The organism is Xanthomonas sp. XNM01 (genome assembly GCF_014851915.1).
Lineage (GTDB): Bacteria > Pseudomonadota > Gammaproteobacteria > Xanthomonadales > Xanthomonadaceae > Pseudoxanthomonas.
On the sequence record NZ_JACVAP010000002.1, the window covers coordinates 673974 to 728871 of the forward strand.

The following is a 54898-nucleotide window of genomic DNA, read 5'->3' on the forward strand; positions in this document are numbered from 1 at the left end:
CAGGTCGAGGCGGTCAAGGCGCGTGCCCGCGTGCAGATCGAGGCGGCCTGGCAGCAGGTGGCCGAGCACCTCGACGCGCACGGTCCGTACTTGCTGGGCGCCGCGCCGTCGGCCGCCGATTTCGTGCTGACCATGCTGATGCGCTGGTCGCGCAACATGCCGCGGCCGTCCGATACCTGGCCGGTGCTCCAGGCATTCGCTCGGCGGATGAAGGACCGCCCGGCGTTCCAGGAAACCTGCCGGCGCGAGGGCATCGACGACTGGCTGTGACGTACCGCGCAACACCTGCGCGCGGTTCGCGGGTGGCCGCGCAGTGTGTTCGAGGCATGCGCGCGGTCGGATCCATGGGCAGGCGCGGACCTGGCGCTGCCCGGTTCCCGCGCCATGCACGTCAGGCGCACCGCGTGGGCTGACGAATGCGGCCGCTCCAGGTCGAAACCCTGTCCGGCACCCGTTGCGCCCTTCATCCGGCCGCGCGGCATGCGCGCCGGCTCAGATTCCCAGGAAATAGATGTCGACGTAGTCCGTCGTGCTGCCGCAGGGGCTCTGCATCTCCTGCAGGCGCCAGTACTTGCGCGTGCCCGTCGTGCGGAAATGCATGGTGCCGCTGCGGGTGCAGGGCGCGCCGCCGGCGACGCTGTCGACCTGCATCGTGATCGCGCCTTCGAAGACGAAGCCGTCGGTACTGGCCGAGACGATGTGGCCATGGATGTCCAGCCGCTGCCTGCCGAGGGTCTCGCTTCCGTTCACCACGAGAATGCCGCCGCGCTCGCTGATCTCCACCGAGCCGGCCTTGTCCAGGTCGCCCCAGTCGATCCACTGCAGGCTCAATGTGTGCGTGCCGACCAGGCGCGCCCTGGCCGCGTCGTCCACGCCGGCACCCACATCCGCGCCTGCGGATGCCACGCCCGGCAGCAGCGCCAGTGCGGACACTGCCGCCAGGACGATGCGTGTTGCTCTCATCTGGTTGCTCCTCTGCGGTCGTGGCGTCCATCGGCACGATGGACGGCGCCGGCTGTCTCAGTCCACATACTCGTCGTACTTCCGGCCGCCCTGGAAGGGCATCAGGTGCTGGCGCAGGATGCCGCGCGGCACGGTCTCCAGCTTCATCACCCCGTACTCCTCCGGCCACTGTTCCTGCTTCGGCGGCAGCTTGAACGTGCCCATCAGCATGTCCACCAGCGGCAGGTGGATCGCGTAGTTCACGTCGATGTAGTCCTGGTGCCGCGCGTGGTGCCAGTGGTGGTAGCGCGGCAGCACCAGCAGGTACTCCAGCCAGCCGAAGCGCACGCCGATGTTGGCGTGGGCGACCACGGCCTGCAGGCCGACCAGGATCACGTAGGCATTGACCGCCGGCGCCGAGAAGCCCAGCACCAGCAGCGGCAGCAGCACTGCGCTGCGGGTCAGCACGATCTCGATGAAATGGATGCGCGAGCCGGCCAGCCAGTCCAGCTCGCGGCTGGAGTGGTGCACCGCGTGGAAACGCCAGAGCCAGGGAATGTTGTGGTAGGCGCGATGCAGCAGCGCCTGGGCCAGGTCTGCCACGAACACCGCGATCAGGAACTGCGCCCAGACCGGCAGCGACTGGATCACCGCTTTCAACGACGGAAACGCCGCCAGGCCGGCGATGCTCGAGGTGGAGGCGGTGACCAGGATCAGGATGAACTGGACCAGCACGTGGCTCATGAAGAAATAGGTCACGTCGGTGCGCCAGCCCGGCCGCAGCGGGGAGACGCGACGCCGGCCCAGGTAGTGCTCCAGCGGCACGAACACCAGCGCCGAGAAGAACAGCGAAATCACGAACCAGTCCAGCCCCAGCGAATACGGCGTGGCGCCGATCGCGTCGAACTGCACGTTGGTGCCGCCGAACAGCACGGCCAGGGTCGCGCCGGCGACGCCGATCATCGCGATGCGCTTGTTGCGGTCGCGCAGGATTGCCAGCGTACCGAGCACGAACGCGGCCACCAGCCCGGCCAGCAGCAGGTGGCGGGCGAACTGCTCGCTGTAGACCGCGCGGAATTCCTTGCTGGTCAGCAGGTCGGGGAAATGGAAGCAGGCCACGGCGAAGACGCTCAGCAAACCGAGCAGGGCCGAGGCATAGGCGAAGAACGAACGACGGGGGCGTACGGCGTCGGAATGCATGGGGCGTCCTTGTTCCTGGAGATCAGCGCGCGGCGGCGGGCCGGACGATGCGCTGGCCGGCGGCGTCGATCACCGCCTCGCCATCTTCCTTGCTGAAGGCGCCGCGCTGCGGCGACGGCAGCAGATCGAGCACCTGTTCTGACGGGCGGCAGAGCCGGCTGCCGAGCGTCGTCTCGACGATCGGGCGGTTGATCAGCACCGGATGCGCGAGCATCGCATCGATCACCGCCGTATCGTCGGCGTCGGCCAGGCCGAGTTCTGCGAACACGGACTCCTTGGCCCGCACCAGATCGCGCACCGGAATGCCGAGCCGCCCGATCAGCGCCAGCAATGCGTCGCGGTCCGGCGGATCCTTCAGGTACTCGATGACCTGCGGCTCGATGCCGGCATTGCGGATCAGGCCCAGGGTGTTGCGCGAGGTGCCGCAGCGCGGGTTGTGCCAGATGACCACGCCCTGACCGCCCATCAGAACCACTCCAGCAGCGACACGCCGACGCCGACGTAGGTCGCCTTGTGGTTGTAGTCGATCAGGCTCTCGCCGTAGCCGTCGAACACCTGCACCCGGCCGCGCAGCATGTTGTTGATCGGAAAGCCCCAGTCCAGCTGCACCGAACCGTGCGAGCGTTCGCCGCCGCGCAGCGAGTGGCGCGCGGTCAGGCTCAGCTCGTGGCCGTTGCGGTTGTAGACCAGCATCGCGTCGCCGCGGCCGATGTAATCCTCGATGTCGGGATTGTTGTCGTCGGCCACGTCCTCCTCGATCCGGTACCACGGCCGCAGCACCAGCGCCCAGTTCTCCCGGTCCAGGCCGACACTGAGGATCACCCGGTTCCAGCTGCGCGACAGCGGATCGCTGCGGCCGTTGGACTGGTGGTTCAGGCTCAGGCCGGTCATCCGCCCCTTCCAGCCGAACAGGCTGTAGTTGTTGCGGAACACCAGCATCGCCTCGGGTTCGTAGTTGGTCTCGCGGAACGGGCGCGACGCCTCGGTGTTGTAGGCCTGCCAGCGCGAGCTCTGGGTGTAGCCGATCCAGACGTCGCCGTTGTCGCCGAACAGGTCCTCGGCGACCTTGGTCTTGAAGCTGAGCTGGAACTTCAGCTCGGCAGAATCCAGCACCTGCGGCGTGGTCACCGTGTTGGCCGGGTTGGGCGAATGCGGCGCCTCGTTGACGTTGCTGGTCCAGAACGCCGGCAGCAGGTAGACCGGCTTGTAGGCACGCAGCTGGAAGGCGCCCAGCTTGGAGTCCTTGGCCAGCTCCCAGCGGCTGTCCAGCAGCGAGCCGCGGCCGGCGTTGGCGATCTCGTCGCGGTAGAGGTCGTCGCGGCGGAACAGCTCGCCGGTGCGGGCGCGGGCCCGGTCGGCCAGCCCCGCGTCCGCGGGCAGGGTCGCGCTGCGGGCGGCGGCGCGCTCGGCCTCGGCCAGCCGCTGGGCCTCGACCGCCACCGCATCGGCCTGCCGGGTCGCGGCGGGCGTGTAGCCGTGGACGGCGTCGTAGCAGGCCAGGCGCTGGGCGTCGGTCTCCAGCCCCACGCAGGCCGCGGCCGAGGTGGGCGCCGGGGCGATGTCTTGGGCGCTGGCGGCCAGGGCCGGCAGGGCGGCGAGCAGGGCGGTGGCGAGCGCGGCGGGCACGCGGGGGGGAAGGACGGAAACCGGAGGCAGGCGGCGCATCAGAGGAACCAGGCGAGGATGAACAGGCCGAGCATGGCGAAGGCCAGCGCCAGCTTCAACACCACACCCAGCAGCATGCCCAGCCACGAGGCCAGGCCGACGTGGGCGGCGCGGCGCAGCTCGCGGGTATGCCACAGCTCGCCGAGCAGGGCGCCGACGAATGGCCCGAGCAGCAGGCCCAGCGGCCCGAACCACAGCCCGGCGAATGCGCCCAGCGCCGCGCCCCAGACGGCGGCCGGGCCGGCACCGACCCGTTTCGCGCCGGCTGCGCTGGCCAGGACATCGGCCACCACCGACAGCACGGTCAGCAGGCCGAGCACCACCAGGGTCAGGGCGCCGATCCGCTCGAAATCGCCGGCCCAGGCGGCCACCAGCATGCCGGCGAAGACCAGCGGCAGGCCGGGCAGGGCCGGCAGGATGACCCCGGCCAGGCCGATCAGGACCAGGGCGGCGGCCAGCAGGTACAGGAAGATGCTGGGATCAAGCTGGGGCATCGATGGCGGACCGGCGGCAAGTCCTTGCCATGATTGCATTTGTTCGGGGTGGGGGGTAAGTTCTCGGACGCTGCGCTTGACAAGGTCACCGTGAATCGTGGCCGGATGCGGCAGGTCCCGATGGTCCGCTACATCTACACCGTGACATCTCGCGTACTCCTTGCAACCAGCCGCCGCGGCAACGGCGTAACCACCACCCCAGAAGAGTTCGAGGAGTCAGCAGGAATGGCAGAGCGCGAGATCGGCACCGTCAAGTGGTTCAACGACGCCAAGGGATTCGGTTTCATCAGTCGCGAGAACGGGGAGGACGTGTTCGTCCACTTCCGCGCGATCCAGATGCAGGGATTCAAGAGCCTCAAGGAAGGACAGAAAGTGTCCTTCACCGTCGTCCAGGGCCAGAAGGGCCTGCAGGCCGACGCGGTCGAAGCGGCCTGAAGCCACCGACGATCCGTTGTCCATCGGAAACGGCCCGCATCGCGGGCCGTTTCCCTTTCCGTCAGGGGTCGTGTCTTCCGTCGTGGGCGACCGGTCAGCGGATCACGACGCGGTTGCCGACCACGCGCACGTAGGTGTTCTCGCGGATGCCGCCCAGGTCGCGCTGGTTGACCACGATGGTGCGGCCGTCATCCATGCGCACGTGCACGTTGTAGGTGTCGTCGGTCACGCGGTTCTGGATCGCGTTGCCCGCCGCGGCGCCTGCAACGGCACCGGCGACCGCCGAAATGTTCTGGTTGCCCTTGCTGCCACCGGTCTTGTCGGAGATCTCATGGCCGGCCACCGCACCGACGATACCGCCGAGCACCGCGCCGGTGGCGCGCGGTGCGCTGCGGCCGGAGGCGATCGCGTCGATCCGGGTCACGATGCCGCAGTCGGCGCAGCGCGAGGTGCTGCCATACGAGGGCGAGCTGCCGTAGCCGGAATTGCCGTAGCCGTAGTTGGGAGAAGTGGAGGCACAGCCGGCCAGTGCGACGGTGGCGACGGCGGCGATGCCGAGCAGGCGGGTCTTCATGATCTTCTCCTTGCGGGTGGTTCGTCGGGGCGGACGCGGGACGCTGTTCCGTGACCGCATCCTGTGACGGCCTGCGTGAATGGCACGCCAACCGGAACGCCTTCTGACGCACGCCCGCGCCGCACCTCAGAGCCGGTTCATGAATCTCGGTGCGCGGTGAGGGCGCCGGTTAGCGGAAGTCGCGATGGCAGGACAGGCAGCTCTCCGAGACCTTGCCCTGCACGTCGGCGAGCGCGGCGCAGTCGGCCGGGGGCTGCGCCAGCGCGGCATCCAGCGCACCCCGCAGCGCGCTGGCGCTCGCCACGAAACGGGCATCGTCGCGCAGCGAGGGAAATGCGCCTTCCAGGTCGTTGGACATCGCGCGCAGCGACTGCAGACGGGGCAGCGCATCGCTGACCGTGCAGCGGTTGGTGTCGATGGCCTTCTTCAGCTCGCCCTGCTGCCGGGCCATCACCTGCATCAGCGCATCGGGGAACGGATCGGTGCGCGCCTGCAGCGCGCGCAGCAGCATCACGGTGCACATCGCGCCGACGAAAAGACCGAGCAGGAACAGGAACAGGTAACGGCCTGCGGCGGAGGGGCGGGGTGTGCTGGGTTGGCTGGTCATCCGACGGGCTCGTGGAGGCAAACGGCCATGATAGCCGCCGCGCCTGTCCGGATCGCCCTGCGTGTTCCGTCATGGCGATGCCGACTGCGATGCACGGCGGCGAGAGCGCTGACCGCGGCGGGGCGCAGGTCCTAGAATGGGCGCATGCAGGATTCCCTACTCGAACGTTTTGCCGGCATCGACCGGCTGTATGGACGCGGCGCGGTCGCGTGGCTGTCGCAGCGGCGCGTGGCGGTGGTCGGCCTGGGCGGCGTCGGCTCGTGGGTGGTCGAGGCGCTGGCGCGTTCGGCGGTCGGGCGGATCGACATGATCGACGCCGACGACCTGTGCGTGTCCAACACCAACCGGCAGCTGCCCGCGATCGCCGGCCAGTACGGCCGCAACAAGGCCGAGGCGATGGCCGAGCGCGCCCGCGCGATCAACCCCGGCATCGATGCGCGCCCGGTGGCCTCGTTCCTGACCGGCAGCAACCTGGAGGACCTGCTCGGCGAGGGATACGACCTGGTCGTCGATGCCTTCGACAGTTTCCGCGCCAAGGTCGAGACCATCGCCTGGTGCCGGCGGCGCAAGCAGCCGATCATCTCGGTCGGCTCGGCCGGCGGCCGCACCGATCCCACCCTGGTGCGGGTGCGCGACCTGTCGCGGACCGAGCACGACGCGATGCTCGCGCTGGTGCGCAAGAAGCTACGCGGCGAATTCAATTTCCCCAAGAGTGCCCAGCGCTACTTCGGCGTGCCGGCGATCTACTCGCTGGAAAACGTGAAGTATCCGCAGGCCGACGGCAGCGTCTGCGGCCTGCGCCCGCAGCTGGGCGGGGATGCGGCGCTGAAACTGGACTGCGGCATGGGCCTGGGGGCGGCCACGCACGTCACCGGCGCCTTCGCCTTCGTCGCATCGGGCAAGGCCCTGGAGATGTTGCTCAGGCACAGGCCGGCGGCCGGCTAGGCAGGTTCCCACCTGGTGGCCGCAGTGCCCGGCGAGGCTGACTTGCCGATGGTTGAAGCCACGATCGGCGCTGCGACGCCGTCCGGGCATCGCCGGTCCGGTCAACCGTCGCCGGTCAGCGCGAACAGGCGTGCAGCGTTGGCGCTGGTGACCGATGCGACATGGGCCGGGTCCTCGCCGCGCAGCGCCGCGACGGTCGCGAGAATCGTCCGCAGCCGCGCCGGCTCGTTGCGCTGGCCGCGGATGCCGGCATCGGGCTGGTCCGGCGCATCCGTCTCCAGCAGCAGGCATTCCAGCGGCATGTCCGCGACCAGGCGCCGCAACCGCTGCGCGCGTTCGTAGGTCAGCGGGCCGCCGAGGCCGATCAGAAATCCCATGTCCCACAGCCGCCGGGCCTGGTCGGGGCTGCCGGAGAAACTGTGGACCACGCCGCGCAGGGGGGCGAAGCGGCGCAACGAGGCGAGCACCGCATCGACCGCGCGGCGCGCGTGCACGATCACCGGCAGGGCGTGGTCGCGTGCAAGCCGCAGCTGGCCGTCGAAGATCCGCTGCTGGGTCGCCGGATCCAGGCCTTCGACGAAGTAGTCGAGCCCGCATTCGCCGATGGCGACGGGCCGCTCGCGTTCGATCCAGCCCTGCAGCTCCTGCAGGTGGCGGTCCTCGTGCTCGGCCAGGAACAGCGGATGCAGGCCGTAGGCGGGATACAGCCCGGGCGTGGTCCGGCAGACCTCGCGCAGCCTGGGCCAGCTGGCGGCGGTCACCGCCGGGACGATCTGCCGGTGCACGCCGGCGGCGCGCGCGCGGGCGACCACCTCGGCGCGGTCTGCGTCGAATTCCGCCGCATCGAGATGGCAATGGCTGTCGACCAGCTCCATCGCGGTCAGCGATGCCGGCGTCCGGGCTGACGGGACAGCGCCGGCTCGGGATCCTTGCGCCGTTTCCAGCTGGCGAGCAGCAGGGTCCCCAGGCCGAGCGCGATCTCGTCCACCAGCGGGATCGGATCGGGCACCAGCACGCTGACCAGGAACACGAGGCCGGTCAGCTTGAACAGGGTGGGAAAGCGCAGGCGGCGCGCCCATTCCATGAAGGGCAGCAACAGCGGGCTGGGCATGGTCGTGGTCCGCAGCGGGCGATGACGCAAGTATGGGGGCGCCATCGCGTCCGTTCATCGTGCCTTGGGGGTTTTCCGGGGTCCTGTTCAGCTTCTGCGTGATGCAATGCAGCCACCACCACCGCGGGATTGGCCCGCAAGCAAGGAGTCGGCCATGAAGCAAGCGTCCACCATCCTGACCGCAGCGGGCGCGCTGCTCGTCGGCGGCATCGCCACCGCCGCCTACATGAACAACCGCGATGCCTCTCCGGATGGCAGCGCGCTGGTCGCCGGCGATGCGCGGCCCGGCGCGGACGCGCTGGCCGACAAGGAGCCGGCGATCGACTTCGCCGACGTGGTCAAGGTCGACGAGATCACCGAGAAGGAAAAGCAGTACGCCACGGTGATCGGCAGCGACCCGGTGCGCGAGACCACCACCACCAGCGTGCCGCAGCAGGTCTGCCAGGACGTGGTCGTGCAGGAGCGCCTGCCCGAGCGCGACGGCAATGTCGGCGGCACCGTCGCCGGTGCGGTGATCGGCGGCCTGCTCGGCAACCAGGTCGGCGGCGGCAGCGGCAAGAAGGCGGCCACCGCGGCCGGCGCGATCGCTGGCGGCGTGATCGGCAACCAGGTCGACAAGCGCCACGTCGGTGGCCGCGTGGTGACCCGTACCGAGCAGCAGTGCCATACCGAGAACATCAGTTCCGAGTCCTCGCGCGTGACCGGCTACAACGTCACCTACCGCAACGCCGACGGCACCACCGGCACGATGCGCATGGCCAGCAAGCCGGGCAACCGCGTGGCGCTGGGCAATGCGGACAAGGTCGTCGGTTACGACGTGACCTACCGTTACGAGGGCCAGGAAAGCACGGTCCGGATGGACCAGAAGCCGGAAAGCAGCCGGCTGCCGATGATCGACGGCCGGCTCGTCACGGCCACCACGGCGCCGTCCGCATCGGTCGAGCGCCAGTAACGTCCGACCGGCACGCATGGCGTGACCGGACCGAAGGCCGGCCCTGTGCCGGCCTTCGCCGTATCCGGGGGTGGACATTTTGCCGCAGTGCGGATTGCGGTCCAGTGGGTGACGCTCGATACAATCGATCCACTCTCCTACCGGGTCCGGCAATGGCACTTGCTCCGTACGATCTGTTCGATGTCCGTTCCCTGCTGACCGACGACGAGCGCGCCGTCCAGGATGCCGTGGCCCGCTTCACCGATGAGCGCGTCCTGCCGCTGATCGGCGACGCGTTCGACCAGGCGCGCTTTCCGCATGAACTGGTGCCCGAGATCGCCAGCCTCGGCCTGCTCGGCTCCTCGCTGCCGGAGGAGTACGGCTGCGCCGGCCTCAACGCGGTCAGCTACGGCCTGATCTGCCAGGAACTGGAGCGCGGCGATTCGGGCCTGCGCAGCTTCGTCAGCGTGCAGTCTTCGCTGTGCATGTATCCGATCTTCGCCTACGGCAGCGAGGAACAGCGCCGCCGCTGGCTGCCGGACATGGCCGCCGGCAAGGTCATCGGCTGTTTCGGCCTGACCGAGCCGCATGGCGGTTCCGACCCGGCCAACATGAAGACCCATGCGCGCAGGGACGGTGGCGACTGGGTGATCAACGGCTCCAAGATGTGGATCACCAACGGCAACCTAGCGGACGTCGCGATCGTCTGGGCGCAGACCGAGGACGGCATCCAGGGTTTCCTGGTCGAGAAGGGCACGCCCGGCTTCAGCGCGCAGGAAATCAAGCACAAGATGAGCCTGCGCGCATCGGTGACCTCGTCGCTGTTCTTCGACAACGTTCGCGTACCCGACAGCAGCCGCCTGCCCAACGTGAAGGGCTTGAAGGGCCCGCTGGGCTGCCTGACCCAGGCCCGCTACGGTATCACCTGGGGCCCGGTCGGTGCGGCGATCGCCTGCCTGGACGAGGCGCTGAACTACTCCAAGGAACGCATCCTGTTCGGCCGGCCGGTCGCCGCGACCCAGAGCGCGCAGATCAAGCTGGCCGAGATGGCGAGGCGGATCACCCTGGCGCAGTTGCTGGTGGTCCAGCTTGGTCGCCTCAAGGATGCCGGCACGCTGCAGCCGCAGCAGGTGTCGCTGGCCAAGTGGAACAACTGCCGCATGGCGATCGACATCGCCCGCGAATGCCGCGACCTGCTCGGCGGCGCGGGCATCACCACCGAGCACGCCGCGATCCGGCACGCCCTGAACCTGGAATCGGTGATCACCTACGAGGGCACCGAAACCGTGCACCAGCTGGTGATCGGCCGCGAGCTCACCGGCATCAACGCATTCTGATCCGTCTTCCGTCGTGCCCGCGCAGGCGGGCATCCAAGGGCGTTCGCCATGTCCCTGCCGCACTTGCAGATCGAAACCGGGCGTCTGTTGCTGCGTCCGCCGCAGATCGAGGATTTCGAACGCTACGCGCAGTTGCATGCGGATGAGGGCGCCATGCGTTTCCTCGGCGGCCCGATCTCGCGGCATGCGGCGTGGCGCAAGTTCCTGCAGATGCCCGGCGCGTGGGCCATGCAGGGCTTCGCGATGTTCTCGGTGATGCACAAGGACGATGGCCGCTGGCTGGGCTTTCTTGGTCCGTGGCGCCCCGCGGACTGGCCGGGCAATGAAGTCGGCTATGTGTTCCATCCCGATGCGTGGGGCAACGGCTACGTGGTCGAGGCTGCGGTGGCGGCAATGGACTGGTCGTTCGACACCCTCGGTTGGGACCGTGTGATCCACTGCATCGCGCCGGGCAATCTTCCATCGCAGAAGGTGGCGCAGCGCCTGGGCTCGACCAATGGCGGGCCGGGCCGGCTGCCCGTGCCGCTGGACGACCAGGACGTGGATGTCTGGGGCCAGACGCGCGAACAGTGGCGGGAGAACCGGAAGCGCTTGGCATGACCGTCGTGCATGGCTGCTCGGTCTCCGGCAACTGCCACAAGGTGCGGCTGCTGCTGGAACAGCTGCAGCGCCCGTATGACTGGGTCGAGGTCGACAGCCCCAACGGCGCGACCAGGACCGATGCTTTTCTGGCGATGAACCCGAACGGCAAGGTGCCGGTGCTGCAGCGGGCCGACGGCCAGGTGCTGGTCGAGTCGAACGCGATCCTGTACTGGCTGGCCGAGGGCACGCCGTTCCTGCCGGACGACGCCTGGGGACGCGCGCAGGCGCTGTCCTGGCTGTTCTTCGAGCAGTACAGCCACGAGCCGTACATCGCGGTGGCCCGCTTCATCCGCGGCTGGACCGCCCCCGATTCGCCGCGCCGTGCCGAACTGCCGCGGCTGTGGGAGCGCGGCGCGCAGGCGCTGGCGGTGATGGAGCGGCACCTGCGCGATGCCGAATGGTTCAGCGGCCCGCGTTACGGCATCGCAGACATCGCGCTGTCGGCCTATACCGCGCACGCCGACGAAGGCGGTTTCGACCTTGCGGCATTGCCCGCGGTCAGCGCCTGGCTGGCCCGAGTACGCGCCACCCCGCACTACCTGGGCATGCCGGCGGTGGATGCCGCGGTGGCGGCCCGTTTCCAGACATCCCGTCCCTGACAGGAACCGCACAGACCGATGAGCAGCGTCGCCATCCCCGCCCGCATGAAGGGCATCAACCGCGCCGAGATCTGCGACCGCAACTTCATCGAATTCGTCGACCACTGGCAGGGCCGCAGCGGCACGGCGCCCGCTCCGGGAGGCGCGGTCCTGCCTGGCAGCGCGCTCGATGCGGCCGGCTTCGTCGAACTGCTGGAATCGCAGCTGGTCTCGCGCCACCTCGACCTGATGGCGCGCGTGCTGCGCGTGCAGAACAAGGTCTTCTACACCATCGGTTCCAGCGGCCACGAGGGCAATGCGATGGTCGCGCGGCTGGCGCGGCACACCGATCCGGCATTCCTGCATTACCGCAGCGGCGGCTTCATGGCCGAGCGCTTCCGCAAGCTGCCGGACATGGATCCGGTGATGGACTCGGCGCTGAGCTTCGCCGCCAGCGCCGACGATCCTGCCTCGGGCGGCCGGCACAAGGTCTGGGGCAGCAAGCCGTTGTGGGTGCTGCCGCAGACCTCCACCATCGCCTCGCACCTGCCGAAGGCGCTGGGCACCGCGCTGGCGATCGAGCAGGCGCGGCGCATCGGCCATGCGCTGCCGGTTCCGGCCGACAGCATCGCGATCTGTTCGTTCGGCGATGCCAGCGCCAACCACGCCACCGCGCAGACCGCGTTCAATGCCGCCGCCTGGACCGCGCACCAGAAGCTGCCGGCGCCGGTGCTGTTCGTCTGCGAGGACAACGGCATCGGCATCTCGGTGAAGACGCCGGACGGCTGGATCGGCAGCCGCTTCGGCAGCATGCCGGGGCTGGACTACTTCGCGGCCGACGGACTGGACCTGGCGGCCGGCTACGGCCAGGTGCAGGCCGCGGTCGAGCACTGCCGGCGCAGCCGCCGCCCGACCTTCCTGCACCTGCGCACGACCCGGATCATGGGCCATGCCGGCACCGACTTCGAGATCGAGTGGCGCAGCATCGAGGAGCTGTGCGCGGTCGAGGCCACCGACCCGTTGCTGCGCAGCGCCGCGATCGCCCTGGAATCGGGCCTGTTCTCGCGCGATGAACTGCTGGCGTTGTACGAACGCGTCCGCCTGCGCTGTTTCACCGCGGCCGAGGAGGCCGACCGGCGGCCGAAACTCGCGTCGCTGCAGCAGGTGATCGCGCCGCTTGCGCCGTACACGCCCGGGGCGGTGCAGGCCGAGGCCGCCCGTGCGGCCGACCCTGCGCGCCGTATCGGCGCGTTCGGGGGCGAGGAGCGCCTGCCCGAACGGCAGCCGCCGCGGCACCTGGCGATCCAGATCAATCAGGCCCTGCACGAGCTGATGGCCAAGTATCCGGAGGCGCTGCTGTTCGGCGAGGACGTCGCCCAGAAGGGCGGCGTCTACACGGTGACCAAGGGCCTGCAAAAGGCCTTCAAGGGCGCGCGCGTGTTCAACACGCTGCTGGACGAGACGATGATCCTCGGCCTGGCGCAGGGCTACGCCAACATGGGCATGCTGCCGCTGCCGGAGATCCAGTACCTGGCCTACCTGCACAACGCGGCCGACCAGATCCGCGGCGAGGCGTGCTCGCTGCAGTTCTTCAGCAACGACCAGTACCGCAACCCGATGCTGGTGCGGATCGCCGGGCTCGGCTACCAGCGTGGTTTCGGCGGGCATTTCCACAACGACAACTCGATCGCCGCGCTGCGCGACATCCCCGGGCTGGTGGTCGGCTGCCCCTCGCGCGGCGACGACGCGGCGACGATGCTGCGCACACTGGCGGCGCTGGCGAAGGTCGACGGGCGGGTCGCGGTGTTCCTGGAGCCGATCGCGCTGTACATGACCAAGGACCTGTACGAGGCCGGCGATGGCGGCTGGCTGTTCCCGTACCCGGAGCAGGGCGAGGCGATGACGCTGGGCGAGGGCCGCGTGTATCCGTCGGGCGCGGCCGAAGGTGTGGCCGACGACCTGGTCGTGTTCACCTACGGCAACGGCGTGCCGATGAGCCTGCGCGCGGCGCGGGCGATCGAAGCCGCTCACGGCTGGAGCGTGCGCGTGGTCGACCTGCGCTGGCTGGTGCCGCTCAATGCCGCCTTCATCGTGGAGCAGGCGCGCAGCGCGAAGCGGATCCTGATCGTCGACGAGGGCCGGCACAGCGCCGGGGTCGGCGAGGGCGTGGTGACCGCGATCGTCGAGGGCGGCCATGGCGGGCGTCCGTTCCGTCGGGTGACCGGGGTGGACACCTACACGCCGCTGGCCGGCGCCGCCTTCCTGGTGATCCCCGGCGAGGAGGACATCGTGGCCGCGGCGGCCCAGCTGGCCGGCTGACCGGGAAGGCTGCCGCACCTTCACCCGTCGCCCGCAGGCGGGCGCCTACGCTCGTGCTCCTGTCCCAACGCCGGAGAGGAACATGGACAAGCGCAGGATCGTGGTGTTCGTCGGCAGCCTGAGGAAGGGCTCCTACAACCGTCTGCTGGCACGCGCGCTGGAACGGCTCGGCGAGGACCGCCTGGAGTTCGACCACGTCGCGCTGGGCGCGCTGCCGTTCTACGACCAGGATTTCGACGACGATTACCCGGCCGCCGGCACCCGGCTCAAGGAGCAGGTGCGCGCGGCCGACGCGGTGCTGTTCGTGACGCCCGAATACAACCGTTCGGTGCCGGGCGTGTTGAAGAACGCGATCGACATCGCCTCGCGCCCGTACGGCGACAGCGCGTTTGCCGGCAAGCCGGCGGCGGTGATCGGTGCCTCGGTGGGCGCGATCGGCACCGCGCTGGCGCAGCAGCACCTGCGCAACATCCTGTCGTATCTGGACATGGCGGTGCTTCCGCAGCCGGAAGCCTTCATCCACTTCAAGGATGGGCTGATCGACGCCGACGGGCGGATCACCAACCAGGGCACGCGCGAATTCCTGGAGGACTTCGTCGACCGCTTCGTCGAGTGGATCGCGCGCCAGCGCGACTGAGCGCCAGGGCACACGGTCGCCGGGGCGTGGTCGGGGGGTTTCAGCCCGGACGCAGCTGGGCCAGGCCGGCCCGCAGGCGCTGCAGCGGGCTGGGATCGGCCGGGCCGGCGTCGGTCAGGGTCGCCGCCACCGTGCGCCGGAACGGCAGCACGCGGGCGCTGGCACGCAGCGCGGTACTGCGCAGCCAGCGCGCCGGCGCCGTGTCGTTGGTGTACAGCTCGACGATGGCGCGGGTGGCCTGGTACAGCGGCCAGCTGCCGTGCCGATGCCGGCGCTGGTAGCGGGCCAGCAGGCCGGCGTCGCCGAGATCGCGGCCGCTGCGTGTCGCATCCGCAGCCAGGTCCATCAGGCGCTCGACGCTGGCCAGGCCCAGGTTGAAGCCGTGCGCGGTGACCGGATGCATGCCCACGGCGGCATCGCCGGCCAGCGCGAAACGCGGGCCGACGAAGCGGCGCGCATACACGCCGACCAGCGGATAGAGGTGGCGCGTGCTGGCCAGTTCCATCGCGCCCAGGCGCTGGTCGAAACGGGCGGTCATCATCGTGTTGAATGCCGCCTCGTCCATCGTCGCGGCCAGCCGCGCCTGCTCGCCCGGCAGGGTCAGCACGGCCGAGGCCAGGTGCTCCTCCAGCGGCAGCAGCGCCAGGGTCTGGCCGTGGCCGAACCACTCCCAGGCGGTGCCCTCGTGCGGCAGCGCATGCTTCATCCGGCACACCAGCATGCTCTTGCCGAAGTCGTGCAGGTCCGCATCGATGCCCAGCGCCCGCCGGGTCTCGGAAAAGCGGCTGTCGGCGGCGACCAGCAGGTCGGCCTCGATCCGGGTGCCGTCCTTGAGCCGCACCCAGGCCGCGTGCCGGTCGGCATGGACCGCCTCGACCGTCGCACCCGCATGCAGGGTGATCGCCTCGCCGCTCTCCTGCGCGGCCAGCCAGGCCGCGGTGCGGATCTGGTGGTTGGGGACGAGGCTGCCAAGCTGTTCCTGCCCGGCGAGAGCGCCGTCGATCCGCAGCTCGTGCGGCGACTGGCCGTCGATCACGCGCGCGGCGCGCAGGGGCGCGACCGCCGTCTCCGGCAGGTGCCGCCACAGGCCGAGTTCGCGCATCAGCCGCATCGAGGCATGGGTCAACGCGATCTCGCGGCCGTCGAAGGCCGGCGCGGCCAGGGCGTCCTGCGGCTGGCGCTCGACCAGCGCCACGCGCCTGCCCTGCAGGGCCAGGGCGCGTGCCAGGCTCAGCCCGACCGGGCCGGCACCGATGATGGCGACATCGTGCTTCACCGCGATTCTCCTTGTTTCATGTCCGGGCCAGTGTAGGCATCCGCCGCGGCGGCGCCCTGATCCTGGTCAATCGCCGCCGGAGATGGCGTGCATCGGCCCTGTACCTGGCAGGAGGGACCGCTATACTGCCGGTTGGCGTCGGTTTTCCGACACTGTTCGCCTTGTCCGTTCAATGGTTTGGCGGATATTCCAGACAAACCACATCAGTCCGGTCCCGGGTTCGTCCCGCCCGGCCGCAGAACGACCGCCGCATGCGCCTGTCCACCATCAAGCTGTCCGGCTTCAAGTCCTTCGTCGATCCGACCACGCTGCACCTGCCGACCAACATGACCGGCGTGGTCGGTCCGAACGGCTGCGGCAAGTCCAACATCATCGACGCGGTGCGCTGGGTGATGGGCGAAAGCTCGGCCAGCCGGCTGCGGGGCGATTCGCTGACCGACGTGATCTTCTCCGGGTCCTCGGCCCGCAAGCCGGTGTCGCAGGCCACCGTCGAGCTGATCTTCGACAACACCGACCACACGATCTCGGGCGAGTACGCCGCGTTCAACGAGATCTCGGTCAAGCGCCTGGTCAGCCGCGACGGGCAGAGCAGCTACTACCTCAACGGCACAAAGTGCCGCCGGCGCGACATCACCGACCTGTTCCTCGGGACCGGCCTTGGGCCGCGCAGCTACTCGATCATCGAGCAGGGCATGATCAGCCAGATCATCGAGGCCCGGCCCGAGGACCTGCGCGTGTACCTGGAGGAGGCCGCCGGCATCTCCAAGTACAAGGAGCGCCGCAAGGAGACCGAGACCCGCATCCGCCACACCCGCGAGAACCTCGACCGCCTCGGCGACCTGCGCGAGGAGATCGACAAGCAGCTCGAACACCTGCGTCGGCAGGCGCGCCAGGCCGAGCAGTACCAGGCGCTGCAGGCGGACCGCAAGGTCAAGGACGCGGAGTGGAAGGCGCTGCAGTACCGCGAACTGGACCTGCAGCTGCAGGGCCTGCGCGAGAAGCTGGCGCAGGAGGAGACCCGGCTCGAGCAGATCATCGCCGGCCAGCGCGAGGCCGAGCGCGAGATCGAGACCGGCCGCGTGCGCCGCGAGGAAGCCGCCGAGGCGCTGAACCGCGCCCAGGCCGACGTCTACCAGGTCGGCGGCGTGCTGGCCCGGATCGAGCAGCAAATCCAGCACCAGCGCGAGATGGCCTCGCGCCTGCACAAGGCGCGCGACGAGGCCGCCAGCCAGCTGGGCGAGCTCGACCGCCACATCCAGGACGACCAGGGCCGGCTGGCGGCATTGACCGCCTCGGTCGAGGACGCCGAGCCGCAACTGGAGCAGATGCGCGAGGACGACGCGTTCAAGCAGGACGCGCTGCACGAGGCCGAGGCGGCGCTGGCGAACTGGCAGCAGCGCTGGGAGGCGCATGGCCGCGAGGCCGCCGAGGCCAGCCGCGCCGGCGAGGTCGAGCGCACCCGCGTCGACTATCTGGACCGGCAGGGCCTGGAAGCGCAGCGTCGCCGCGAAACGCTGGTCGCCGAACGCACCGGGCTCGATCTCGACGCGCTGGCCGAGGCCTTCGAGGAGGCCCAGCTGCAGCACGAAACGCAGAAGGCCGCGCTGGACGGGCTCAACGAGCAGCTCGAAGCGCGCAGGCAGGTGGTCGCCGAGACCCAGGAACAGCAGCGTGCCACCCAGGCCGAACTCGGCGAGGTGCGCAAGCAGGCCCAGGCCGCGCGCGGCCGCCTGTCCTCGCTGGAAACCCTGCAGCAGGCCGCGCTGGGCCAGGAGCAGGGTGCCGCCGTGGCGTGGCTGAAGGCGCACGGGCTGGAGTCCGGCGCCCGCGTCGGCGAGCGGCTCGAGGTCGAGGCCGGCTGGGAAAACGCCGTCGAAGGCGCGCTCGGGCAGCTGATCGAAGGCGTGCTGGTGCAGTCGCCCGAAGCCCTGGTCGAGGCGCTGGCCGATCTGGGCGAGGGCCGGATCGCGCTGGTCGCCGAGGGCGCCGGCAGCGTCGACTTCGCGCCGACCTCGCTGGCCGCACGCGTGCAGGGCCCGTTGGCGATCCGTCGCCTGCTCGCGCGCCTGCACGTGGCCGAGGACCTGGAGGACGCGCGCCGGCTGCTGCCGCAGCTGGGCGAGGGCGATTCGATCATCACCCGCGGCGGTGAACGCCTCGGGGCCGGCTGGGTGCGGGTATCGCGCTCGGGCGCGGCCAAGCAGGGCGCACTGCTGCGCGAGCGCGAGATCCAGACCCTGCGCGCGCAGATCGAGACGCTGCAGGAGCGCGAGGCCGAACTGGAACACCTGCTGGTGGAGCAGCGCGACCGCCTGCTGGCCGGCGAGCAGCAGCGCGAGGACGCGCAGCGCCAGCTGTACGTCGCGCACCGCGCGGTCTCCGAACTGGCCGGGCAGCTGCAGAGCCAGCAGGGGCGGATGGACACTGCACGCCAGCGCATCGACCGGATCGAGCAGGAGCTGGAGCAGCTGGTCGAGACGCTGGACGACAGCGGCGAACAGGCACGCGAGTCGCGGTCGCGGCTCGAGGAGGCCGTCCTGAGGATGGGCGAGCTGGAGAGTGCCCGCGAGGCGCTGGAGGCCGAGCGCCGCCGCCGCATCGAGGCGCGCGACCTGGCCCGCGACGCCGCACGCAGCAGCCGCGATGCCAGCCATGCGCTGGCGCTGAGCCTGGAATCGCAGCGCAGCCAGATCGCCTCGCTGACCCAGGCGCTGCAGCGCATGGGCGCGCAGCGCGGCCAGCTCGATTCGCGCCTGGGCGAGCTCAGCGAGCAGCTCGACACCGGCGATTCGCCGGTGGAGACGCTGGAGGCCGAACACCAGATCGCGCTGGGCGAACGCGTGCGTGCCGACCGCGCGCTGGGCGAGGCGCGTGCGCTGCTGGAAGGCATCGACCACGAACTGCGCACCAGCGAGCAGACCCGCCACCAGCGCGACGAGCAGTCGCTGGCGCAGCGCGAGCGCATCGCCCAGCGCCGCCTCGACCAGCAGGCGCTGGCGCTGAAGGCCGAGCAGCTGGCGCAGGCGATCGTCGGCGAGGGCCTGGTCGTGGACGACGTGGTCAACACCCTGCCCGAGGTCGCCGATCCCCGCGAGTGGGAGCAGGCGGTCGGGCAGATCGACGCGCGCATGCGCCGCCTGGAGCCGGTCAACCTGGCCGCGATCCAGGAGTACGGCGAGGCCGAGCAGCGCAAGCTGTACCTGGACGCGCAGAACACCGACCTCAACACCGCGCTGGAAACCCTGGAAGAGGCGATCCGCAAGATCGACCGCGAGACCCGCGGCCGCTTCAAGGACACCTTCGACCGGGTCAATTCCGGCGTGCAGGCGTTGTATCCACGCCTGTTCGGCGGCGGCCACGCCTACCTGGAGCTGACCGGCGAGGACCTGCTGGATACCGGCGTTGCGATCATGGCGCGCCCGCCCGGCAAGCGCGTGTCCAGCATCTCGCTGCTGTCGGGCGGCGAGAAGGCGATGACCGCGGTGGCGCTGGTGTTCGCGATCTTCCAGCTCAATCCGGCGCCGTTCTGCCTGCTCGACGAGGTCGACGCACCGCTGGACGAGGCCAATGTCGGCCGCTTGGCCAACATGGTCCTGGAGATGAGCGAGAAGGTGCAGTTCCTGTTCGTCACCCACAACAAGGCGACGATGGAAGCGGCGCACCAGCTGTCCGGCGTGACCATGCGCGAGCCGGGCGTGAGCCGCCTGGTGAGCGTCGACCTGGCCGAAGCCGCGCGCCTGGTCGGGGCCGCCTGAGCCGGGTCAGGCGCCGTGCGCCTGGCATGCGGCGCCGGCGATTTGGGTTGAACGATTCACGGATCCCGGCTTTTTTGCCATCCTGCACCACCCGGAACACAGGCGGAGAGCCGCACGATGGATGAGAGAGACCTGCTGCGCATCGGTATCCTGGCTGCCGGCCTGTTGCTGATCGCAGGCATCTTCTACTTTGGCCGCCCCAAAAAGGAGCAGCAGGGACGCCGCCGTCCGTCGCCCGCACCGTCGCCCGATCCGGCCGGTGGCCGCCGCGAACCCTCGCTGGATGGCGAGCCCGCCGCGGCCCAGGCCTCGCCTGCCGACGGCGAGGTCGCCGGCGGTGCGGTCGCGCAGTCCGAGTTCGGGCTGGAGCCGCAGGCGCAGTCCGGCAGCGACGTCGGCAAGCGCGCGACGCAGGATTTCGACAAGATCGTGTCGCTGTACGTGGCGGCGCGTGCCGGCCAGGTACTGCGCGGCGAGGACATCGTGGTGGCGGCGGAGAAGACGGGCATGGTCTTCGGCCACATGAACGTGTTCCACCGCCTGGTCGAGGGCCAGCCCGAGCGCGGCCCGGTGTTCAGCATGGCCAGCATCATCAAGCCGGGCAGCTTCGACATGGCCACCATCCGCGAGATGGAGACCCCGGCGATCGCCTTCTTCCTGACACTGCCCGCTCCGATGCCGGCGCTCGATGCCTGGGAGAAGATGCTGCCGACCGTGCAGCGCATGGCCGAGCTGCTCGATGGCGTGGTCCTGGACGACAGCCGCAACGCGCTGGGCCGTCAGCGGATCGCGCACATCCGCGACGAGCTGCGGGCGTACGACCGCCAGCACGAAGCGCCGCCGCTGACGAAATCGCCGCGCTGGTGAGTCGCCCGCGGCATCGGCCCGACATGAGCGCGGTGGCCGTGCGTCGGCGACGCTGATCGAGGGCCCGCGCCGCGGGCTCGCGGGTCGTCGTACGCTCTTATGCAAGCTCGGCGACTGTCGACACGTCGCCGAGGCTGGCCGGTGCCACGCAGCCGCTGTCTCTGCCGTCCGCGCTGCGGCTCCGGTTGCAGACGCAGGGTGACGTGCAGTACGCGGGCGCAGGAGCAGGCAGTCGTGCATGTCGTTGAAGCGCATGCCGGCACTCCCGGCATGCGGCAGTCCGGTGATGGACGCTGCCCGGCCAGGGCGGCTGGATGCGCGGCAGAAGCCGCCCCGGCCGCGTATCGCATGCAGTCGCAGCGTCGCTTCCACCCCGGCAGCAGGCCATGCATGGCAAAACGGCAGGCGCCCGTCGCAGCGCCGCCGCTGGCCGTCCGGCCACAACCTCCGGGGCCGAACTCAGTCAGACGAGCTGTTGAAGCTGCCCGCGAGGGCCGCGTTGGCGTGCGCCGCCGTGCCTCTGCCGCCGGTTACGCCGATGCGGCAGCCGGTCGCCCGCCGTCGGCGGCGACCTCGGCGAAGACCTCGCGGAAGCGCGCCATCTCCGCCTCGGTGCCGACCGTGACCCGCACCCGGTGCGGCCACACCGGCCAGGCGCGTCCGATCACCACGCCACGCTCGGCCATCGCCGCGGCGAACGCCTTGCCGTCGCCGCCGACGTCGACCATGAAGCAGTTGGCCGCAGACGGCAGGCAGGCGAAGCCGCGCGCCTGCAACCACGCGATGGTCCGTTCGCGCAGCGCGGCGTTCTCGCGACGGCGCTGCGGTACCACGTCGGCGTCGCGCAGACTGGCCAGGCCTGCGGCCAGGGCGGTGACCGGCAGCGGATTGCCGCCATAGGCGGCCAGTTTCGCCAGCAGCTCCGGGCGGCCCAGCGCCAGGCCCAGGCGCAGGCCGGCCATGCCGTAGAGCTTGGAGAAGGTGCGCAGCACGACGATGTCGTCGCCGGCGGCGACCCGGTCCAGCATCGAGCGCTCGTCCGAATAGTGGATGTAGGCCTCGTCGACCAGCAGCACGCTGGAGGCCGGCTTGTTGGCCAGCAGCCAGTCCAGTTCGGCGCGGGCGGTGACCGAGCCGGTCGGGTTGTTCGGATTGCAGACGTACACCAGGCCGGCGTCGGGCGCTGCGGCCGCCATCGCACGCACGTCGTGGCTGCCGTCGGCGCGCAGCGGCACCCGGTGCACGGTGGCGCCATGGCGCGCGGCGGTGTCGGCCACGGCCTCGAAGGTCGGGTCCGGGATCACGACCGGGGCGCTGGCCGAGGTGAACGCCAGTGCGGCGCGGTCCAGTGGATCGCTGGAGCCGCCGTAGACCGCGACGTGGTCGACCGGCAGTCCGTTCTGCGTGGCGAACTCGGTGGCCAGCTCGCGACCCAGGCCGAACAGGTAGCGGCCGCTGGCGGGCACGATGTCGCGGGCGGCGGCGACCGCCGCCGGGACCGGCCCATGCGGGCATTCGTTGAAGTTCAGCAGCACCGGGCCGGCCTGCGGGCCGGTGGACGCCACCGGTGCGGTGCTGGCGGCCGGCGAGGCGGCGACCAGTCCCGGCAGCCCCAGCGCGGCGGCGGCGAGGCTGGAACCGTGCAGGAAACGACGTCGACTCAGCTGCGTGGACATGGGCGCGGCACCGGGAGCGGGGCGGCCACGCTAGCCCGTGCCGGGCGTCGCCGGCAAGCGGCGCCTGTGGTTCCGGAGTCGACGCGGCGGCAGGTAAGATCGCCCACTGCCAGCAGAGCCATCCGCATGACTGCCGATCCGGCCATCGCCGCCCGTGTCGCCGACCTCCGCCGCCGCATCGATCAGGCCAACCAGCGCTACCACGGGCTCGATGCGCCCGAGATCACCGACGCCGAATACGACGCGCTGGTGCGCGAACTGGAGGGCCTGGAGCGCGCGCATCCCGCACTGGCCTCGGCCGACTCGCCGACCGCGCGCGTCGGCGCGGCGCCGAGCGGGCGTTTTCCCGAGGTCCGCCACGCGCTGCCGATGCTCTCGCTGGGCAACGCCTTCAGCGACGAGGAGGTCCGCGATTTCGTCCGCCGCATCGACGACACCCTTGGCGGCAGCGCGCCGGCGTTCTCGGCCGAGCCCAAGCTCGATGGCCTGGCGATCAGCCTGCGCTACGAGCAGGGCCGCTTCGTCCAGGGCGCGACCCGGGGCGACGGCACCACCGGCGAGGACGTCAGCGCCAACCTGCGCACCATCGCCGACATCCCGGCCGTCCTGCAGGGCGAGGGCTGGCCGGAGGTGCTGGAGGTGCGCGGCGAGGTCTACATGCCGCGCGCCGACTTCGAGGCGTACAACGAGAAGGCGCGCCTGCACGGGGGCAAGGTGCTGGCCAATCCGCGCAACGGCGCGGCCGGCTCGCTACGCCAGCTCGATGCGAAGATCACCGCGCAGCGGCCACTGGCGTTCTTCGCCTACGGGCTGGGCGAGGTGCGGGGCGCGGACGTGGCCGAAACCCATTCGGGCACGCTGGCGCGGCTGCGCGGCTGGGGATTTCCCGTGAGCGAACTGGCGACCGTCGTGCACGGCGCCGACGGCCTGCTCGACTATTACCGGCGCATCGGCGAGGCGCGCGATGGCCTGGCCTTCGACATCGACGGCGTGGTCTACAAGCTCGACGACATCGAGGGCCAGCGCGAGATGGGCTTCGTCTCGCGCGCGCCGCGCTGGGCGATCGCGCACAAGTTCCCGGCCCAGGAGCAGACCACCACGGTCGAGGCGATCGAGATCCAGATCGGCCGCACCGGCGCGGCGACGCCGGTGGCGCGGCTGGCCCCGGTGCAGGTGGCCGGCGTCGTCGTCACCAATGCGACGCTGCACAACGCCGACCAGATCGCGCGGCTGGACGTGCGCATCGGCGATGCGGTGATCGTGCGCCGCGCCGGCGACGTGATTCCCGAGGTGGTCAGCGTGATCGCCGACCGCCGCCCCGACGGCACCGTGCCGTGGCAAATGCCGACCGCCTGTCCGGTGTGCGGCGCGGAGATCGTGCGCGAGGAGGGCGCCGCGGTCTGGCGCTGCTCGGGCGAGCTGAGCTGCCCGGCCCAGCGCAAGGAGGCGATCCGCCACTTCGCCTCGCGCCGGGCGATGGACATCGACGGCCTCGGCGAGAAGTTCATCGAGGTGCTGGTCGATGCCGGCATCGTGCGTGGCGTAGCCGACCTGTACCGGCTCGACCGCGACCAGCTGCTGCATCTGAAGCTGGCGCTCGATGCCGACGGCGTCGAGGCCTACGCCTCGGCCGTGCTGCCGCACCTGCCGCCCGAGGACAGCGGCGCGCATCTGGCCGCGGCGCTGCGCCTGTCCGGTGCGGTGGACTGGCGCGCGCAGCTGCTGGCGCGGCCGGCGCGCTTTGCCTGGAACACGAAGAAGATCGCCACGAAGTGGGCCGAGAACCTGGTCGCGGCGATCGACCGTTCGCGCGACACCACGCTGGAGCGGCTGCTGTTCGCGCTGGGCATCGAGCATGTCGGCGAGAGCACGGCCAAGGCGCTGGCGCAGTGGTTCGGCGATGTCGCGCTGATCCGCCGCCTGCCGTGGCCGCTGTTCAAGCGCGTGCCCGACATCGGTGGCGAGGTGGCGCGCGCGCTCGGCCACTTCTTCGAGCAGCCGGGCAACCAGCAGGCGATCGACGACCTGCTTGCGCAGGTGCGGATCGGCGACCGGCATGCGCCGAGCGCGAAGCTGCGCGACGGGCTGGATCTGGCCGCGTGGCTGGTCGATGCGGAGATCCCGGGCATGACCCGGCTGCGCGCTGAGCGCGTGCTGGCGGCGTTCCCGACCGCGCAGGCGCTTCTCGATGCCGAGCATCACCAGCTGCTCGCCGCCGGCCTGCCGGAGGATGCCGCTCGGACGCTGGCGGACTGGCTGGACGGCGAGGGCCATGGCGCGCTGCTGCTGGCCGGCGAGGCCGCGCTGGGCGAGCTGCTGGCCACGGCGGCGGAGACATCGGACGCGGCGACCGGTCCGCTCGATGGGCGGACGGTGGTCCTGACCGGCACCCTGGCCGGCCTGTCGCGCGATGTCGCCAAGGCGCGGCTGGAGGCGCTGGGCGCGAAGGTGTCGGGCAGCGTGTCGAAGAAGACCAGTTTCGTCGTGGCCGGCACCGAGGCCGGCTCCAAGCTCGACAAGGCGCAGGAACTGGGCATCGAGGTCTGGGACGAGGCGCGCCTGCTGGCGTTCCTGGAGGAGCACGCGTGAGCATGGACGACTGGCGGCCGAGCGCCGATATCGAGGCCCTGCGGCTGCGTGCGCGGGTGTACGCGGCGATCCGTGGGTTCTTCGCCGACCGCGGCGTGCTCGAGGTCGAGACGCCGGTGCTGTCCGAGGCCGGCAACACCGAGCCCAACATCGACAGTTTCAGTACCCGGTTCAGCGGACATGGCGATGCCGGGCGCGCGCAGCGCTGGCTGCGCACCTCGCCGGAGTATCCGCTCAAGCGCCTGCTGGCCGCCGGCATCGGCGACTGCTACGAGCTCGGGCGCGTGTTCCGCAACGGCGAGGCCGGCGGGCGGCACAACCCGGAGTTCACCATGCTCGAGTGGTACCGGGTGGGCTGGGACCACCTGCGCCTGGTCGACGAGACGGTGGAGCTGGTGCAGCAGCTGCTGGCCCTGGTCGGCCGGCGTGCGCAGGTGACCTCGCTGACCTACCGCGCGCTGTTCGGGCAGGCGCTGGGGCTCGATCCGTTCGTGGCCGACGTGGCGGCACTGCGCGCTCCGCTGGCTGACATCGGCATCGACGAGGACGGGCTCTCGCGCGATGACTGGCTGGACCTGCTGATGACCCACCGGATCCAGCCGCATTTTCCCGACGACCGCATCACGGTGGTCCACGACTGGCCGGCCACCCAGGCTGCGCTGTCCCGCATCCGCCCCGGCGATCCGCCCGTCGCCGAGCGCTACGAGCTGTACCTGGGGGCGATCGAGCTGGCCAACGGCTATCACGAACTGGCCGATGCCGACGAGCAGCGGCAACGCTTCCTGCACGACAACCAGCGGCGTGCGGCCCGTGGCGACGCGCAGCCGCCGCTGGACGAACGCTTGATTGCGGCGATGGTGCACGGCCTGCCGGACTGCGCAGGTGTCGCGCTGGGCGTGGAGCGGCTGTTGATGGCCCTGTGCGGGACATCACGCATCCGTGACGTGCTGGCGTTCGAGTTCGCACATTCCTGACGCGCTGCGCGGACATTCATCGTTTCTTCCCGATTGCCGGCAGAGAATGCGGATGACGTCAGGGCCAGTCCCCGGCGCAGGAACAGGGGCAATGAGCAGAATGGGGAAGGCAAGGCGTTCGATGGTGGCGCCGTTCGCGGTGCTGCTGGGCCTGCTCGGCGTGCCGGCTGCACCGGCAGCCGCGCAGGAGGCGGCGCCGACCTCCACGCGTTGCGAGTCGCGCGACCTGCGCTGGGTCCACTGCGCGCTCGACACGCGCCAGGGCGTCGACCTGGTCCGGCAGATGTCGGACACCCCCTGCATCCGCGACACCGACTGGGGCACCGACGAGCGCGGCGTGTGGGTGGCGCGCGGCTGCCGCGCCGATTTCCGCGCGCGCGGCGCCGGTTCGACCGAGGAGCCGCGGACGGTGGCGCGCAGGATGATCCGATGCGAATCGCGCAGCGGCCGCGTCGCGACCTGTCCGGTGACCCTGCGCGGCGCGCCGGTCCGCCTGCTGCGGCAGATGTCCTCGTTCCCGTGCCGCGCCGGCGAGAGCTGGGGGGTGGAGCGCAACGAGATCTGGGTGTCGCGCGGCTGCAAGGCCGAATTCGAGATCGGCGATCGCGACGGCGGGTTCCCGCCCGGACCACGCGCGCTGGAGTGCGAATCCAAGGATCAGCGGCGGCGCTCCTGCGGCACTACCGTCGAGGTCGGGGTGAAACTGCACCAGCAGCTCTCGCACGCACCCTGCGTGGAAGGCCAGAGCTGGGGCTGGGATGCGGGCGGGGTGTGGGTCGACCAGGGCTGCAGGGCGCGCTTCGCCGTCGAGTGACCGGGCTGCATGCCCGGCATGGGCCAGGCGGGGCAGGCCGTACAATGCGCGGATGAACACCGACATCGACTTCGCCCGCTACGACCGTATCCGTCCGATCCTGTGGACCGGCGACGCCCTGGAACTGCTCGACCAGCGCAAGCTGCCCTTCGTGGTCGAACACGTGACCTGCACCGACAGCGATGCGGTTGCCGCCGCGATCCATGCGCTGACCGTGCGCGGCGCGCCGGCGATCGGCATCGCCGCGGCGTGGGGCGTGGTCCTGGCCGGGCGGGCGGTCGATGCCGACGATGGTGCACAGGCGCTGCTCAGGCTGGAGCCTGCGCTGCAGCGTCTGAACGCCTCGCGCCCGACCGCGGTCAACCTGGCCTGGGCACTGGCGCGGATGCGTCGTGCGCTGGCCGCTGCCGGTGCGGACTGGCGCGAGGTGGTCGAACGCGAAGCGCAGGCCATTTCCGACGAAGATCTGGCCGCCAACCGGCACATGGGCGCGCTGGGTGCGGCGCTGATTGCCGACGGCAGCGGCGTGCTGACCCACTGCAACACCGGTTCGCTGGCCACCGCCGGCTTCGGTACCGCGCTGGGCGTGATCCGCGCGGGCATGGCCGAGGGCCGGATCGCCCGCGTGTTCGCCGGTGAGACCCGGCCGTGGCTGCAGGGCGCGCGCCTGACCGTGTGGGAACTGCAGCAGGACGGCATCGACGCGACCCTGATCGCCGATTCGGCCGCCTCGCACCTGATGAAGACCGGCGCGGTGCAATGGGTCGTGGTCGGCGCCGACCGGATCTGCGCCAACGGCGACACTGCCAACAAGATCGGCACCTACCAGCTGGCGATCGCCGCCCGCCACCACGGGGTGAAGTTCATGGTGGTCGCGCCGTCCTCGACGGTCGATCTGGACACCGCCGATGGCGACATGATCGAGATCGAGCAGCGCGACCCGGGCGAGCTGTACGGTGTGGGAGGCAGCCGCACGGTGGCCGAGGGCATCGCCGCCTGGAATCCGGTGTTCGACGTGACCCCGGCCGATCTGATCGACGCGATCGTCACCGAGAAGGGCGTGGTCGAGCGCCCGGACGTGGCGGCGATGCGCCGGGTGTTCGGCAGCCCCTGATCCGGCGGCCGGTACCGCGCGAAAGCGCCCTGCGTCGGAGCCGGCTCAACGCCTTGCCGTGTGTCCCGGCCGACAGGCGTGCGCTGTCCGGATGCATCAGCGGCGACGGTGTCCGGCATCGCGCTGCGATGGTCCGCAGGGCGAGCGGGATGGACGGCGGCGCGGGAGGCGCACGCATCGCCCGGGCATCGTGTGTTCCATGCATCGCACGGGTTCTGGCGATGCGCGCGACGGATCCTCCGGGGGAGGCGCTCAGCGCTCCGTCGACGGTGTCGTGCGCGCCGTCCAGGCAGGGCCGAGCGCACCCCAGCGGAAATGCGGATGCAGCAGGCCGAGTACCACGCCGGCGCTGGCGCTGGGCAGCAGGATGAAGGCGAGGAACTGCAGGGTCTGCATGCCCTGCACTGCGAACGGCGTTTGCTGGCCGGTCAGCAACTGGGTGGCGGCCATCATCGCGGTGTGGAAGCCGATCGCGGTCCATGGCGTGCCACTCATGGCGCGCAGTCCACCCAGGATCAGCGCGAAGCCCGGCAGGAACATCCACTGCCGGGCATCGTGCAGTGCGCCGATTTCGTAAGCGAAGCCGACGAATGCCAGCGCCTGCAGCAGCAGCGCCGCCCACTGCGGCATGCGGCTGCCGAACAGGCCCTGCAGATAGCCGCGCCAGATCACTTCCTCCGGCAGCGCTTCGGTCAGGAACACCGCGAGCATCAGCAGGGCCAGCCGCGGCCAGATCTCGGCGAATGGCGCCAGCGGCGCGATCTGGGCGATGCCCAGCCCCAGGCACAGCGCCATGCCGGCTGCCGCCGGCAGCAGCCACAGGCACAGCCCCAGCGCGAACGCGCGCGCGGAGGCGGCGGCGCCCGCCATGCCGATGCGCGACCACGGTATGCGGTCCCGGTGCAGCAGTCCGGCCACCAGCGCCAGTGCGCCAGCGGCGAGCACGCCGCCGCTCAGCAGGCGCCCACCGAGGCCGTGGCCGGGGCCGGCCAAAGGCAGCGCCAGCATCCACAGTGCCCAGGCGGCTGCCAGTGCGACCAGGCTGCGCCATATCAGCTGTGTGCCACGCATCGCACGCCCCCTCCGGATCCATCCAGGATGCTGGAGGGTAGCCGATCGTCGCGGCCGGCCCGGGGCGTCGCACCGCTACAATGCGCGCATGACCTGCAATGTCGCCGCCTACCATTTCGCCCGGATCGAGGATCCGCAGTCGCTCGCCGACGTCCTGCATGCGCGTGCCGAGGCCGATGGCCTGATGGGCACGGTGCTGGTGGCGGGCGAGGGCATCAACGTGTTCCTGGCCGGCGACGAGGCCGCCGTCCATGGCTTCGTCGCGGCGCTGCGCGACGACGCGCGCTTCGCCGGCCTGCAGGCCAAATACAGCACCTGCATCCGGCAGCCGTTCGCGCGGCTGAAGGTCAAGGTCAAGCCGGAGATCATCAGCTTCCGCCATCCGCAGGCCTCGCCGCTGGAAACCGGCGAGCGCGCCCCGGCCGTGGATCCGCCGACGCTGGCGCGCTGGCTGGAGCAGGGCCATGACGACGCTGGAAAGCGCGTGGTGATGCTCGATACGCGCAATGTCCAAGAGGTCGCCCACGGCACCTTCACCGATGCGCTGACGCTGCCGATCGAGCGCTTCACCGAACTGCCGGCGGCGCTCGCACCGCACCGCGAGGCCCTGCGCGATGCGACCGTGGTCAGCTTCTGCACCGGCGGCATCCGCTGCGAGAAGGCCGCGCTCTGGATGCGGCAGGACGGCATGGACAACGTCTTGCAGCTCGAAGGCGGCATTCTCGGCTACTTCGAGCAGGTCGGCGGCGTCGGTTACGACGGCCGCTGCTTCGTGTTCGACGAGCGCATCGCACTGGATCCGCAGCTGCAGCCGCTGGTGGACTGAGCCGGCCGCATCCCGCAGTCACGGATGTGAAACGCGGACGCAAAAAGGCTTGCACCCGTCGTAACGAGTGGCTAAGATTCTCCTCCTCAGCTTCGTGGGGCCATAGCTCAGCTGGGAGAGCGCCTGCATGGCATGCAGGAGGTCGGCGGTTCGATCCCGCCTGGCTCCACCAAATCCGACATTACGCCGGTGAAGCGACGGTTCCAAGTCCCCATCGTCTAGAGGCCTAGGACATTACCCTTTCACGGTAGCGACCGGGGTTCGAATCCCCGTGGGGACGCCACCATGCAGTACCACGATGCAGTCGCAGCCACGCGACCACATCGTTCCCGATCCAAGGGGCCATAGCTCAGCTGGGAGAGCGCCTGCATGGCATGCAGGAGGTCGGCGGTTCGATCCCGCCTGGCTCCACCACACCGGACACGCCGGTGAGGAAACCACGTTTCACGTCCCCATCGTCTAGAGGCCTAGGACATTACCCTTTCACGGTAGCGACCGGGGTTCGAATCCCCGTGGGGACGCCACTCGCAAGACACGACAGGGCCGCGCAAGCGGCCCTGTCGTGTTGTGGGCACCGTTCTTCCGATGAGGGCTGCATTGCTGCAGGGGGAAAGTCGTATACGGTGCGGGCATCGCGTCGTGCTCTCGCGCCGTGTCGATTCCTTCCGCAGAAATCGGCTGTCACTCTTCTGACGACGGCGATGTTCCACCTGTCGATCCACTGCGCGTTCGAGCGTACCAACGCAACAAGGCCGGCATGATGCCGGCCCTGCTGCGAACGCGTGCGGCAATGGGTCAGCGCTGCTGACGCTGCTGGTCTTCCTGCTGGCGACGTCCCTTCTGGTTGTCCTGCTGGTCGTCGCGCTGCTGCTGCTGCTGACCCTGCTGGCCGCGCTGGTTCTGGTCCTGATTCTGCCGCTGCTGCTCGTTCTGGTTCTTCTGCGTGGTCATGTCGGCGTTGTCCGAATCGAGCGGCCATCATTGACCGCACGTGCAGGCTAGGCGTTTGCCGGTAAACCGCCGGTGCAGCAATCGCTAGGATCGCGTGACAGTCGCGCCGATCAGACGCTGCCGGATGCGGCAGGCGCGTCGCGGAGGTGTGGCGCGGGTGAAGCATTCATGCTCGATGTCTCCGGACGTGGCGTGCGCGCAGGCGCAGCGCGTTGCCGATCACCGACACCGAACTCAGGCTCATCGCCAGTGCCGCCAGCATCGGCGACAGCAGCAGGCCGGTGAAGGGATACAGCACGCCGGCAGCGACCGGCACGCCCAGACCGTTGTAGAGCAGGGCGAAGCCGAGGTTCTGGCGCATGTTGCGCACGCTGGCTTCGGAGATCGCGATCGCGGCGGCGATGCCGCGCAGATCGCCCTTGACCAGGGTGACCTGCGCGCTGGACATCGCGACATCGGTGCCGGTGCCCATCGCGATGCCGATGTCGGCCGCGGCCAGTGCAGGGGCATCGTTGATGCCATCGCCAGCCATCGCCACGCGGCGCCCTTCGGCTTTCAGGCGTTCGACCAGGGCGACCTTGCCGGCCGGTGTGACCTCGCCATGCACGTCAACGATGCCGAGCCGGGCGCCGACCGCGCGCGCGGTGGCGCTGGCATCGCCGCTGGCCATCACCACGCGCACGCCACGCGCATGCAGCGCGGCGATCGCCTCCGGCGTGCCGGCCTTGACCGGGTCGGCGACCGCGATCATGCCGAGCAGGTGGCCATCGGCGGCCAGGAACACCACGCTGGCGCCTTCGTCGCGCAGCGCGTCCGCGCCCGCCTCCAACGCGGTGGTCGGCGCGCCGGCCTCATGCATGAGGCCGGCGGAGCCGAGCAGCAGGGCCCGGCCGTCGATACTGCCGCGGACGCCGCGGCCGGTCAGGGAGTCGAATGACTCGACGGGCAACAGCGCGATGTTCCTCGCCCGTGCTTCGTCGACGATCGCCTCCGCCAGTGGATGCTCGCTGGCCACATCCAGCGAGGCGGCCAGCTGCAGCACGCGTGCGGCGTCGATGCCGTCGATCGCGGTCACGCAGCGGAACGCGGGTCTGCCTTCGGTCAGGGTGCCGGTCTTGTCGACGACGAGCGTGTCGATCTGGCACAGGCGTTCGATCGCCTCGGCATCGCGGAACAGGATGCCGGCCTGCGCCGCGCGCCCGGACGCCACCATGATCGACATCGGCGTGGCCAGCCCCAGCGCGCAGGGGCAGGCGATGATCAGCACCGAGACGGCATTGAGCACCGCATGGGTCCACGACGGCTCCGGGCCGAACAGCCCCCAGCCGATGAAGCTGGCAACGGCCACGCCGAGCACGCCGAGGACGAACCAGAACGCCACCTTGTCGGCCAGCCGCTGCATCGGCGCACGCGAACGCTGGGCCTGCGCGACCAGCTGCACGATCTGCGCGAGCATGCTGTCGGCGCCGACGCGCTCGGCGCGCACCAGCAGTGCGCCAGTGCCGTTCATGGTGGCGCCGACCACCCGGTCGCCGGTGGTCTTGGCCACCGGCACCGGCTCGCCGGTCAGCATCGATTCGTCCACATGCGAGCGGCCGTCGATGACGATGCCGTCGACCGGCACGGCCTCGCCCGGGCGTACGCGCAGGCGCTCGCCGACCTGGATCGCATCGAGTGCGACGTCCTCCTCGCTGCCGTCGTCATTGAGCCGGCGCGCGGTCTTCGGAGCCAGGCCGAGCAGGGCGCGGATCGCGCTGGAGGTGCGCGCGCGGGCTTTCAGTTCCAGCATCTGCCCGAGCAGGGTCAGCGACACGATCACCGCCGCCGCCTCGAAGTACACGCCGACCCGGCCGTGTTCGCGGAAGCTGTCCGGGAACAGCTGCGGCGCGATCGTGGCGACCACGCTGTAGCCGAACGCGGCCAGCACGCCGGTGCCGATCAGGCTCCACATGTTCGGGCTGCGGTTGCCGATCGACTGCGCCCAGCGCTGCAGGAACGGCCAGCCAGCCCACAGCACCACCGGCGCGCTCAGCGCCAGTTCCAGCCAGGTACGTGTACTGGCGGACAGCGCAGGAAGCAGATGGCCGCCCATCGCGACCAGCATCGTCGCTGCGCTCAGCGGCAGCGTCCACCAGAAGCGGCGGCGGAAATCGGTGAGCTCCGGATTCTCTCCGTCGTCCAGGCTGGGCAGCGCCGGCTCCAGCGCCATGCCGCAGATCGGGCAGGTGCCGGGGCCGTCCTGTTCGATCTCCGGATCCATCGGGCAGATGTAGCGGGTGCCCGGCGGTACGGCCTCGGTGGCGACGCCATCGGGGTCGAGGAAGCGGTGCGGCTCGGCGATGAAGCGCTCGCGGCAGCGTGCGGCGCAGAAGTGGTACTGCTGGCCGCGATGGTCGGCATGGTGCGGCGTCTTCGCCGGGTCGACCTGCATGCCGCAGACCGGGTCGCGTGCCAGCGTCGTCTTGCCGGGGTCAGATGCAGGTGCGCGGGCACCGCAGCAGGTGCTGCCGGCGGCAGCTTGCGGGGCATCGAGGTACCGTGCGGGCTCGGCGATGAAGCGCTCGCGACAGCGTGCGGCGCAGAAGTGGTACTGCTGGCCGCGATGGTCGGCATGGTGCGGTGTCTTCGCCGGGTCGACCCGCATGCCGCAGACCGGGTCGCGTGCGATCTCCGGTGCGTGGGTCGACGCAGCGGCGCCGGACCCGCAGCATCCGCCCGCAGCGTGTGGGGTGTTTCTGCTCACGGCGTCGGCTCCTGCTCCCCGGACAGGGCGGCCATGATCGGGCACTCGCTGAGCGCGCCGTGGCCCGGACAGGCGTCGACCAGCAGCTGCAGCGCGTCGCGCACCCGCCCCAGTTCCTCGATGCGGGATTCGACCAGGGCCAGCTTCCCGGTCGCCGCGGCCTTGACCGAGGCCATGTCGGTCGCGCGCGCGTCGCTGAGGCCGAGCAGATCGCGGATCTCGTCGAGCGTGAATCCCAGACCTTTGGCGCGCTTGATGAAGTTCAGGCGCAGCAGGTCGTCCTGGCCGTAGCGGCGATACCCGCTGGCTGAACGCAGCGGTTCGGGCAGCAGGCGCTGGCGCTCGTAGTAGCGGATCGTATCGATCGGAACGCCCGCCTGGCGGGCCAGTTGTCCAATGATCATGACGGTGCTTCCCGGGAAGTCGGAGCATTCTGATCCCTGGAGTCTGGTCAAGAGTCAAGGCTTCGGCACCGGTCGCCCGGGCGTGCTAGCGTCGGAGCGGCGCACGGATGCGCTGGAGGAGTGCCATGGAAACGAAGCGGGGCATGTGCCTGCTGTGGGTGGTGCTGGCCTGGATGGTGGCCGGCGGAGTCCGGGCCCAGCAGGTATCCCGGTGCGTCGACGCCCAGGGGCAGGTGAGCTATCAGTCGGGCGCCTGCCCGGTCGGGCTTCCCGACAAGACCTGGGAGCATGGCCGGTTCGCGCCCCCATCGGCGGCCGATGCGGCCCGCCTGCGCGCACTGGAGCGGGAGGCGCAGCGACGTTCCTCCGTGCGCCAGGTCGGCGCGCTACGGCCCGAGCGGGTGCGCACCGCCGTGGACAGCAGCATCGGCCGTTGCGAAGCGGCGAAGAAGCGCCGCGACGACGCGGTCTACCGGCTGGGGCCGCGGCGCACCATCGCCGCACTGCGTGCCCTGGACGCGGAAGTGTTCCAGGCCTGTCGCTAGGCTGCCGTCGCGGCGCGCCGGTCGCGGTGCTTGTCGAGCCGGATGCATCCCCGCTAAGGTGCCGGCCCCTGCTGGCACGGCACGACCCACGCACGATGCACCCACCGGATCCGGGCACCCGCCGCGGCCGCCCGCCCAAGTACGGCCGCGCGATGAGCGACGCCGAGCGGGCGCGCGAGTACCGCCTGCGCCGCCGCCAGCGTGCGGCGTCCGGCAGCCAGGTGCTGCAGGTGCAGACCGACACCATCCTGCTGGACAAGATCCGCGCGGCCGTCACCGCTGGCGATCGCGCGCTGGTGGCGACGCTGGCCGCGGAGCTGGTTCGGCGCTATCCGCCGCATGAGGGCAAGCGTGCAGGACGCGCGGCGCGGGCGGGGCTGGAGCGGGAAGGCTGAGCCAGGGCGTGATGCGGGGTGGTGAGGGTGCCGTACAGTGCCACGTGCAGGCGCAAGTCCCTGTTTTCCCGTGGAAATGCCGGGCCTGAACGGAGGCGGTTTGTGCTAGAATCGGCTGCTTGCGTGGGGTTTTCCCCGCATCGGCCGTTCGCCCGATGGCACGGCCCCAGACCGAATCCTGACGAAGAGTCCTGATGACCGATCTCGCGAAAGAAATCATCCCGGTCAACCTCGAAGACGAGATGCGGCGCAGCTACCTCGATTACGCGATGAGCGTGATCGTCGGCCGCGCGCTCCCGGATGTCCGCGATGGCCTCAAGCCGGTCCATCGTCGCGTGCTGTTCGCGATGAACGAGCTTGGCGCGCACAGCAACAAGCAGCATTACAAGTCCGCCCGTATCGTCGGTGACGTGATCGGTAAGTACCACCCGCACGGCGACCAGTCGGTCTACGACACGCTGGTGCGCATGGCCCAGCCGTTCTCGCTGCGCTACATGCTGGTCGACGGCCAGGGCAACTTCGGTTCGGTCGACGGCGACTCCGCGGCGGCGATGCGTTACACCGAGTCGCGCATGTCCCGCCTCAGCCACGAGCTGATGGCCGACATCGACAAGGAAACCGTCGATTTCCAGCCCAACTACGACGAGAAGGAACTGGAACCGACGGTCATGCCGACCCGGTTCCCGAACCTGCTGGTCAACGGCTCGGCCGGCATCGCGGTCGGCATGGCGACCAACATCCCGCCGCACAACCTGACCGAGGTCGTCGACGGCCTGCTGGCGCTGATCGACGACGCCGATCTCGATGTCGAAGCGTTGATGCAGTACATCCCCGGCCCGGACTTCCCCACCGCGGGCATCATCAATGGCGTCGCCGGCATCCAGCTGGCCTACCGCACCGGCCGTGGCCGGGTGCGCATGCGCGCCAAGGCCGACATCGAAGTGGCCGACAACGGCCGCGAGGCGATCGTCGTCACCGAGATCCCGTACCAGGTCAACAAGGCGCGGCTGATCGAGAAGATCGCCGAGCTGGTCAAAGAAAAGAAGATCGAAGGCATCAGCGAGCTGCGCGACGAGTCCGACAAGGACGGCATGCGCATCTACATCGAGGTCAAGCGCGGCGACTCGGCCGACGTGGTGCTGAACAACCTGTACCAGCAGACCCAGCTGGAATCGGTGTTCGGCATCAACATGGTGGCCCTGGTCGACGGCCGCCCGCAGCTGGTCAACCTCAAGCAGATCCTGGACGCGTTCCTGCGCCACCGCCGCGAGGTGGTGACCCGCAGGACGATCTTCGAACTGCGCAAGGCGCGCGCCCGTGCGCACGTGCTGGAAGGCCTGACCGTCGCGTTGGCCAACATCGACGAGATGATCGAGCTGATCAAGACCTCGGAGAGCCCGCAGGTCGCGAAGGAGCGGATGCTGGAGCGCAGCTGGACGCCGGGCCTGGTCGGTACGTTGCTCGAGGCGGCCGGTTCCGAGGCCTCGCGCCCGGACGACCTGCCGACCGGCGTCGGTCTGGTCGAGGGTCTGTATCGCCTGACCGACGTACAGGCCCAGCAGATCCTGGAAATGCGCCTGCACCGCCTGACCGGTCTGGAGCAGGAGCGTCTGACCGAGGAGTACCGCCTGCTGCTGGAGACCATCCGCGGCCTGATCGAGATCCTCGAGAATCCGGACGTGCTGCGCGAAGTGATCCGCACCGAACTGCAGGCCCTGAAGGCCGAGTACGGCGACGATCGCCGCAGCGAGATCCGCGCCAGCGAGGAAGACCTCGACATCCTCGACCTGATCACCCCGGAAGACGTGGTGGTGACCCTGTCGCATGCCGGCTATGCCAAGCGCCAGCCGGTGTCGGCCTACCGCGCGCAGAAGCGCGGTGGGCGCGGCCGCAGCGCGGCGGCGACCAAGGAAGAGGATTTCATCGACCAGCTGTGGCTGGTCAACACGCACGACACGCTGCTGACCTTCACCAGCAGCGGCAAGGTGTTCTGGCTGCCGGTGTACCAGCTGCCGGAAGCCGGCTCGAACGCGCGTGGCCGCCCGATCATCAACTGGATTCCGCTGGAAGCCGGTGAGAAGGTCCAGGCCGTGCTGCCGGTGCGCGAGTACGCCGAGGGCCAGTTCGTGTTCTTCGCCACCCGCAACGGCACGGTCAAGAAGACCCCGCTGGGCGAGTTCGCGTTCCGTCTGGCCCGCGGCAAGAAGGCGATCAACCTGGACGAGGGCGATGCCCTGGTCGGCGTCGCCCTGACCGACGGCCAGCGCGACGTGCTGCTGTTCGCGTCCAACGGCAAGACCGTGCGCTTCGGCGAGGAGAACGTGCGCTCGACAGGGCGGACCTCGACCGGCGTGCGCGGCATCCGCATGGCGGCCGGCGAGGAAGTGGTCAGCCTGATCGTGGCCGAGCGTGCCGCGGGCGTCGAACTCGAGGGCGCCGAGGACGAGGCGGCCGAGGAGGTGGTCGAGACGGCCGCGATCGAAGGCGAACTGGTCGATGCCGGCGCCGATGTGGGCGTGGCCTACATCCTGACCGCCACCGAGAACGGCTACGGCAAGCGCACCCCGCTGAGCGAGTATCCGCGCAAGGGCCGCGGCACCCAGGGCGTGATCGGCATCCAGACCACCGAGCGCAACGGCAAGCTGGTCGCCGCGGTACTGCTGGGCGGCACCGACGAGGTCCTGCTGATCTCCGACGGCGGCACCCTGGTCCGCACCCGCGGCTCGGAGATCTCGCGGGTGAGCCGCAACACCCAGGGCGTGACCCTGATCCGTCTGTCCAAGGGCGAGAAGCTGCAGGCGGTCGAACGCCTGGATGGTTCGATCGACGAAGGCGACGAGGCGGGCGACGACGCGTCCGTGCCGGCATCCGCGGTCGACGGCGAGGCGTCGCCGCAGGCCTGATCGGCAGCGGCGCATGTCCTGATGCTGTACAGCGAAACGCCGGCGCATGCCGGCGTTTCGCGTTGTGACGCTGGAAAACCGCGGGTGTGGTGGCGGTCACCCCCCGTCTCGTCATGATCTCGCCGTCTCTCGCCACATGAGGGCGATGCCGTCGCGCTCGGACATCGCGCCCGCTGCCGGTGGCAGCCCTACCTTGAATGCCTGGACGCGCGGCGGATCCTGCGACTCCCGCCAGGTTCGCTGATGCGTTCAGAGCACGAGTCGGCGTGCGCGTCATGCGTATCGCACGAGGGCTCACAGGGGCGCCAGGTGTCCGCTGCTGCTGCTGAGGCAGCACGATCCGCTACCCGCGAGGTCGGATGGACCCGTTACCCAGGGCGCCGGTACCTCAACGATCCCCGCCCGCCCGCCCGCCTGCGTGCAGGTCGGGTCTCAGATGGTCCGGCACTGGCGCCAGCGCACCGGCTCGTCGTGCCCTGGGCGCGGATTGAGCTGGATGCGGACCGTGCGCAGCGACGGGTAGCGCTCGATCTGGCTGCAGATCAGCGGCCAGATCATGGCGTCGTCGCCACTGCGGTCGATCACCAGCGTGGCGCGGGTCAGCCAGTACGCACGTCCGATTCCCGGCTGCAGGCCGATGCTGCGGGCGACCTCGGCCTGGTAGCGCGCCTGCGTTTCCTCATCCGGGTCGGCCTGGATCGTGCTGGCGCCCGCATCGGGCGTCCCGGTTTCGGTGGCGGGCGTCTCTGCCGGCGCAAGGTCGGGGGCGTCCGGGCGCGACGGGGCGACCACCGCCGCCGTGGAGGCGGGGGCGGCAGGTGCCGCGGCCGGGAGGCCGATGTGCGTTCCGGTGGTCGGAGCGATGTCGTCCTGCAGCAGGCGTGCCGGAAACACCGCGGCCACCAGACCGATCGCAATCGCGCCCAGCATGCCGATCAGGATGTGCCGTACCGCCTGGCGGCGACTGGCGGCGATGATCGTCTGCCGGGTGTCGGATGCGACGAAGGGCTTGAGCAGTGGCCACAGCCGGCGGCCGTCGACCAGTTCGATGCCGTTGCGTTCGGCCATGCCGTGCGCGTCGCGCGCGGCGCTGCCCTGGGTCAGCAGCATCCCGCGCCGCGCGCCGGACAGGTCCATCGCCGCGACCAGTTCCTCGATCGCAGGCAGGCCGATCCGGTAGGCCATGCCATGCTTGCAGACCAGCAGCCAGCGGTTCTGTCCATCGCTCATCAGCAGGCGGCTGCCGTCCTCACCCGGTGCGTCCGTGTTGCGCTCGGCATCCTGCAGGCCACGCTGCCGCATGGCCTGGCGGATCAGCGAGGAGACCTCGCGCCAGCGCAGCGCAGCGAGCGCCTGCAGCCCGGCAGCGGTCTCGCTGCGGGGACGGCGTACGAACCAGAAATAGGCGATGGAGAGCAGGGACAGCAGCCCTGCGAGACCGGCGCCGAGCACCCACGACGGCATGTGGATTCCTGCGGAAAAGTGATGCCCCGAGTTCAGGCGCGATGGTACACCGCGACAGGCAACACTCCGGTCATGCAGACAAAGCGGCCCGCCAGTCCATAGCCGAGAGGGGAGGGGAGCAAACGGCTAGGTACGGGACTGGCGGGCCGCGTCCGATTTTGCCGGAGCGCATGCTGCCCTGCAACATAGTACTTTCGTATTAGTCCACGCCGCCGGCCGGGTCCGAGGCCGAGCCGCGCGGCCGGGCGGGACGTGCCCGCGGCCGCGGTGTGGGGGCTTCGGCCGGCGCCGCGCTGGGCCGCGCGGAAGACCGGCGGCGCAGCTCCACGGTCAGCGCGTCGATCCGCGCACCGAGCGCATCGATGTCCTCTCGGCTGGGCACGTCGAGCGAGCGCAGCGTCTGCTGGACGCGCTGCTCGAACGCGCGACCGACGCTCTCCCATGCATCGCCGGCGCGGGTCTGCGCGCTGCCGATGGCCGAATCCAGCGACCTGCGCAGGCTGTCCAGGCGGGCAGTGGCGCCGTGCACGGCACCGGAGCGCGTGCTGTCCACCGCGCGCCCTTCTTCGGCGAGCTGCTCGAACAGACGGCTGCCTTCGGCCTGTGCCCGAGACAGGGCGCCGATCCCGGCCAGCCAGACCTGCTGGGCGGATTCGCCGAACTCTCTGGCGATGCGTTCGGTCTGCGCCTGGAAACCCGTGCTTTCCGGCGTTGCGTCGTCGGATGCGGAATGACGTGTGCGGCTCATGAGCGGTCCTTTGGCGAGGGTCCCGCCCGAGTATCGCCCCGGCGCCGGCAAGAGCGCGTGAGCCGCGGCCGCCCGCGTCAGCCGAGTTGCTCCTGCAGGACCCGCCGGATCTCGGATTCGATCATTCCCTTCATCGCCGACATCAGGAAGCCGAGCTCGGCGGTGACCCGGACCTGCTCGGGTTCGAGCGAGATGCGGCCATCGATGCCCGGACCGGACAGCGTCAGTGCGTCGCCCTCCCACTGGCTGGTCAGGCCGTGCCGTTCGCGCAGCTTGTCGGCCACGGTCTGGAGCACCACGCGGACCTGGTCCGGCGTGCGGGTATGCGGATGTCGGATATCGATGCTGGACAAGCGGGCTCCGTCGGCTGGCTGCACTGGGTGCGCCATCGTACGCGGCACGCGCGCCGGGACCAATGCAGCGCAGCAGGTGGGCGATTTGCTAGGCTGCCGCGCATGCCCGACCTGCGCCTCCATTTCAGCAATCGACAGCAACCCGATTTCGCGCTCGCGCCGGGCGTGCACCGGCTGATGCGGCAGGCCAATGGCGTGGTCGGTCTCGGCGATCTGGTGCAGGGTGTGCTGCTGGCCCAGTTCTGCCTGGACCGGCGTGGCCTGTGGCTGCAGGTGGCCACGGGCATGCGCGGCATCCACGTCAACGGCCGCCCGGTGCGGAGGATGGCGCTGCTGCGGCCTGGCGACGCGGTGTATGCCGACGGCGCGGAGCTGCTGGTCCAGGCGCCGTCTCGCCAGGATCGCGCACCCGAGGCGGAGGACGGGCATGCGACCGATCCGCGGGTGGTGCTGCGCGGGATCGGTGGGCGGCACCACGGCCGCAGCTTCACCTTGGGTCCGGTGCGCGTGGTCGGGGCCGCGCGCGACGCCGACATCCGCATCGACGAGCCCGCGTTCGCCGACCGCCACGCCACGCTGGAACGACGTGGCGACCGCGTGCTGCTACGCGATCTGGGGCAGGGCGACGGCAGCCAGGTCAACGGCGTGAAGGTCCGCGATGCGGTCCTGCGCGCCGGGGACCAGGTCGTGTTCGAAGGCCAGCACCGCTTCGTGGTCGAGTTCCCCGCCGCCGGGCCGGGAACGGCATTGCCGGTGATGGAGCCGGCGCCCCAGGCGAAGCCGCAGGCCGACCTGGCCGCATCGCCGCGACGCGCGGGCGGCGTCCGCCTGCCGTGGCTGCTGGTGGCGGCCCTGCTGCTGGGCGCGGCGCTCAGCGCGCTGCTCTGGTTCGGTGCCCGCTGAGCGCGGCGCGGCCGGTTGTTTTCGCCTTCGCTTCGGCAGCTGCCGCCACCCGGTTCCAGGTGACGGGTCGTCGCCGCGGCTTCATGGCGCAGGGCGCGGCACGCGCGACCGCTGCCGTCGCCGCAGCGCATGGGCCACGCGCCACCCCAGCAGAACCGCGAGCAGCCCGGCATAGAGCGCGGGCTCGCGCAGGTCGGATTTGACCAGCCACCAGAAGTGCAGCACCGCAAGGATGCCGATCGGATAGATCAGCCGGTGCAGCAGGCCCCAGCGCCGGCCCATGCGCCGCATCCAGCCGCGGGTCGAGGTGATCGCCAGCGGTACCAGCAGCAGCCAGGCGGCGAACCCCACCGTGATGAAGGGACGCTTGACGATCTCCTCGAAGATCATCGACCAGTAGCCGCCCAGGTCCAGGACCAGATAGGCCGCCAGGTGCAGCGAGGCATAGAAGAACGCGTACAGGCCGGCCATGCGCCGGAACTGCAGCAGCACGGTCTGGCCGGTGAGCTGCCGCAGCGGGGTGATCGCCAGGGTGACCAGCAGCAGGCGCAGCGCCCACAGGCCGGTGCGGTGCTCGATCTCCGCCACCGGATCGGCGCCGAGCGCATCGCTGCCGGTGCGCCAGACCTCGGCGATCTGCCAGCCCAGCCAGGCCGCGGGCGACAGCGCCGCGGCGTGCAGCAGCGCCTTGGTGGCGATCAATGCACGTCGGGAAGGCATCGCTGCGCCTGTGCTGGAGGTGATGGAGCGGGAATCAATACCACCGGCGCAGGTCCATGCCTGCATACAGCGATGCGACCTGCTCGGCGTAGCCGTTGAACGGCAGCGTCGGGATGCGCTCGGCGAACAGCTTGCTCTTGCTGCCGGCGATGCGGCGCTCGGTCTTCTGGCTCCAGCGCGGATGGTCGACCGCCGGATTGACGTTCGAATAGAAGCCGTACTCGGAGGGCTGCAGCATGTTCCAGGCGGTCTGCGGCATCTTCTCCACGAAGCGGATCGCCACAATCGACTTGATGCTCTTGAAGCCGTACTTCCACGGCACGACCAGCCGCAATGGCGCGCCGTTCTGCTGCGGCAGCGGCTTGCCGTACAGGCCGGTCGCGAGCAGGGTCAGCGGGTGCATCGCCTCGTCGATGCGCAGGCCCTCGCGGTAGGGCCAGTCGATCGAGCGGTAGCGCATGCCGGGCATCTGCTGCGGATCGGAGAAGGTGGTGAAGGCGACGTACTTCGCCTTCGAGGTCGGCTCGAAGCGTTTGAGCACGTCGGCCAGCGGCACGCCCTGCCACGGGATCACCATCGACCAGCCTTCCACGCAGCGCAGCCGGTAGATCCGTTCCTGCGGCGTCAGGCCCCTGACCAGGTCCTCCAGGCCCAGCGTGCCCGGCTTGGCGCACTCGCCCAGCGCGCTGACCGACCAGGGCGAGACACGCAGGGTCTTGGCCGCGCGCGACGGATCGCCCTTGTCGGTGCCGAACTCGTAGAAGTTGTTGTAGGTGGTCACGTCCTCGTAGCGGGTCTGGACCTCGTCGGTCCGGAATCCGCTGCGCGCGTCGGCCACACTGACCACCGCACGCGGCTCGGGTGGCGGCTCGGCATCGGCGCAGCCGGACAGCAGGCCCAGCGATGGGCTGGCAGCCAGCGCGGCCAGCAGGCGGCGACGGTCGCGATAGACGGTTTCGTCGGTGATCTGGCTGGCCGGGATCGCGCCGGAAGTCCCACGGGTTCGCTGCGTCATCGACGTTCTCCGGAGGTGGCGGACGGGGCGTTGGACCCCACCGGCAGGATGCCGGTTCCCGCGCCGCGCGTGGCGCTGACCGGCAGCGGTGCAGCGGCACCGGGCGGCCCGGATGGTTGCCCCGGCAACCGCTGCGCTGCGGCATACTACGAGACCTTTCGTGACGGGTGGTTCATGACGCGCGCGTACAACTTCAGTGCCGGTCCGGCGGCCCTGCCCGAACAGGTCCTGCGCCAGGCGCAGGCGGAGATGCTGGAGTGGAACGGCGTGGGCGCCTCGGTGGTGGAAATCAGCCATCGCAGTGCCGAGTTCGTGGCCCTGGCCGAACGCATCGAGGCCGATCTTCGCACCCTGCTGTCCGTGCCGGACGACCATGCCGTCCTGTTCCTGGCCGGCGGCGCGACCACCCAGCAGGCGCTGCTGGCGCTGAACTTCGCCGCCCCCGGGCAGGCCGTCGACTACGTGGTCACCGGCCACTGGGGCAAGACCGCGGTCAGGCAGGTGCGGCCGTATGTGGCGGTGAACGTCGCGGCCGACGCCGAGGCCGGTGGCTTCCGCGACATCCCGGCGCGCGCGACCTGGGCGCTGCGCGACGACGCGGCCTATGTCCACATCACCGCCAACGAGACGATCCACGGCGTCGAATTCCGCGGCACGCCCGACGTCGGCGAGGTGCCGCTGTTCGCCGACTTCAGCTCCTCGATCGCCTCCGAGCCGGTGGACGTGTCGAAGTACGGCCTGATCTACGCGGGCGCGCAGAAGAACCTGGGGCCGGTCGGCATCTCGGTGGTCATCGTGCGTCGCGACCTGCTCGAACGCGCCGGGCAGCCGCGGGCGGACATCTTCAATTACGCCTCGCATGCCGCGCGCGATTCGATGCTCAACACGCCGCCGACCTGGAACTGGTACCTGCTCGGCCTGACCGTCAGGTGGATGCTGGAGGAGGGCGGCGTGGCCGAATTCGCGCGGCGCAACGCGGCCAAGTCCGCGCTGGTCTATGGCGCCATCGACGGCTCGGGTGGGTTCTACCGCAACGACGTCGCGCCGGCGGCGCGCTCGCGCATGAACATCCCCTTCTTCCTGCCGGACGACACGCTGACCGCGCGTTTCGTCAGCGAGTCCAAGGCGGCCGGTCTGCTGGCGCTGAAGGGCCACAAGGCGGTCGGCGGCATCCGCGCCTCGCTGTACAACGCGGTGCCGCTGGACGCGGCGCAGGCCCTGGTGGGCTTCATGCGCGACTTCCAGCAGCGCAACGGCTGAGCGGCAGCAGGATCTCCAAGGGCGCCCGCGGGCGCCGGTCACGCACGACGGAACACTCCCATGGCAGCACCGAAGAAACCCGCCGCGACGCCGGCGAAGTCCAGGCAGAAGAAGTCTGCCGACGCCACTTCCACCGCCCCGGCCCTGGCCGACGTCCGCGCGCACATCGACGGCATCGACCGCCAGATCCAGGCGCTGATCGCCGACCGCGCGCGCTTCGCGCTGCAGGTCGGCAAGGCCAAGGGCAAGCTGGCCGCCGCGGTCGACTACTACCGGCCGGAGCGTGAGGCGCAGGTGCTGCGCATGGTGGTGGACCGCAACGAGGGGCCGCTGTCGGACGAGCTGCTGGTCCATGTGTTCCGCGAGATCATGTCGGCCTGTCTCGCCCAGCAGGAACCGCTGAAGATCGGCTACCTCGGCCCGGAGGGCACCTTCAGCCAGCAGGCGGTGCTCAAGCATTTCGGACGTTCCGCGCATGGCCTGCCGATGGGCAGCATCGAGGAGGTGTTCCAGGAGGTCGAGGCCGGCAACGCCGATTTCGGCGTGGTGCCGGTCGAGAACTCGGGGCAGGGCACGATCCAGGTCACGCTCGACATGTTCCTGACCTCGCCGCTGAAGATCTGCGGCGAGGTCGAGCTGAAGGTGCACCAGTACCTGCTGTCGCGCAGCGGCCGGATCGAGGACATCGAGCGCATCTGCGCGCATCCGCAGGCCTTCGCCCAGACCAGCGGCTGGCTGCGCGCCAACCTGCCGAACGTCGAGAAGGTGCCGGTCTCCAGCAACGCCGAGGGCGCGCGTCGCGCGCGCGGCGCGGACGATGCGGCCGCCATCGCCGGCGAGAGCGCCGCGCACGTGTATGGCCTGAAGAAGGTCATCATGCAGCCGATCCAGGACGACCGCGACAACACCACGCGCTTCCTGGTGATCGGCCGCAGGATCTTCCCGACTTCCGGCCACGACCGCACCTCGGTGCTGGTGTTCATCCACGACAAGCCCGGTGCGCTGTTCGACGTGCTCAGCCCGTTCGCGCGGCACGGCATCAGCATGAACCGGATCGAATCGCGTCCGTCGCACCAGGCCAAGTGGGAATACGGCTTCTTCATCGATCTGGCCGGCCATATCGAGGACGAGGCGATGCAGCGCGCGCTGGCCGAGCTGAAGGCGCATTCGGCGCAGATCAAGGTGCTGGGGTCCTACCCGGTGGCGGTGCCTTGAGCACGCGACATCACGCAGGCGGCGGCATCCGGCAACGCGCGCCGTACTGGTTCCCCGCCAAGACCCATGGCATCGGCTGGGGCGTGCCCGACGTCTGGCAGGGCTGGGCCGTGCTGCTGGCCTATGTGGCCGGGACCGTGCTGGCGGCCATGCGTTTCCCGCCGGGGCAGGCGACGTTGCCGTTCGCCGGCTGCATCGCCCTGCTGAGCGTCCTGTTGATCGCGGTGTGCTGCTGGAAAGGCGAGCCGATCCTCGCCGGCAGCCGTCGCCGCACCTGATCCGCCTCCTGCGCGAGGCGGCGTTCCCCTGAATCAAGCGTTGGAGTCGAGATGTCGCAGCACTGGGTCGCAACCGCCGGACAACCGTTGCAGGGCACGCTGGAGATCCCCGGCGACAAGTCGGTATCGCACCGCTCGGTGATGTTCGCCGCGCTGGCCGACGGCGTGTCCACCATCGACGGGTTCCTCGAGGGCGAGGACACGCGTGCCACCGCCGCGATCTTCTCGCAGCTCGGCGTGCGCATCGACACGCCGTCGCCCTCGCGCCGGGTCGTGCATGGCGTCGGCGTCGACGGCCTGCGTGCACCGGCAGGCGCGCTGGACTGCGGCAACGCCGGCACCGGCATGCGCCTGCTCGCCGGCCTGTTGGCCGCGCAGCCGTTCGACAGCGTGCTGGTCGGCGACGAATCGCTGTCCAGGCGGCCGATGCGGCGCGTGACCGGCCCGCTGGCGCAGATGGGCGCGCGGATCGAGACCCGCGACGACGGCACGCCGCCACTGCACATCCATGGCGGCCAGACGCTGTCCGGCATCGATTACGCCAGCCCGGTCGCCAGTGCGCAGGTGAAATCGGCGGTGCTGCTGGCCGGCCTGTACGCCCAAGGCGAGACCTCGGTGACCGAGCCGCATCCGACCCGCGATTACAGCGAGCGCATGCTGTCGGCGTTCGGCGTGGAGATCGAGTTTTCGCCGGGCCATGCGAAGCTGCGCGGCGGCCAGCGCCTGCGCGCGACCGACATCGCGGTGCCGGCCGATTTCTCCTCTGCCGCGTTCTATCTGGTTGCGGCCAGCATCGTCCCGGGCTCGGAACTGCGCCTGCGTTCGGTCGGCCTCAACCCGCGTCGCACCGGCCTGCTGCAGGCGCTGCGGCTGATGGGTGCCGACATCCGCGAGGAAAACGCCGGCACCCACGGCGGCGAGCCGGTCGCCGATCTGGTGGTGCGTCACGCGCCGCTGCACGGCATCGAGGTGCCCGAGGCGCTGGTGCCGGACATGATCGACGAGTTCCCCGCGCTGTTCATCGCGGCCGCCTGCGCGGCGGGGCAGACCGTGGTGCGCGGGGCCGCCGAACTGCGGGTCAAGGAATCCGACCGGCTGGCGGCGATGGCCACCGGCCTGCGCACGCTGGGCCTGCGCATCGACGAAACGCCGGATGGCGCCACGATCCATCCGGGCGAACTCGGCTCGGGGACGATCGAAAGCCATGGCGACCATCGGATCGCCATGGCCTTCGCAGTGGCCGCGCAGCGCGCCGTCGGCGAAGTCCGGATCGAGGACGTCGCCAATGTGGCGACGTCCTTCCCCGGCTTCGACACGCTGGCGCGTGGTTGCGGCTTCGGCCTGGTCAGCCCTGCTGCCTGAAGTCCACCGGCAGCTGCACCGTCGCGGCGGCGGGCTTGCCGCCACGGATCGCCGGCTCGAAACGCCACTGGCGGGCGGCGTTGACCGCGGCACGGTCCAGGCTGCGGTCGCGGGTGCCGCTGCGTTCGACGACACGGACATCGGTCGGCACGCCGGTGCTGTCCACGGCGATGGCGACCACCACGCTGCCCTCGTTGCCGGCACGCAGCGCCTCGCGCGGGTAGGTCGGCATGGGATTGCCGGCCAACGGACGCGGCGCGCGATCGGCCACGACCGGGCGAGCACGCTCACGGTTCTGCCCGGTGGCCGGTGCGCGCGTCGCCGGTGGCGGCGTGGTGTCGGCCGGCATGGTGGCGACCGGTGCATTGGTGTCGATCGGCGCGGTCGCGACCCGGTCCTGCCGGGTCCACCAGACCAGTGCGGCGATCAACGCGACGGCCAGTGCGGCCCACAGGACGGGCGACGTGCGCTGCGCCGGGGGCGGGGTCGGCTCGGTCCCGGAGACATGCGGGGTGTGCTGCGTGTAGGTGGTCATGACTCGCTCCTCGGTTGTCCATCAACCGGGGTCGAGTGTTCCGCTGTGTGTGTGGTGAACCGGTCTTTTCGCGGTTAATCCCGCGCGAAACGCGGACCTGCGTTCATCGTGGTGAGTGGAGCGTGCAGGTCGTCAGCGGGTTGCGAAGTTGATCGGAATCGTGAGTGTGCCGGGGACCGATTGGCCGCCCGCATCGCGCGCCGCTTGGAACTGCCAGCGCGACACCGCATCGACCGCGGCCCGGTCGAGTGCGCGCGAACCGCTGCGGCCGACCACCTCGACGCCCACCGGATGGCCAAGCGCGTCGACATCCACCTTCAGCACCACCGTGCCGGTTTCGCCGGCACGCAGTGCGGACGCCGGGTAGCGCGGCTGCGGCTGGTCGGGCAGGAGGGCCGGCGCCTGGACTGCCGTCGCGGCTGCAGGCGAGTCGGCGACAGGCGCGGGCAGCTCCGACACCGGGCTGGGTTCGGTCGGCGCGGCCGGCTCGGGCGGAGGAGCGGTTTCCACAAGCTGCGCAGGCTCATCGCTGGGCTCGGGCATCGAGGTGGCCGCATCGCCCGGCGACATCGGTACCGGCAGTGGCTCGAACCCCGGCGCGGCCGCCGTCGGACGGACCGGTGCGTCGGGGGCGGGACCGTCGTCGCGGACCGCGAGCCACACCACCACGAACAACAGCAGGCCCAGCGCGAAAGCGACGGCGGCGAGCAGCCAGGGACGCTCGGGCAGACGCAGGAGCAGGTCGGGCATGCGGAGACGGGCGGTGCTGGCCATGGCAAGGGATGCGGAAGGACCGGCCGATTCTGTCACAGCGGCGATGAACGCAGCGGGCGTGCTCCCGATTGGCGATAATGCCCGGCCACGTCCTTCCGAAACGCCGCTGCCATGCTCGATCCCGCACTGCTCCGCAACCAGACCGCCGCCCTGGCCGAACGCCTGCTGGCCACCCGTGGCTACGCGCTGGATCTGGCCGTGCTGGAGTCCGCCGAGAGCGAGCGCAAGCAGATCCAGATCCGTACCCAGGAACTGCAGAACCTGCGCAACACGCGTTCCAAGGCCATCGGCCAGGCCAAGGCGAAGGGCGAGGACGTGTCGGCGCTGATGGCCGAGGTCGCCGGCTTCGCCGAGGAACTGGCCGCATCCGAAGTCCGTCTGGCGCAGGTGCGCGCGCAGCTGGAAGAGCTGTCGCTGGGCATCCCGAACCTGCCGGCCGAGGACGTGCCGCTGGGCAAGGACGAGACCGAGAACCAGGAAATCGCGCGCTGGGGCACGCCACGCGGCTTCGATTTCCCGGTCAAGGACCATGTCGAACTCGGCGCGGCCAACGGCTGGCTGGATGCGGAAACCGCCGCCAAGCTGTCGGGCGCACGTTTCACCGTGCTGCGCGGCCCGATCGCGCGCCTGCACCGCGCCCTGGCCCAGTTCATGCTCGACCTGCACACCGGCGAGCATGGCTACCAGGAGACCAACGTCCCGGTCATCGTCAATGCCGACAGCCTGTTCGGCACCGGCCAGCTGCCGAAGTTCGAGGAGGACATGTTCGCCACCTCGCTGGGCGAACAGAAGCGCTACCTGATCTCGACCTCGGAGATCTCGCTGACCAACGTGGTACGCGACGAGATCGTCGAGGACGAGCGCCTGCCGCTGCGCATGACCGCCCATTCGCTGTGCTTCCGTTCCGAGGCCGGCAGCGGCGGCCGCGACACCCGCGGCATGATCCGCCAGCACCAGTTCGAGAAGGTCGAGCTGGTCAGCGTCTGCCGCCCGGAGGAGAGCGCGTCCGAGCACGAGCGCATGACCACCGCCGCCGAGGCCGTGCTGCAGAAGCTGGGGCTGCCGTACCGCAAGGTGCTGCTGTGCACCGGCGACATGGGGTTCTCGGCGACGCGCACCTACGACCTGGAGGTCTGGCTGCCGTCGCAGGACACCTACCGCGAGATTTCCTCGTGTTCGAACTGCGGCGATTTCCAGGCGCGGCGCATGCAGGCCCGCTGGCGCAATCCGGCCACCGGCAAGCCGGAGCTGGTGCACACGCTCAACGGCTCGGGCGTGGCCGTCGGCCGGGCGATGATCGCGGTGATGGAGAACTACCAGAACGCCGATGGCTCGATCGATGTGCCCGAGGCGCTGCGCCCGTACATGGGCGGGATCGAACGCATCGGCTGACCGCAGCGACGTCCCGTTCGGGACTTCCACGCCGCGCGCGCGGGGCCATCGTGCAGGGCACCGACACCGCGGCACGGGTGGCTCGCGGCGCGGTGTGACGGGCGCCGGGGCGATCGCCGGGGTTGGACGACCAGAGCGCATCCGCACGTCATGGCATGACGAATGGGTGTTGCCCTCGTGGAATGAAAGGTGCTTTGATATCGCGGTTCGTTCCATTCATGGAATTACCTCTATGCAGGATCTCAACGACCTGTACTACTTCGCGATGGTGGTCGAGCACGGTGGCTTCGCCGCTGCCGAACGTGCCCTCGGCATCCCCAAATCGCGACTGAGCCGGCGCATCAGCCAGCTCGAAACCGATCTCGGCGTGCGCCTGCTGCAGCGCTCCACCCGTCGCTTCGCGGTCACCGATGTGGGCATGAGCGTGTATCGGCATGCGCAGACCATGCTCACCGAGGCGCAGGCCGCGCGCGAGGTCGTGGACCGGCTCAGCGCCGAGCCGCGCGGTGTGGTCAGGGTCAGCGTGCCGGTGGCGCTGGCCCAGCAGCAGCTGCCCAAGCTGCTGCCGAAGTTCCTGGACCAGTACCCGAAGGTGCGGCTGCAGCTGCACATCGGCAATCGCCGGGTCGACCTGATCAACGAAGGCTTCGATGTCGCCCTGCGCGTGCGTGCGCGGCTGGACGATGACGGCAGCCTGGTGATGCGCAGCTTCGGCCAGATCCAGGAACTGCTGGTCGCCAGTCCGAAGTACCTGGACCGCGCCGGCCGCCCGAAGGATCCGTCCGACCTGGCCTCGCACGTGACGTTGAGCATCAGCGAGGACGAAGCGCACCAGCGCTGGGAGCTGCACGGCCCGCAGGGCGAGGTGCGTCGCGTCGACCTGCAGCCGCGCCTGGCCGGCTTCGATTTTCCGCTGCTGCAGGCGATGGTCCGCGACGGCTTCGGCATCACCATGCTGCCGGAGACGGTCTGCGCCGAGGCGGTGCGTCGCGGCGAGCTGGAAGTGGTGCTGCCGGAATGGTCGTTGCCGCAGGGCATCTGCCATGCGGTGTTCGCCTCCCGTCGTGGCCTGCTGCCGGCGGTGCGGGTGTTCATCGATTTCCTGGCCGAGCACCTGCCGCAGCAGATCGAAGCCTCGCGCCTGGACTGCGGCAACTGCCCGCAGAAGAAGAGTGCGATGGTCGAGCTGGAGGCCGCCGCCGGCTGAGCGGGGCGAAATCGACCGGCGCGGCGTGCCACAATGCGCGCCGCGCGGGACGCGCCGGCGGCAGATGCGCGAGCGTGCCGTTGGCGGCAGCGGATCGACGCGACAGCACACAGGAAGCGTGGCCGAGCGGTTTAAGGCACCGGTCTTGAAAACCGGCGTAGTGGCGACACTACCGTGGGTTCGAATCCCACCGCTTCCGCCATTCCCACCGGACACGGCGATGGCGCACCGCGGAAAGCACGAGGCGGCGACGCGACTGCCGGACGGCAGCTACCCGCGTTACGGCGCGGCGCCAGTGCGAGCCGCCGGATCGCCGGTGCGGTCGCCTCCATCCCGGTCGACGGCATCCGCTACCACCGCCAGCACCGATCTCAGGATCGCTTCGGAACGCCGCTGGCCATGCCGGGTGTTGTAGGCGCGCGAGACGATGGTCACCACCATCGCCAGTTCCGGAATCACGTAAAGCTTGTTGCCGCCGTTGCCCGAGGCGAAGAACACCTCGACCTGGCGACCATTGACCGGATGGCGCTGCCGATACCAGAAGTAGCCGTATCCGTCGGCGAACGGGTCGCTCGCCGCGATGTCCACGCGTGGATGCAGGCTGTCCTCGATCCAGCGGCGGCTGACGATCTGCCGGCCATCGTGGACGCCGCCATGAAGCACCAGGTCGCCGAGGCGGGCGAAGTCGCGCGCGGTCAGGAACAGGTTGCCCTGGCCCTTGGTCTCGCCGGCACGGTCCTGCTGCCAGTCCCACGCCTGGATGCCGAGCGGCGCGAACAGCGACACGCGCGCGAACGACGCCAGGCTCTGGCCGGTCGCACGGGCGATCACGATGCCGGCCACGTACGTCGCCAGCGAGTTGTAGCGGTAGCGTGTTCCCGGCGGTTCCAGCCGGGGTACCGCCAGGACGAACGCGTGCGGATCGTCCGCCGCGTCCATCGCATCCTCGTTGCCGGGCAGGCCGTCGATATCGTCGTCGGCTGCCAGGCCCGTACGCATGGTCAACAGGTCGCGGAGCGGCAGGTGGCCGACCGGGCTGCCCGCGGCCTCGGGCCAGTAGGCCTGCACGGGGTCGTCGAGCGTGGCGATCGCGCCCTGGTCCAGCGCGATGCCCATCAGCAGCGAGGTCACGCTCTTGCCGGCGGACCGCACGTCGACGCGCGTGTGCGCGTCGCCGCCGTTGAAGTAGCGCTCGGCCAGCGTCTTGCCGTCCTGGCGCACGATCACCGCATGCAGGTCGCGATGCGGATCGTGGTCGAGATCGGCCAGCACCGCCTGCAGTGTTTGCGGGCCTGCGGCGGCCGCCGGATTGCCGGAGAAGCACAGGGCGGCGAGCCCCGCGTATGCGATGCGCCTCATCATCGTCGACTGCTCCACGTCCACCGGGTTGCAGTCATGGATGCGCGCAGCGGGCGGAAGGTTTGGAGCTGGCCTCGCTCTGCGGTGGCGTCAGCCGGGCCCGGCCCTCTTCCTTGCGGCCGCAGGTGCGGCCGGTGCGCGGCGTCCCGGCTGGGCGGGACGCCGCGCATGGCGTTCGATCAGTGGGCGTGCGGGGCAGCAGCGGCCGCAGCGTCGGCATCCCAGCTGCGCAGCGCCGCGTCGAGCGCGGCGACGGCAGCAGGAATGCCGGTGGCATCGAGCTGTCCCACGGTGTCCTTGTCGCTGTGGATCACTTCCATCACCTTGGGCATCCGCTCCGGCTTCTGGCGCGAGAAGACCTGCAGGATGCCGGGGATCTCGTCGCCGCCGACCAGCGAGAACGACACGGCCGGCCAGCCTGAGCGCTGGAAGGGCAGGTGGTCGGTGGGCGGGTAGGTCTGGCCGGGAGAGAACCCCAGCTTGTTGGCACTGGTCGAGGCGCGCAGCGCGGTGACCAGCGCGGTGTCGTCCTGCGGCGTCATCATCCACAGCGTGTCGCCCCAGCCGAACACGTCGAAGTTCACGTACAGCGCCGGCTGCTCGCGGCCAGGCGTGGCGACCCACGCGCGCGAACCGAGCAGGCCGAGTTCCTCGAGGTCCCAGAACACGAGCTGGACCCGGTGATGCGGCAGCGGCGTGGCCTTCAGCCGCTCGGCCAGTTCCAGTACCGCCGCCACGCCCGACGCGTTGTCGGTGGCGCCGTGTCCGACTTCGACGCGGTCGTAGTGCGCGCCGATCAGCAGCAGCGGCGCATCGGCGCTTCCGCCCAGATCCGCGACGATGTTCTGGCCCTTGCGGTCGTCCTGCTCGAACGGTTCCGCACGCCATGCCAGGCCCATCGCGTCCAGACGTTCGCCGATCGCGTCGGCGCGCGCGGCCGTGTCGTCGCCGGCGCTGATCCGCGCGACCTGGGCTTCCCAGGAGGCGGCTACCGTGCCTGCGTCGGCGCTGGCCGACAGCGGCGCGAACAGAAGTCCGGCCAGTGCGACATGAAGGAAGGTGGTGCGGAAAGAACGGAATTCCATGGCGATGTCCCCTGGCTTCAGGGCGGCAGTATGCACTGTGCGACGGGGCCGGCGCTTGCCGTGAAGGAGTTGCGCGGCTAGGCTCCTTCACAACGGCCATTCCCAAGGAAGAGGCAATGACCATCCGTGTATTTCTGGTGGACGACCATGCTCTGGTCAGGACCGGCCTGCGCATGATCCTGTCGGCCGAGGACGATATCGAGATCGTCGGCGAGGCCGAGAGCGGCGAGGAAGCGTTGCCGCAGATCCGCCGTCTCAAACCGGACGTGGTGCTGTGCGACCTGCATCTGCCGGGCGTCAGCGGCCTCGAGGTCACCGAGCGCATCGTCCGTGCCGGCCACGAAAGCCGGGTCGTGATCGTATCGGTGCTCGAGGACGGGCCGTTGCCGAAACGTCTGCTCGACGCGGGCGCGTCGGGTTACATCGGCAAGGCCGGCGACGCGCGCGAACTGCTGCGTGCGGTGCGCGAGGTCTCGCGCGGCAAGCGCTACCTGGGCACCAGCATCGCCCAGAACATCGCACTGGCCAGCGTCGATGGCGGCGGCTCGCCGTTCGACCAGCTGTCGCCGCGCGAACTGGAGGTGGCGATGCTGCTGGTGCAGGGGCTGCGGCAGGATGCGATCGCCAAGCGCCTCAGCCTGAGCGCCAAGACCGTCAACACCCACAAGTCGCGCCTGTTCGAGAAGCTGGACGTGGGCGACAACATCGCGCTTGCACGGCTGGCCGCCCGCTACGGCCTGATGGAGCCTACCCAGGGGCTGTAGGACGGCCGCTGCTTCGGCGGTTTCCTCGCTTGGCCGATGGCGTCGATGCCAGGCGGGCGATCCGGGAAGTGCGGACTGCGCGCAGGCTCGACGCCGCGGCGCCGCCTCGCGCTGGCGACGTGCAGCTGGCTGCCTGACACCCCTGGCCCGGCAGCACGTCGCGCAGGCCTTGTCCCGCGATGCGACCAGGGGCGCGCGCCTGATCCCGACCTGATCGGCCGCCTGGCCCCGATGAACGCCCAAACGCAACGGGCCGGCATGTGCCGGCCCGTTGCGCGATCAGGCGAGTGACCGCCTTCAGTTCGGCTTGGCGTCGCCAGGCGTCGCTGCGTCGTCCTCGCCAGTCGTGGCGGAGGCCTCAGGCTGCGTATCCGGCTCCGTGCCGGCCGGCACCGTGTCGGCGTCGGTCGGCAGCGGTGCGGCATCGAACAGGCCCGGCATGGCCGGAGCCGGCGCCGCAGGCCTGGAGACGGCGGCTTCCGCGGCCGGCTCCTGCGGCGGGGTGGTGTCGACCACGCTCGCCTCGGCTTCGCTGACGGCAGCCGGATCGGCCTCGACCACAGGTGCGGTCCGCGCCTCGGCGACGGGTGCAGCGGCGACCTCGGCGGCGGCATCGACCGGCGTCGGCACGACCGCTGCCGTCTCCACCGGCTGCTGCGCTGCCACGGTGGCCGCGGCTTCGACGCTGTCCGTGCTGGCTGCCACCTCGGCGACGACCGGGGCGACCTCGATTGCCTCTGCTGCAGCGACCCTGGTCTCGACCTCGGCCGGGGCGACCGGTGCTGCTTCGGCCTCGGCACTCACCGGCGCGGTCGGCCGTGCGACGGGCTCCACCACCGGCTCGGCACCGCCCGCATCGACCGCAGCGGCGGGCGACACGGAGCGGGGCTGCGGCACGGGAGTGGTCGCGGGCGCAACGGGCTTCGGTGCGACGATGTCGTCGAAGTCGAACTCCGGCTGACCGGCGGTGCTGGCTGCAGGCGCGGCGCTTTCGCCGTCGCCTTCGTCGCTGCCGTCGTCCAGGCCATCATCGACGCCATCGGCACTGGCTTCGGTCGCTGCACCGGCGCCTTCGGCACCACGCCGACGGCGACGACCGCCACGCCGACCACGCCGGCGCCGGCTTCCACCTTCACCATTACCG

Annotated in this window: 52 protein-coding genes and 5 tRNA genes (2 of these 57 only partly in view); 32 read left to right on the forward strand and 25 right to left on the reverse strand. The window is 70.3% G+C overall.

The genetic code is table 11. The features are described from left to right. Window positions 1–270 carry the final stretch of a glutathione S-transferase family protein gene (locus IB242_RS10715; RefSeq protein ID WP_192279000.1) on the forward strand. 366 nt of this gene lie to the left of the window's left edge, so the window shows 270 of its 636 coding nt (coding positions 367–636); its start codon lies off the left edge, out of view; it ends in the stop codon at window positions 268–270. A gap of 222 nt (window positions 271–492) precedes the next feature. Here the strand turns inward: IB242_RS10715 and IB242_RS10720 are convergent, their stop codons facing one another. From IB242_RS10720 to IB242_RS10740, 5 genes are read right to left on the reverse strand one after another with little or no spacing between them, the layout of a single operon-like run. Next, the gene (locus IB242_RS10720) at window positions 493–963 is read right to left on the reverse strand and encodes a hypothetical protein (RefSeq protein WP_192279002.1); all 471 of its coding nucleotides are present in this window, start codon (window positions 961–963) and stop codon (window positions 493–495) included. Between the two features lie 57 nt (window positions 964–1020). Then, window positions 1021–2142: a sterol desaturase family protein gene (locus IB242_RS10725; protein WP_192279003.1), complete on the reverse strand. Its 1122-nt coding sequence runs from the start codon at window positions 2140–2142 to the stop codon at window positions 1021–1023. A 22-nt stretch (window positions 2143–2164) separates the two neighbouring features. Continuing rightward, on the reverse strand, window positions 2165–2608 hold the full coding sequence (gene arsC, locus IB242_RS10730; protein WP_192279005.1) for an arsenate reductase (glutaredoxin): 444 nt from the start codon (window positions 2606–2608) through the stop codon (window positions 2165–2167). Continuing rightward, window positions 2608–3807: a phospholipase A gene (locus IB242_RS10735; RefSeq protein WP_192279007.1), complete on the reverse strand. Its 1200-nt coding sequence runs from the start codon at window positions 3805–3807 to the stop codon at window positions 2608–2610. Before IB242_RS10735 ends, arsC begins: the two co-directional genes overlap by 1 nt. Next, window positions 3807–4301, reverse strand: coding sequence for a DUF456 domain-containing protein (locus IB242_RS10740; RefSeq protein WP_192279009.1), 495 nt, complete (start codon window positions 4299–4301; stop codon window positions 3807–3809). Before IB242_RS10740 ends, IB242_RS10735 begins: the two co-directional genes overlap by 1 nt. A gap of 225 nt (window positions 4302–4526) precedes the next feature. Between IB242_RS10740 and IB242_RS10745 the strand changes: the two genes are divergently transcribed. Continuing rightward, window positions 4527–4736 carry a cold-shock protein gene (locus IB242_RS10745; RefSeq protein ID WP_192279292.1) on the forward strand — a complete coding sequence of 70 codons (210 nt, stop codon included), beginning with the start codon at window positions 4527–4529 and terminating at the stop codon, window positions 4734–4736. Between the two features lie 94 nt (window positions 4737–4830). Here IB242_RS10745 and IB242_RS10750 read toward each other — a convergent pair whose 3' ends face one another. Both IB242_RS10750 and IB242_RS10755 read right to left on the reverse strand, forming a co-directional pair. Next, window positions 4831–5310 carry a glycine zipper 2TM domain-containing protein gene (locus IB242_RS10750; RefSeq protein ID WP_192279011.1) on the reverse strand — a complete coding sequence of 160 codons (480 nt, stop codon included), beginning with the start codon at window positions 5308–5310 and terminating at the stop codon, window positions 4831–4833. 169 nt (window positions 5311–5479) lie between these two features. Further along, window positions 5480–5917 carry a hypothetical protein gene (locus tag IB242_RS10755; RefSeq protein WP_192279013.1) on the reverse strand — a complete coding sequence of 146 codons (438 nt, stop codon included), beginning with the start codon at window positions 5915–5917 and terminating at the stop codon, window positions 5480–5482. Between the two features lie 144 nt (window positions 5918–6061). Here IB242_RS10755 and IB242_RS10760 point away from each other — a divergent pair, with 144 nt between their 5' ends. Then, entirely contained in the window at window positions 6062–6862 is an 801-nt protein-coding gene (locus IB242_RS10760; RefSeq protein ID WP_192279015.1) for a tRNA threonylcarbamoyladenosine dehydratase, read from the forward strand. Window positions 6863–6963: 101 nt separating this feature from the next. On the opposite strand, the gene IB242_RS10765 is transcribed toward IB242_RS10760, so the two are convergent. After that, window positions 6964–7737: a TatD family hydrolase gene (locus IB242_RS10765; protein WP_192279017.1), complete on the reverse strand. Its 774-nt coding sequence runs from the start codon at window positions 7735–7737 to the stop codon at window positions 6964–6966. Between the two features lie 5 nt (window positions 7738–7742). Then, window positions 7743–7973 carry a DUF6116 family protein gene (locus IB242_RS10770; RefSeq protein WP_192279019.1) on the reverse strand — a complete coding sequence of 77 codons (231 nt, stop codon included), beginning with the start codon at window positions 7971–7973 and terminating at the stop codon, window positions 7743–7745. 154 nt (window positions 7974–8127) lie between these two features. On the opposite strand from IB242_RS10770, the gene IB242_RS10775 reads away from it, so the two are divergent. From IB242_RS10775 to IB242_RS10800, 6 genes are all read left to right on the forward strand, one after another. Further along, entirely contained in the window at window positions 8128–8925 is a 798-nt protein-coding gene (locus IB242_RS10775) for a glycine zipper 2TM domain-containing protein (protein ID WP_192279021.1), read from the forward strand. 152 nt (window positions 8926–9077) lie between these two features. Next, window positions 9078–10241 (forward strand): acyl-CoA dehydrogenase family protein, encoded by a 1164-nt coding sequence (locus tag IB242_RS10780; RefSeq protein ID WP_192279023.1) that lies wholly within the window; start codon window positions 9078–9080, stop codon window positions 10239–10241. A 48-nt stretch (window positions 10242–10289) separates the two neighbouring features. Next, complete coding sequence (locus tag IB242_RS10785) at window positions 10290–10841, forward strand: GNAT family N-acetyltransferase (protein ID WP_192279025.1); 552 nt, start codon at window positions 10290–10292, stop codon at window positions 10839–10841. Beyond that, window positions 10838–11482 carry a glutathione S-transferase family protein gene (locus tag IB242_RS10790; RefSeq protein WP_192279027.1) on the forward strand — a complete coding sequence of 215 codons (645 nt, stop codon included), beginning with the start codon at window positions 10838–10840 and terminating at the stop codon, window positions 11480–11482. Before IB242_RS10785 ends, IB242_RS10790 begins: the two co-directional genes overlap by 4 nt. A gap of 18 nt (window positions 11483–11500) precedes the next feature. After that, complete coding sequence (locus IB242_RS10795; protein WP_192279029.1) at window positions 11501–13780, forward strand: thiamine pyrophosphate-dependent enzyme; 2280 nt, start codon at window positions 11501–11503, stop codon at window positions 13778–13780. An 82-nt stretch (window positions 13781–13862) separates the two neighbouring features. Then, the gene (locus IB242_RS10800) at window positions 13863–14417 is read left to right on the forward strand and encodes an NAD(P)H-dependent oxidoreductase (RefSeq protein WP_192279031.1); all 555 of its coding nucleotides are present in this window, start codon (window positions 13863–13865) and stop codon (window positions 14415–14417) included. 40 nt (window positions 14418–14457) lie between these two features. On the opposite strand, the gene ubiM is transcribed toward IB242_RS10800, so the two are convergent. Continuing rightward, window positions 14458–15693, reverse strand: a complete 1236-nt coding sequence (gene ubiM / locus IB242_RS10805; RefSeq protein ID WP_192279033.1) for a 5-demethoxyubiquinol-8 5-hydroxylase UbiM — start codon at window positions 15691–15693, stop codon at window positions 14458–14460. Between the two features lie 251 nt (window positions 15694–15944). Here ubiM and smc point away from each other — a divergent pair, with 251 nt between their 5' ends. Then, window positions 15945–19448: a chromosome segregation protein SMC gene (smc, locus tag IB242_RS10810; RefSeq protein ID WP_192279043.1), complete on the forward strand. Its 3504-nt coding sequence runs from the start codon at window positions 15945–15947 to the stop codon at window positions 19446–19448. 117 nt (window positions 19449–19565) lie between these two features. Then, a complete protein-coding gene (zipA, locus tag IB242_RS10815; RefSeq protein ID WP_192279045.1) occupies window positions 19566–20315 on the forward strand; it encodes a cell division protein ZipA in 750 nt (249 codons plus the stop codon). 530 nt (window positions 20316–20845) lie between these two features. On the opposite strand, the gene IB242_RS10820 is transcribed toward zipA, so the two are convergent. Next, a complete protein-coding gene (locus IB242_RS10820) occupies window positions 20846–21991 on the reverse strand; it encodes a pyridoxal phosphate-dependent aminotransferase (RefSeq protein ID WP_192279047.1) in 1146 nt (381 codons plus the stop codon). Window positions 21992–22117: 126 nt separating this feature from the next. Here IB242_RS10820 and ligA point away from each other — a divergent pair, with 126 nt between their 5' ends. The 4 genes from ligA (at window position 22118) to mtnA (ending at window position 27482) form a co-directional block, all read left to right on the forward strand. Beyond that, the gene (gene ligA, locus IB242_RS10825; protein ID WP_192279049.1) at window positions 22118–24580 is read left to right on the forward strand and encodes an NAD-dependent DNA ligase LigA; all 2463 of its coding nucleotides are present in this window, start codon (window positions 22118–22120) and stop codon (window positions 24578–24580) included. A gap of 2 nt (window positions 24581–24582) precedes the next feature. Then, window positions 24583–25554, forward strand: a complete 972-nt coding sequence (gene epmA / locus IB242_RS10830) for an EF-P lysine aminoacylase EpmA (protein ID WP_192279294.1) — start codon at window positions 24583–24585, stop codon at window positions 25552–25554. Window positions 25555–25675: 121 nt separating this feature from the next. Beyond that, window positions 25676–26368: a DUF3011 domain-containing protein gene (locus tag IB242_RS10835; RefSeq protein ID WP_192279296.1), complete on the forward strand. Its 693-nt coding sequence runs from the start codon at window positions 25676–25678 to the stop codon at window positions 26366–26368. A gap of 52 nt (window positions 26369–26420) precedes the next feature. Further along, on the forward strand, window positions 26421–27482 hold the full coding sequence (gene mtnA / locus IB242_RS10840) for an S-methyl-5-thioribose-1-phosphate isomerase (protein WP_192279051.1): 1062 nt from the start codon (window positions 26421–26423) through the stop codon (window positions 27480–27482). A gap of 252 nt (window positions 27483–27734) precedes the next feature. Here mtnA and IB242_RS10845 read toward each other — a convergent pair whose 3' ends face one another. Further along, entirely contained in the window at window positions 27735–28553 is an 819-nt protein-coding gene (locus IB242_RS10845; protein ID WP_192279053.1) for a CPBP family intramembrane glutamic endopeptidase, read from the reverse strand. Window positions 28554–28641: 88 nt separating this feature from the next. On the opposite strand from IB242_RS10845, the gene IB242_RS10850 reads away from it, so the two are divergent. The 5 genes from IB242_RS10850 (at window position 28642) to IB242_RS10870 (ending at window position 29903) form a co-directional block, all read left to right on the forward strand. Beyond that, complete coding sequence (locus IB242_RS10850) at window positions 28642–29379, forward strand: sulfurtransferase (protein WP_192279055.1); 738 nt, start codon at window positions 28642–28644, stop codon at window positions 29377–29379. A 96-nt stretch (window positions 29380–29475) separates the two neighbouring features. Next, window positions 29476–29551, forward strand: a tRNA-Ala gene (locus IB242_RS10855). 35 nt (window positions 29552–29586) lie between these two features. Next, a tRNA-Glu gene (locus IB242_RS10860) sits at window positions 29587–29662 on the forward strand. Window positions 29663–29717: 55 nt separating this feature from the next. Continuing rightward, window positions 29718–29793 (forward strand) — tRNA-Ala (locus IB242_RS10865). Window positions 29794–29827: 34 nt separating this feature from the next. Beyond that, window positions 29828–29903: transfer RNA gene (locus tag IB242_RS10870), tRNA-Glu, on the forward strand. Between the two features lie 271 nt (window positions 29904–30174). Here IB242_RS10870 and IB242_RS10875 read toward each other — a convergent pair. The 3 genes from IB242_RS10875 to IB242_RS10885 all read right to left on the reverse strand — a co-directional run bounded on the left by IB242_RS10875 (window position 30175) and on the right by IB242_RS10885 (window position 33477). Continuing rightward, complete coding sequence (locus IB242_RS10875; RefSeq protein WP_192279057.1) at window positions 30175–30330, reverse strand: hypothetical protein; 156 nt, start codon at window positions 30328–30330, stop codon at window positions 30175–30177. A 166-nt stretch (window positions 30331–30496) separates the two neighbouring features. After that, window positions 30497–33073: a heavy metal translocating P-type ATPase gene (locus IB242_RS10880; protein WP_343237130.1), complete on the reverse strand. Its 2577-nt coding sequence runs from the start codon at window positions 33071–33073 to the stop codon at window positions 30497–30499. Further along, window positions 33070–33477: a heavy metal-responsive transcriptional regulator gene (locus tag IB242_RS10885; RefSeq protein WP_192279059.1), complete on the reverse strand. Its 408-nt coding sequence runs from the start codon at window positions 33475–33477 to the stop codon at window positions 33070–33072. The genes IB242_RS10880 and IB242_RS10885 overlap by 4 nt, the downstream gene beginning before the upstream one ends. Before the next feature lie 143 nt (window positions 33478–33620). On the opposite strand from IB242_RS10885, the gene IB242_RS10890 reads away from it, so the two are divergent. The 3 genes from IB242_RS10890 to gyrA all read left to right on the forward strand — a co-directional run bounded on the left by IB242_RS10890 (window position 33621) and on the right by gyrA (window position 37320). Next, window positions 33621–34022: a DUF4124 domain-containing protein gene (locus IB242_RS10890; protein WP_192279061.1), complete on the forward strand. Its 402-nt coding sequence runs from the start codon at window positions 33621–33623 to the stop codon at window positions 34020–34022. Window positions 34023–34117: 95 nt separating this feature from the next. After that, entirely contained in the window at window positions 34118–34417 is a 300-nt protein-coding gene (locus IB242_RS10895; RefSeq protein ID WP_192279063.1) for a hypothetical protein, read from the forward strand. Window positions 34418–34611: 194 nt separating this feature from the next. Beyond that, window positions 34612–37320, forward strand: coding sequence for a DNA gyrase subunit A (gene gyrA, locus IB242_RS10900; protein WP_192279065.1), 2709 nt, complete (start codon window positions 34612–34614; stop codon window positions 37318–37320). 432 nt (window positions 37321–37752) lie between these two features. Here gyrA and IB242_RS10905 read toward each other — a convergent pair whose 3' ends face one another. The 3 genes from IB242_RS10905 to IB242_RS10915 all read right to left on the reverse strand — a co-directional run bounded on the left by IB242_RS10905 (window position 37753) and on the right by IB242_RS10915 (window position 39885). Further along, window positions 37753–38784, reverse strand: coding sequence for a restriction endonuclease (locus IB242_RS10905; RefSeq protein WP_192279067.1), 1032 nt, complete (start codon window positions 38782–38784; stop codon window positions 37753–37755). A gap of 199 nt (window positions 38785–38983) precedes the next feature. Further along, window positions 38984–39532, reverse strand: coding sequence for a phasin family protein (locus IB242_RS10910; RefSeq protein WP_192279069.1), 549 nt, complete (start codon window positions 39530–39532; stop codon window positions 38984–38986). Window positions 39533–39609: 77 nt separating this feature from the next. Continuing rightward, complete coding sequence (locus tag IB242_RS10915) at window positions 39610–39885, reverse strand: polyhydroxyalkanoic acid system family protein (RefSeq protein WP_192279071.1); 276 nt, start codon at window positions 39883–39885, stop codon at window positions 39610–39612. A gap of 102 nt (window positions 39886–39987) precedes the next feature. On the opposite strand from IB242_RS10915, the gene IB242_RS10920 reads away from it, so the two are divergent. After that, window positions 39988–40788: an FHA domain-containing protein gene (locus IB242_RS10920; RefSeq protein ID WP_192279073.1), complete on the forward strand. Its 801-nt coding sequence runs from the start codon at window positions 39988–39990 to the stop codon at window positions 40786–40788. Between the two features lie 81 nt (window positions 40789–40869). On the opposite strand, the gene msrQ is transcribed toward IB242_RS10920, so the two are convergent. Further along, a complete protein-coding gene (gene msrQ, locus IB242_RS10925) occupies window positions 40870–41508 on the reverse strand; it encodes a protein-methionine-sulfoxide reductase heme-binding subunit MsrQ (RefSeq protein WP_192279075.1) in 639 nt (212 codons plus the stop codon). A gap of 34 nt (window positions 41509–41542) precedes the next feature. Beyond that, window positions 41543–42523 carry a protein-methionine-sulfoxide reductase catalytic subunit MsrP gene (gene msrP, locus IB242_RS10930; protein ID WP_192279077.1) on the reverse strand — a complete coding sequence of 327 codons (981 nt, stop codon included), beginning with the start codon at window positions 42521–42523 and terminating at the stop codon, window positions 41543–41545. Between the two features lie 174 nt (window positions 42524–42697). Between msrP and serC the strand changes: the two genes are divergently transcribed. From serC to aroA, 4 genes are read left to right on the forward strand one after another with little or no spacing between them, the layout of a single operon-like run. Next, window positions 42698–43783 carry a phosphoserine transaminase gene (gene serC, locus IB242_RS10935; protein ID WP_192279079.1) on the forward strand — a complete coding sequence of 362 codons (1086 nt, stop codon included), beginning with the start codon at window positions 42698–42700 and terminating at the stop codon, window positions 43781–43783. Window positions 43784–43843: 60 nt separating this feature from the next. Then, window positions 43844–44998: a prephenate dehydratase gene (gene pheA, locus IB242_RS10940; RefSeq protein WP_192279081.1), complete on the forward strand. Its 1155-nt coding sequence runs from the start codon at window positions 43844–43846 to the stop codon at window positions 44996–44998. Then, the gene (locus IB242_RS10945; protein ID WP_225540393.1) at window positions 44995–45276 is read left to right on the forward strand and encodes a hypothetical protein; all 282 of its coding nucleotides are present in this window, start codon (window positions 44995–44997) and stop codon (window positions 45274–45276) included. The genes pheA and IB242_RS10945 overlap by 4 nt, the downstream gene beginning before the upstream one ends. 51 nt (window positions 45277–45327) lie before the next feature. After that, window positions 45328–46638 (forward strand): 3-phosphoshikimate 1-carboxyvinyltransferase, encoded by a 1311-nt coding sequence (aroA, locus tag IB242_RS10950; RefSeq protein ID WP_192279083.1) that lies wholly within the window; start codon window positions 45328–45330, stop codon window positions 46636–46638. Here the strand turns inward: aroA and IB242_RS10955 are convergent. Together IB242_RS10955 and IB242_RS10960 are read right to left on the reverse strand one after the other, a co-directional pair. Beyond that, window positions 46622–47173, reverse strand: coding sequence for an energy transducer TonB (locus tag IB242_RS10955; RefSeq protein ID WP_192279085.1), 552 nt, complete (start codon window positions 47171–47173; stop codon window positions 46622–46624). The two genes, aroA and IB242_RS10955, sit on opposite strands and share 17 nt — an antisense overlap. 132 nt (window positions 47174–47305) lie before the next feature. Beyond that, window positions 47306–47947, reverse strand: coding sequence for an energy transducer TonB (locus IB242_RS10960; RefSeq protein ID WP_192279087.1), 642 nt, complete (start codon window positions 47945–47947; stop codon window positions 47306–47308). Between the two features lie 111 nt (window positions 47948–48058). Between IB242_RS10960 and serS the strand changes: the two genes are divergently transcribed. From serS to IB242_RS10975, 3 genes are all read left to right on the forward strand, one after another. Next, on the forward strand, window positions 48059–49339 hold the full coding sequence (gene serS, locus IB242_RS10965; protein WP_192279089.1) for a serine--tRNA ligase: 1281 nt from the start codon (window positions 48059–48061) through the stop codon (window positions 49337–49339). A 232-nt stretch (window positions 49340–49571) separates the two neighbouring features. Continuing rightward, complete coding sequence (locus IB242_RS10970) at window positions 49572–50546, forward strand: LysR family transcriptional regulator (RefSeq protein WP_192279091.1); 975 nt, start codon at window positions 49572–49574, stop codon at window positions 50544–50546. 112 nt (window positions 50547–50658) lie between these two features. After that, window positions 50659–50748 (forward strand) — tRNA-Ser (locus tag IB242_RS10975). A 77-nt stretch (window positions 50749–50825) separates the two neighbouring features. Here the strand turns inward: IB242_RS10975 and IB242_RS10980 are convergent. Further along, window positions 50826–51905 carry a serine hydrolase domain-containing protein gene (locus tag IB242_RS10980; protein WP_192279093.1) on the reverse strand — a complete coding sequence of 360 codons (1080 nt, stop codon included), beginning with the start codon at window positions 51903–51905 and terminating at the stop codon, window positions 50826–50828. Between the two features lie 179 nt (window positions 51906–52084). Further along, window positions 52085–52990 (reverse strand): M28 family peptidase, encoded by a 906-nt coding sequence (locus tag IB242_RS10985; RefSeq protein WP_192279095.1) that lies wholly within the window; start codon window positions 52988–52990, stop codon window positions 52085–52087. A gap of 116 nt (window positions 52991–53106) precedes the next feature. On the opposite strand from IB242_RS10985, the gene IB242_RS10990 reads away from it, so the two are divergent. Next, window positions 53107–53754: a response regulator gene (locus IB242_RS10990; RefSeq protein ID WP_192279097.1), complete on the forward strand. Its 648-nt coding sequence runs from the start codon at window positions 53107–53109 to the stop codon at window positions 53752–53754. Between the two features lie 297 nt (window positions 53755–54051). Here the strand turns inward: IB242_RS10990 and IB242_RS10995 are convergent, their stop codons facing one another. Next, a protein-coding gene (locus IB242_RS10995; protein ID WP_192279099.1) for an Rne/Rng family ribonuclease crosses the window boundary here: on the reverse strand, window positions 54052–54898 show its end. 2285 nt of this gene lie beyond the right edge of the window; 847 of the gene's 3132 nt are visible here — the last part of the coding sequence; its start codon lies off the right edge, out of view; it ends in the stop codon at window positions 54052–54054.

What these genes read in the sequence shown, in the direction of transcription:
- IB242_RS10800 (WP_192279031.1), top strand. Translation starts at nt 13,863, where the DNA reads ATGGACAAGCGCAGGATCGTGGTGTTCGTCGGCAGCCTGAGGAAGGGC.
- aroA (WP_192279083.1), top strand. Translation starts at nt 45,328, where the DNA reads ATGTCGCAGCACTGGGTCGCAACCGCCGGACAACCGTTGCAGGGCACG.
- IB242_RS10910 (WP_192279069.1), bottom strand. Translation starts at nt 39,532, where the DNA reads ATGAGCCGCACACGTCATTCCGCATCCGACGACGCAACGCCGGAAAGC.
- arsC (WP_192279005.1), bottom strand. Translation starts at nt 2,608, where the DNA reads ATGGGCGGTCAGGGCGTGGTCATCTGGCACAACCCGCGCTGCGGCACC.
- msrP (WP_192279077.1), bottom strand. Translation starts at nt 42,523, where the DNA reads ATGACGCAGCGAACCCGTGGGACTTCCGGCGCGATCCCGGCCAGCCAG.
- serS (WP_192279089.1), top strand. Translation starts at nt 48,059, where the DNA reads ATGCTCGATCCCGCACTGCTCCGCAACCAGACCGCCGCCCTGGCCGAA.
- IB242_RS10885 (WP_192279059.1), bottom strand. Translation starts at nt 33,477, where the DNA reads ATGATCATTGGACAACTGGCCCGCCAGGCGGGCGTTCCGATCGATACG.
- IB242_RS10740 (WP_192279009.1), bottom strand. Translation starts at nt 4,301, where the DNA reads ATGCCCCAGCTTGATCCCAGCATCTTCCTGTACCTGCTGGCCGCCGCC.
- IB242_RS10720 (WP_192279002.1), bottom strand. Translation starts at nt 963, where the DNA reads ATGAGAGCAACACGCATCGTCCTGGCGGCAGTGTCCGCACTGGCGCTG.
- IB242_RS10895 (WP_192279063.1), top strand. Translation starts at nt 34,118, where the DNA reads ATGCACCCACCGGATCCGGGCACCCGCCGCGGCCGCCCGCCCAAGTAC.
- IB242_RS10955 (WP_192279085.1), bottom strand. Translation starts at nt 47,173, where the DNA reads ATGACCACCTACACGCAGCACACCCCGCATGTCTCCGGGACCGAGCCG.
- IB242_RS10755 (WP_192279013.1), bottom strand. Translation starts at nt 5,917, where the DNA reads ATGACCAGCCAACCCAGCACACCCCGCCCCTCCGCCGCAGGCCGTTAC.
- IB242_RS10820 (WP_192279047.1), bottom strand. Translation starts at nt 21,991, where the DNA reads ATGTCCACGCAGCTGAGTCGACGTCGTTTCCTGCACGGTTCCAGCCTC.
- IB242_RS10765 (WP_192279017.1), bottom strand. Translation starts at nt 7,737, where the DNA reads ATGGAGCTGGTCGACAGCCATTGCCATCTCGATGCGGCGGAATTCGAC.
- epmA (WP_192279294.1), top strand. Translation starts at nt 24,583, where the DNA reads ATGGACGACTGGCGGCCGAGCGCCGATATCGAGGCCCTGCGGCTGCGT.
- IB242_RS10985 (WP_192279095.1), bottom strand. Translation starts at nt 52,990, where the DNA reads ATGGAATTCCGTTCTTTCCGCACCACCTTCCTTCATGTCGCACTGGCC.
- ligA (WP_192279049.1), top strand. Translation starts at nt 22,118, where the DNA reads ATGACTGCCGATCCGGCCATCGCCGCCCGTGTCGCCGACCTCCGCCGC.
- IB242_RS10980 (WP_192279093.1), bottom strand. Translation starts at nt 51,905, where the DNA reads ATGAGGCGCATCGCATACGCGGGGCTCGCCGCCCTGTGCTTCTCCGGC.
- mtnA (WP_192279051.1), top strand. Translation starts at nt 26,421, where the DNA reads ATGAACACCGACATCGACTTCGCCCGCTACGACCGTATCCGTCCGATC.
- IB242_RS10790 (WP_192279027.1), top strand. Translation starts at nt 10,838, where the DNA reads ATGACCGTCGTGCATGGCTGCTCGGTCTCCGGCAACTGCCACAAGGTG.
- IB242_RS10780 (WP_192279023.1), top strand. Translation starts at nt 9,078, where the DNA reads ATGGCACTTGCTCCGTACGATCTGTTCGATGTCCGTTCCCTGCTGACC.
- smc (WP_192279043.1), top strand. Translation starts at nt 15,945, where the DNA reads ATGCGCCTGTCCACCATCAAGCTGTCCGGCTTCAAGTCCTTCGTCGAT.
- IB242_RS10960 (WP_192279087.1), bottom strand. Translation starts at nt 47,947, where the DNA reads ATGGCCAGCACCGCCCGTCTCCGCATGCCCGACCTGCTCCTGCGTCTG.
- msrQ (WP_192279075.1), bottom strand. Translation starts at nt 41,508, where the DNA reads ATGCCTTCCCGACGTGCATTGATCGCCACCAAGGCGCTGCTGCACGCC.
- IB242_RS10735 (WP_192279007.1), bottom strand. Translation starts at nt 3,807, where the DNA reads ATGCGCCGCCTGCCTCCGGTTTCCGTCCTTCCCCCCCGCGTGCCCGCC.
- zipA (WP_192279045.1), top strand. Translation starts at nt 19,566, where the DNA reads ATGGATGAGAGAGACCTGCTGCGCATCGGTATCCTGGCTGCCGGCCTG.
- pheA (WP_192279081.1), top strand. Translation starts at nt 43,844, where the DNA reads ATGGCAGCACCGAAGAAACCCGCCGCGACGCCGGCGAAGTCCAGGCAG.
- serC (WP_192279079.1), top strand. Translation starts at nt 42,698, where the DNA reads ATGACGCGCGCGTACAACTTCAGTGCCGGTCCGGCGGCCCTGCCCGAA.
- IB242_RS10850 (WP_192279055.1), top strand. Translation starts at nt 28,642, where the DNA reads ATGACCTGCAATGTCGCCGCCTACCATTTCGCCCGGATCGAGGATCCG.
- IB242_RS10750 (WP_192279011.1), bottom strand. Translation starts at nt 5,310, where the DNA reads ATGAAGACCCGCCTGCTCGGCATCGCCGCCGTCGCCACCGTCGCACTG.
- IB242_RS10970 (WP_192279091.1), top strand. Translation starts at nt 49,572, where the DNA reads ATGCAGGATCTCAACGACCTGTACTACTTCGCGATGGTGGTCGAGCAC.
- IB242_RS10890 (WP_192279061.1), top strand. Translation starts at nt 33,621, where the DNA reads ATGTGCCTGCTGTGGGTGGTGCTGGCCTGGATGGTGGCCGGCGGAGTC.
- IB242_RS10795 (WP_192279029.1), top strand. Translation starts at nt 11,501, where the DNA reads ATGAGCAGCGTCGCCATCCCCGCCCGCATGAAGGGCATCAACCGCGCC.
- IB242_RS10725 (WP_192279003.1), bottom strand. Translation starts at nt 2,142, where the DNA reads ATGCATTCCGACGCCGTACGCCCCCGTCGTTCGTTCTTCGCCTATGCC.
- IB242_RS10785 (WP_192279025.1), top strand. Translation starts at nt 10,290, where the DNA reads ATGTCCCTGCCGCACTTGCAGATCGAAACCGGGCGTCTGTTGCTGCGT.
- IB242_RS10845 (WP_192279053.1), bottom strand. Translation starts at nt 28,553, where the DNA reads ATGCGTGGCACACAGCTGATATGGCGCAGCCTGGTCGCACTGGCAGCC.
- IB242_RS10775 (WP_192279021.1), top strand. Translation starts at nt 8,128, where the DNA reads ATGAAGCAAGCGTCCACCATCCTGACCGCAGCGGGCGCGCTGCTCGTC.
- IB242_RS10905 (WP_192279067.1), bottom strand. Translation starts at nt 38,784, where the DNA reads ATGCCGTCGTGGGTGCTCGGCGCCGGTCTCGCAGGGCTGCTGTCCCTG.
- IB242_RS10835 (WP_192279296.1), top strand. Translation starts at nt 25,676, where the DNA reads ATGGTGGCGCCGTTCGCGGTGCTGCTGGGCCTGCTCGGCGTGCCGGCT.
- IB242_RS10770 (WP_192279019.1), bottom strand. Translation starts at nt 7,973, where the DNA reads ATGCCCAGCCCGCTGTTGCTGCCCTTCATGGAATGGGCGCGCCGCCTG.
- gyrA (WP_192279065.1), top strand. Translation starts at nt 34,612, where the DNA reads ATGACCGATCTCGCGAAAGAAATCATCCCGGTCAACCTCGAAGACGAG.
- IB242_RS10990 (WP_192279097.1), top strand. Translation starts at nt 53,107, where the DNA reads ATGACCATCCGTGTATTTCTGGTGGACGACCATGCTCTGGTCAGGACC.
- IB242_RS10760 (WP_192279015.1), top strand. Translation starts at nt 6,062, where the DNA reads ATGCAGGATTCCCTACTCGAACGTTTTGCCGGCATCGACCGGCTGTAT.
- IB242_RS10875 (WP_192279057.1), bottom strand. Translation starts at nt 30,330, where the DNA reads ATGACCACGCAGAAGAACCAGAACGAGCAGCAGCGGCAGAATCAGGAC.
- IB242_RS10920 (WP_192279073.1), top strand. Translation starts at nt 39,988, where the DNA reads ATGCCCGACCTGCGCCTCCATTTCAGCAATCGACAGCAACCCGATTTC.
- IB242_RS10745 (WP_192279292.1), top strand. Translation starts at nt 4,527, where the DNA reads ATGGCAGAGCGCGAGATCGGCACCGTCAAGTGGTTCAACGACGCCAAG.